Annotated in this window: 59 protein-coding genes and 1 pseudogene; 27 read left to right on the top strand and 33 right to left on the bottom strand. The window is 53.2% G+C overall.

Annotated features, from left to right (window positions below; genetic code table 11):
- Positions 1-6 precede the first annotated feature (6 nt).
- On the top strand, positions 7-891 hold the full coding sequence (locus ACIKP9_RS09905; RefSeq protein WP_400882083.1) for an alpha/beta hydrolase family protein: 885 nt from the start codon (positions 7-9) through the stop codon (positions 889-891).
- A 46-nt stretch (positions 892-937) separates the two neighbouring features.
- Here the strand turns inward: ACIKP9_RS09905 and ACIKP9_RS09900 are convergent, their stop codons facing one another.
- From ACIKP9_RS09900 to msrB, 4 genes and pseudogenes are all read right to left on the bottom strand, one after another.
- Entirely contained in the window at positions 938-1243 is a 306-nt protein-coding gene (locus ACIKP9_RS09900) for a BON domain-containing protein (RefSeq protein ID WP_400882080.1), read from the bottom strand.
- A gap of 590 nt (positions 1244-1833) precedes the next feature.
- Positions 1834-3324: pseudogene (gene mqo / locus ACIKP9_RS09895) on the bottom strand (malate dehydrogenase (quinone)); the annotation flags it as partial.
- 75 nt (positions 3325-3399) lie between these two features.
- Positions 3400-3750: a DUF4186 domain-containing protein gene (locus ACIKP9_RS09890; protein WP_400882077.1), complete on the bottom strand. Its 351-nt coding sequence runs from the start codon at positions 3748-3750 to the stop codon at positions 3400-3402.
- A gap of 13 nt (positions 3751-3763) precedes the next feature.
- A complete protein-coding gene (gene msrB / locus ACIKP9_RS09885; RefSeq protein WP_230348342.1) occupies positions 3764-4156 on the bottom strand; it encodes a peptide-methionine (R)-S-oxide reductase MsrB in 393 nt (130 codons plus the stop codon).
- Between the two features lie 81 nt (positions 4157-4237).
- Between msrB and ACIKP9_RS09880 the strand changes: the two genes are divergently transcribed.
- The gene (locus ACIKP9_RS09880) at positions 4238-4603 is read left to right on the top strand and encodes a hypothetical protein (RefSeq protein ID WP_400882074.1); all 366 of its coding nucleotides are present in this window, start codon (positions 4238-4240) and stop codon (positions 4601-4603) included.
- Positions 4593-5054, top strand: a complete 462-nt coding sequence (locus ACIKP9_RS09875; RefSeq protein ID WP_400882071.1) for a GNAT family N-acetyltransferase — start codon at positions 4593-4595, stop codon at positions 5052-5054. The genes ACIKP9_RS09880 and ACIKP9_RS09875 overlap by 11 nt, the downstream gene beginning before the upstream one ends.
- 63 nt (positions 5055-5117) lie before the next feature.
- Here the strand turns inward: ACIKP9_RS09875 and ACIKP9_RS09870 are convergent, their stop codons facing one another.
- Together ACIKP9_RS09870 and ACIKP9_RS09865 are read right to left on the bottom strand one after the other, a co-directional pair.
- Positions 5118-5390: an HU family DNA-binding protein gene (locus ACIKP9_RS09870; protein ID WP_230342959.1), complete on the bottom strand. Its 273-nt coding sequence runs from the start codon at positions 5388-5390 to the stop codon at positions 5118-5120.
- A 214-nt stretch (positions 5391-5604) separates the two neighbouring features.
- On the bottom strand, positions 5605-5751 hold the full coding sequence (locus tag ACIKP9_RS09865; RefSeq protein WP_230348339.1) for a DUF3096 domain-containing protein: 147 nt from the start codon (positions 5749-5751) through the stop codon (positions 5605-5607).
- A gap of 280 nt (positions 5752-6031) precedes the next feature.
- On the opposite strand from ACIKP9_RS09865, the gene ACIKP9_RS09860 reads away from it, so the two are divergent.
- From ACIKP9_RS09860 to ACIKP9_RS09845, 4 genes are all read left to right on the top strand, one after another.
- Entirely contained in the window at positions 6032-6541 is a 510-nt protein-coding gene (locus ACIKP9_RS09860; protein WP_449815943.1) for a sigma-70 family RNA polymerase sigma factor, read from the top strand.
- Positions 6538-7503: a FecR domain-containing protein gene (locus ACIKP9_RS09855; protein WP_400882068.1), complete on the top strand. Its 966-nt coding sequence runs from the start codon at positions 6538-6540 to the stop codon at positions 7501-7503. The genes ACIKP9_RS09860 and ACIKP9_RS09855 overlap by 4 nt, the downstream gene beginning before the upstream one ends.
- Positions 7504-7610: 107 nt before the next feature.
- Positions 7611-10064 (top strand): TonB-dependent siderophore receptor, encoded by a 2454-nt coding sequence (locus ACIKP9_RS09850; protein ID WP_400882065.1) that lies wholly within the window; start codon positions 7611-7613, stop codon positions 10062-10064.
- 240 nt (positions 10065-10304) lie between these two features.
- Positions 10305-11546, top strand: coding sequence for a mechanosensitive ion channel family protein (locus ACIKP9_RS09845; RefSeq protein ID WP_400882062.1), 1242 nt, complete (start codon positions 10305-10307; stop codon positions 11544-11546).
- A gap of 5 nt (positions 11547-11551) precedes the next feature.
- On the opposite strand, the gene ACIKP9_RS09840 is transcribed toward ACIKP9_RS09845, so the two are convergent.
- Positions 11552-12727, bottom strand: a complete 1176-nt coding sequence (locus ACIKP9_RS09840) for an HPP family protein (protein WP_400882059.1) — start codon at positions 12725-12727, stop codon at positions 11552-11554.
- A gap of 147 nt (positions 12728-12874) precedes the next feature.
- Here ACIKP9_RS09840 and ACIKP9_RS09835 point away from each other — a divergent pair, with 147 nt between their 5' ends.
- A complete protein-coding gene (locus ACIKP9_RS09835) occupies positions 12875-13786 on the top strand; it encodes a LysR substrate-binding domain-containing protein (protein ID WP_400882056.1) in 912 nt (303 codons plus the stop codon).
- A gap of 69 nt (positions 13787-13855) precedes the next feature.
- Here the strand turns inward: ACIKP9_RS09835 and pqqA are convergent, their stop codons facing one another.
- From pqqA to cutA, 9 genes are all read right to left on the bottom strand, one after another.
- On the bottom strand, positions 13856-13927 hold the full coding sequence (gene pqqA / locus ACIKP9_RS09830; protein WP_081774944.1) for a pyrroloquinoline quinone precursor peptide PqqA: 72 nt from the start codon (positions 13925-13927) through the stop codon (positions 13856-13858).
- Between the two features lie 178 nt (positions 13928-14105).
- Positions 14106-15143 (bottom strand): zinc-ribbon and DUF3426 domain-containing protein, encoded by a 1038-nt coding sequence (locus ACIKP9_RS09825; protein ID WP_400882053.1) that lies wholly within the window; start codon positions 15141-15143, stop codon positions 14106-14108.
- Positions 15144-15152: 9 nt separating this feature from the next.
- Positions 15153-16040, bottom strand: a complete 888-nt coding sequence (prmA, locus tag ACIKP9_RS09820) for a 50S ribosomal protein L11 methyltransferase (RefSeq protein ID WP_400882050.1) — start codon at positions 16038-16040, stop codon at positions 15153-15155.
- A complete protein-coding gene (gene accC, locus ACIKP9_RS09815) occupies positions 16040-17389 on the bottom strand; it encodes an acetyl-CoA carboxylase biotin carboxylase subunit (protein WP_400882047.1) in 1350 nt (449 codons plus the stop codon). The genes prmA and accC overlap by 1 nt, the downstream gene beginning before the upstream one ends.
- 11 nt (positions 17390-17400) lie before the next feature.
- Positions 17401-17853, bottom strand: coding sequence for an acetyl-CoA carboxylase biotin carboxyl carrier protein (gene accB, locus ACIKP9_RS09810; RefSeq protein WP_400882045.1), 453 nt, complete (start codon positions 17851-17853; stop codon positions 17401-17403).
- Positions 17854-17884: 31 nt separating this feature from the next.
- Positions 17885-18343 carry a type II 3-dehydroquinate dehydratase gene (aroQ, locus tag ACIKP9_RS09805; protein ID WP_400882043.1) on the bottom strand — a complete coding sequence of 153 codons (459 nt, stop codon included), beginning with the start codon at positions 18341-18343 and terminating at the stop codon, positions 17885-17887.
- Positions 18344-18471: 128 nt separating this feature from the next.
- Complete coding sequence (locus tag ACIKP9_RS09800; protein ID WP_400882041.1) at positions 18472-19032, bottom strand: TlpA family protein disulfide reductase; 561 nt, start codon at positions 19030-19032, stop codon at positions 18472-18474.
- Complete coding sequence (dsbD, locus tag ACIKP9_RS09795; RefSeq protein WP_400882038.1) at positions 19016-20896, bottom strand: protein-disulfide reductase DsbD; 1881 nt, start codon at positions 20894-20896, stop codon at positions 19016-19018. The genes ACIKP9_RS09800 and dsbD overlap by 17 nt, the downstream gene beginning before the upstream one ends.
- Complete coding sequence (gene cutA / locus ACIKP9_RS09790; protein ID WP_400882035.1) at positions 20869-21216, bottom strand: divalent-cation tolerance protein CutA; 348 nt, start codon at positions 21214-21216, stop codon at positions 20869-20871. Before cutA ends, dsbD begins: the two co-directional genes overlap by 28 nt.
- Between cutA and ACIKP9_RS09785 the strand changes: the two genes are divergently transcribed.
- Both ACIKP9_RS09785 and ACIKP9_RS09780 read left to right on the top strand, forming a co-directional pair.
- Positions 21215-21664 (top strand): FxsA family protein, encoded by a 450-nt coding sequence (locus ACIKP9_RS09785; protein ID WP_400882032.1) that lies wholly within the window; start codon positions 21215-21217, stop codon positions 21662-21664. The two genes, cutA and ACIKP9_RS09785, sit on opposite strands and share 2 nt — an antisense overlap.
- Before the next feature lie 132 nt (positions 21665-21796).
- Entirely contained in the window at positions 21797-22825 is a 1029-nt protein-coding gene (locus tag ACIKP9_RS09780) for a CDP-6-deoxy-delta-3,4-glucoseen reductase (protein ID WP_400882029.1), read from the top strand.
- Positions 22826-22892: 67 nt separating this feature from the next.
- Here the strand turns inward: ACIKP9_RS09780 and ACIKP9_RS09775 are convergent, their stop codons facing one another.
- The 6 genes from ACIKP9_RS09775 to ACIKP9_RS09750 form a co-directional block, all read right to left on the bottom strand.
- Positions 22893-24074 (bottom strand): heme biosynthesis HemY N-terminal domain-containing protein, encoded by a 1182-nt coding sequence (locus ACIKP9_RS09775; protein ID WP_400882026.1) that lies wholly within the window; start codon positions 24072-24074, stop codon positions 22893-22895.
- Positions 24074-25168, bottom strand: coding sequence for a uroporphyrinogen-III C-methyltransferase (locus ACIKP9_RS09770; RefSeq protein WP_400882023.1), 1095 nt, complete (start codon positions 25166-25168; stop codon positions 24074-24076). The genes ACIKP9_RS09775 and ACIKP9_RS09770 overlap by 1 nt, the downstream gene beginning before the upstream one ends.
- On the bottom strand, positions 25161-25928 hold the full coding sequence (locus tag ACIKP9_RS09765) for a uroporphyrinogen-III synthase (RefSeq protein WP_400882021.1): 768 nt from the start codon (positions 25926-25928) through the stop codon (positions 25161-25163). The genes ACIKP9_RS09770 and ACIKP9_RS09765 overlap by 8 nt, the downstream gene beginning before the upstream one ends.
- Positions 25929-25936: 8 nt before the next feature.
- A complete protein-coding gene (gene hemC, locus ACIKP9_RS09760) occupies positions 25937-26869 on the bottom strand; it encodes a hydroxymethylbilane synthase (protein WP_400882018.1) in 933 nt (310 codons plus the stop codon).
- Between the two features lie 93 nt (positions 26870-26962).
- The gene (locus tag ACIKP9_RS09755; protein ID WP_400882015.1) at positions 26963-27709 is read right to left on the bottom strand and encodes a LytR/AlgR family response regulator transcription factor; all 747 of its coding nucleotides are present in this window, start codon (positions 27707-27709) and stop codon (positions 26963-26965) included.
- A complete protein-coding gene (locus tag ACIKP9_RS09750) occupies positions 27706-28728 on the bottom strand; it encodes a sensor histidine kinase (RefSeq protein ID WP_400882011.1) in 1023 nt (340 codons plus the stop codon). The genes ACIKP9_RS09755 and ACIKP9_RS09750 overlap by 4 nt, the downstream gene beginning before the upstream one ends.
- A gap of 57 nt (positions 28729-28785) precedes the next feature.
- On the opposite strand from ACIKP9_RS09750, the gene argH reads away from it, so the two are divergent.
- Entirely contained in the window at positions 28786-30192 is a 1407-nt protein-coding gene (gene argH / locus ACIKP9_RS09745) for an argininosuccinate lyase (protein ID WP_400883359.1), read from the top strand.
- A 64-nt stretch (positions 30193-30256) separates the two neighbouring features.
- Here the strand turns inward: argH and ACIKP9_RS09740 are convergent, their stop codons facing one another.
- From ACIKP9_RS09740 to ACIKP9_RS09710, 7 genes are all read right to left on the bottom strand, one after another.
- Positions 30257-31834, bottom strand: coding sequence for a GGDEF domain-containing protein (locus tag ACIKP9_RS09740; protein ID WP_400882008.1), 1578 nt, complete (start codon positions 31832-31834; stop codon positions 30257-30259).
- A 153-nt stretch (positions 31835-31987) separates the two neighbouring features.
- Positions 31988-33139, bottom strand: a complete 1152-nt coding sequence (hemW, locus tag ACIKP9_RS09735; RefSeq protein WP_400883356.1) for a radical SAM family heme chaperone HemW — start codon at positions 33137-33139, stop codon at positions 31988-31990.
- A gap of 34 nt (positions 33140-33173) precedes the next feature.
- On the bottom strand, positions 33174-33407 hold the full coding sequence (locus ACIKP9_RS09730) for a hypothetical protein (RefSeq protein ID WP_400882005.1): 234 nt from the start codon (positions 33405-33407) through the stop codon (positions 33174-33176).
- The gene (rdgB, locus tag ACIKP9_RS09725; RefSeq protein WP_400882003.1) at positions 33404-34009 is read right to left on the bottom strand and encodes an RdgB/HAM1 family non-canonical purine NTP pyrophosphatase; all 606 of its coding nucleotides are present in this window, start codon (positions 34007-34009) and stop codon (positions 33404-33406) included. The genes ACIKP9_RS09730 and rdgB overlap by 4 nt, the downstream gene beginning before the upstream one ends.
- Before the next feature lie 2 nt (positions 34010-34011).
- Positions 34012-34728: a ribonuclease PH gene (gene rph / locus ACIKP9_RS09720; protein WP_400882000.1), complete on the bottom strand. Its 717-nt coding sequence runs from the start codon at positions 34726-34728 to the stop codon at positions 34012-34014.
- A 100-nt stretch (positions 34729-34828) separates the two neighbouring features.
- The gene (locus tag ACIKP9_RS09715) at positions 34829-35752 is read right to left on the bottom strand and encodes a PP2C family protein-serine/threonine phosphatase (RefSeq protein WP_400881997.1); all 924 of its coding nucleotides are present in this window, start codon (positions 35750-35752) and stop codon (positions 34829-34831) included.
- A 14-nt stretch (positions 35753-35766) separates the two neighbouring features.
- A complete protein-coding gene (locus tag ACIKP9_RS09710) occupies positions 35767-36702 on the bottom strand; it encodes a serine/threonine protein kinase (protein ID WP_230348310.1) in 936 nt (311 codons plus the stop codon).
- Between the two features lie 115 nt (positions 36703-36817).
- Here ACIKP9_RS09710 and ACIKP9_RS09705 point away from each other — a divergent pair, with 115 nt between their 5' ends.
- The 15 genes from ACIKP9_RS09705 (at position 36818) to erpA (ending at position 49763) form a co-directional block, all read left to right on the top strand.
- Positions 36818-37684 (top strand): YicC/YloC family endoribonuclease, encoded by an 867-nt coding sequence (locus tag ACIKP9_RS09705; protein ID WP_400881994.1) that lies wholly within the window; start codon positions 36818-36820, stop codon positions 37682-37684.
- A gap of 64 nt (positions 37685-37748) precedes the next feature.
- Positions 37749-38795, top strand: a complete 1047-nt coding sequence (locus tag ACIKP9_RS09700; RefSeq protein ID WP_400881991.1) for a DUF475 domain-containing protein — start codon at positions 37749-37751, stop codon at positions 38793-38795.
- Between the two features lie 33 nt (positions 38796-38828).
- On the top strand, positions 38829-39437 hold the full coding sequence (gmk, locus tag ACIKP9_RS09695; RefSeq protein ID WP_400881988.1) for a guanylate kinase: 609 nt from the start codon (positions 38829-38831) through the stop codon (positions 39435-39437).
- A gap of 51 nt (positions 39438-39488) precedes the next feature.
- Entirely contained in the window at positions 39489-39701 is a 213-nt protein-coding gene (rpoZ, locus tag ACIKP9_RS09690) for a DNA-directed RNA polymerase subunit omega (protein ID WP_230348306.1), read from the top strand.
- 101 nt (positions 39702-39802) lie between these two features.
- Positions 39803-42025, top strand: coding sequence for a RelA/SpoT family protein (locus ACIKP9_RS09685; protein WP_400881985.1), 2223 nt, complete (start codon positions 39803-39805; stop codon positions 42023-42025).
- Between the two features lie 59 nt (positions 42026-42084).
- Positions 42085-42471 (top strand): RidA family protein, encoded by a 387-nt coding sequence (locus tag ACIKP9_RS09680; protein WP_230348304.1) that lies wholly within the window; start codon positions 42085-42087, stop codon positions 42469-42471.
- A gap of 45 nt (positions 42472-42516) precedes the next feature.
- The gene (recG, locus tag ACIKP9_RS09675; protein WP_400881981.1) at positions 42517-44577 is read left to right on the top strand and encodes an ATP-dependent DNA helicase RecG; all 2061 of its coding nucleotides are present in this window, start codon (positions 42517-42519) and stop codon (positions 44575-44577) included.
- Between the two features lie 66 nt (positions 44578-44643).
- Positions 44644-45180, top strand: coding sequence for a chorismate--pyruvate lyase family protein (locus tag ACIKP9_RS09670; RefSeq protein WP_400881979.1), 537 nt, complete (start codon positions 44644-44646; stop codon positions 45178-45180).
- Positions 45177-46046, top strand: coding sequence for a 4-hydroxybenzoate octaprenyltransferase (gene ubiA, locus ACIKP9_RS09665; RefSeq protein WP_400881976.1), 870 nt, complete (start codon positions 45177-45179; stop codon positions 46044-46046). The genes ACIKP9_RS09670 and ubiA overlap by 4 nt, the downstream gene beginning before the upstream one ends.
- 118 nt (positions 46047-46164) lie before the next feature.
- Positions 46165-46605, top strand: a complete 441-nt coding sequence (gene rplM / locus ACIKP9_RS09660; protein ID WP_400881973.1) for a 50S ribosomal protein L13 — start codon at positions 46165-46167, stop codon at positions 46603-46605.
- A gap of 12 nt (positions 46606-46617) precedes the next feature.
- Complete coding sequence (gene rpsI / locus ACIKP9_RS09655) at positions 46618-47010, top strand: 30S ribosomal protein S9 (protein WP_230348300.1); 393 nt, start codon at positions 46618-46620, stop codon at positions 47008-47010.
- A gap of 138 nt (positions 47011-47148) precedes the next feature.
- Positions 47149-48201 carry an N-acetyl-gamma-glutamyl-phosphate reductase gene (gene argC, locus ACIKP9_RS09650; protein WP_400883353.1) on the top strand — a complete coding sequence of 351 codons (1053 nt, stop codon included), beginning with the start codon at positions 47149-47151 and terminating at the stop codon, positions 48199-48201.
- Between the two features lie 7 nt (positions 48202-48208).
- Positions 48209-48913: a DUF6776 family protein gene (locus ACIKP9_RS09645; protein ID WP_400881971.1), complete on the top strand. Its 705-nt coding sequence runs from the start codon at positions 48209-48211 to the stop codon at positions 48911-48913.
- Between the two features lie 36 nt (positions 48914-48949).
- On the top strand, positions 48950-49354 hold the full coding sequence (locus tag ACIKP9_RS09640; protein WP_400881968.1) for a bactofilin family protein: 405 nt from the start codon (positions 48950-48952) through the stop codon (positions 49352-49354).
- A gap of 55 nt (positions 49355-49409) precedes the next feature.
- A complete protein-coding gene (gene erpA / locus ACIKP9_RS09635; RefSeq protein WP_230348297.1) occupies positions 49410-49763 on the top strand; it encodes an iron-sulfur cluster insertion protein ErpA in 354 nt (117 codons plus the stop codon).
- A 73-nt stretch (positions 49764-49836) separates the two neighbouring features.
- On the opposite strand, the gene gltA is transcribed toward erpA, so the two are convergent.
- The 3 genes from gltA to ACIKP9_RS09620 are packed head-to-tail and all read right to left on the bottom strand — an operon-like array spanning position 49837 to position 53618.
- Positions 49837-51132: a citrate synthase gene (gltA, locus tag ACIKP9_RS09630; protein WP_400881964.1), complete on the bottom strand. Its 1296-nt coding sequence runs from the start codon at positions 51130-51132 to the stop codon at positions 49837-49839.
- Positions 51133-51162: 30 nt separating this feature from the next.
- Positions 51163-52269: an anhydro-N-acetylmuramic acid kinase gene (locus ACIKP9_RS09625; protein WP_400881961.1), complete on the bottom strand. Its 1107-nt coding sequence runs from the start codon at positions 52267-52269 to the stop codon at positions 51163-51165.
- A 2-nt stretch (positions 52270-52271) separates the two neighbouring features.
- Positions 52272-53618: a peptidoglycan DD-metalloendopeptidase family protein gene (locus ACIKP9_RS09620; RefSeq protein WP_400881959.1), complete on the bottom strand. Its 1347-nt coding sequence runs from the start codon at positions 53616-53618 to the stop codon at positions 52272-52274.
- Between the two features lie 107 nt (positions 53619-53725).
- Here ACIKP9_RS09620 and tyrS point away from each other — a divergent pair, with 107 nt between their 5' ends.
- Positions 53726-54925, top strand: a complete 1200-nt coding sequence (gene tyrS / locus ACIKP9_RS09615; protein WP_400881957.1) for a tyrosine--tRNA ligase — start codon at positions 53726-53728, stop codon at positions 54923-54925.
- A 7-nt stretch (positions 54926-54932) separates the two neighbouring features.
- Here tyrS and ACIKP9_RS09610 read toward each other — a convergent pair.
- The coding region (locus tag ACIKP9_RS09610; protein WP_400881955.1) for a hypothetical protein at positions 54933-55221 on the bottom strand (289 nt) is incomplete at its 5' end.

Below are 55221 nucleotides of genomic sequence, written 5' to 3'. Positions count from 1 at the left end.
GTTGGTGTGAAAGAACTGAAGCTGCAAGATGAAGCGCACGGGCTTTCGTTTCCTGCGCTGGTCATGTATCCGACTCAGCAGGCGCCAACCAGCCACGCATTTGGCCCTTATGTGATGGATGTTAGCCCTGATGCTCCCGTTGCACCTGGGCAATATCCCCTGATCTTGGTCTCTCATGGCAGCGGCGGTTCACATTTGTTGTACCGGAGTATGACGACTCATCTTGCCCAGCACGGCTATATCGTCGCAATGATTGAGCATCCGGGTAACAACCGCGTTGATAATCAATTCATGGGCAAGGTGGAAAACCTGCAATACCGCCCACGCCATCTTCGGCTTACGGCAGATGCGCTCCATGAGGATGCTAGCTTAGGTCGGCATTTACAACCGGGACAGCTTGGCGTTATCGGGCACTCCATGGGCGGCTATGCTGCGCTTGCACTTGCAGGGGGTAAGCCATGGTATCCGCCAGAGGCATTTAAGCCAGACTATGCTGGGCCAGCACCTACCAGCGTGGAGGTGGAGCATGACGACAGAATTCAGGCACTGGTGTTATTGGCACCGGCAACCGTATGGTTCATGCCAGAAGATGCGCTCAAGCATGTTGATGTGCCTATCTTGATGTTGAGTGCGGAGCATGACCCTTATACGCCAGGCTGGCATAACGAGATTGTGCTGAAGGGTGTGTCAGACATTACCAAGGTGACTAGTCGGTGCGTGAAGAATGCTGGGCATTTCTCTTTTCTTAGCCCGTTTCCCCCCAAGATCAAGCAGGGCGGTGCATTGCCAACCACAGATCCCGAAGGGTTTGATCGTGAACCCTTTCACGAACAGCTCAAGCAGGAAGTCCTAACTTATCTTAACCTGCGTTTCAAATCGTCACAGGCATAAAAAATGGGGCTTTTGCCCCATTTTTATTCAATCCACCTAATATTGCTTAAGGTGCAATGATGTCGTTCTTCACACCAGTGACACCCTTGACGCTTTTGGCAATTTTCACAGCACGCTCAGCTTCTGCCTTGCTCTTGGCAGTTCCGCTCAGTTGCACCAGGCCATCGCTATCGGTTTCTACCTTGATATCAGTAGCGCTAACCAGCTTATCCTTGGCAAAAGCAGCCTTGACCTTGGTCGTCACCACGGAGTCGCTCAGCTTGGTTTCAATGCTATCGCCCTCTGCCGCAAAGCTGGCTACTGGCATCATCAACGCACCGATCAGAACAAGGCTTTTAAAATTCGCTTTCATTTAAGACTCCTTTTTGGATTTAATTATCGAGAACACGAGTTCATTCTATAAAGGCATGTTAGAGCGATTAATCAGCAAGTCACTGAAAGCAATGTAGGAATGAGCTTACTGGGCACACCAGCCTAAGTTGAGCCCAATAATTAAGTTCAGGCCAATAATGAGGTGCGATGTTGGTAGGGCAAAGATATGGAGATGTTGCTGGAGGTGCGGAAGGAAAGGCGGTTGAGGCAGCCTGTGCTGGCATTTGCCTGGGAGATTTCACATGCTCAAGGCATTTTTCTATGAAATCGCCCGGATCAGCATAATGAGGGGGACGGACAGTCGCTAATCCTGACAAATGCCAGCGGCTCGCAAAACTGGCAGGGCTTAACCGAATATAAAGCCCAATGCAATCGGGCCAAACATCACGGTGACAAGCACCAGATTCAATAAGGCATGCATAATGGATTCCTTTATGTATGTTGCTTAAGAATGTGGAGCTACTATAGCGTTGGTGTCAGGGGCGTGTTATCTGGAAAATTCTGATATGCGTGTAGGACAAACGGAAGTGGCTGAGCATGAGGCCCAGCCACCAGCCATGGAGTGGTGGCTTAAGCCAGTTTCAGGCGAGTCAACGTACGTTGTCTCACTGTGTGTAGCAAGGTAGCGTCATCAATCAGGGATTGGCCATAGGATGGCACCATTTCGCGCATGCGCTGTTGCCATGTTGCACTTTGCAAGGATTTGCCAAAACAGCGCTGCAAGACATCCAGCATAGCAGGCACTGAGGTAGATGCCCCTGGCGAGGCTCCTAGCAAGGCCGCCAGGCTGCCATCTTCCGCAGCAACAATCTCGGTGCCAAATTCCAGCTTGCCGCCTTTCTCGTCACAGCCCTTGATAATCTGTACCCGCTGGCCTGCCGAAACAAGTGACCATTCACTTGCTTTGGCGGCTGGGTAGAAATGCTTCAAGGCAGCTACACGTTGTTTATGGCTTTGAAACACCTCTCCAACCAAGTAACGGGTGAGGTCCATGTTATGGCGCCCTGCGCCCAGCATGGATTTCAGGTTGCCTCGCTTGACTGAGCTGACCAGGTCAAGCAAGGAGCCTTGCTTGAGGAAACGGGTAGTGAAACCGGCAAACGGGCCAAACAGCAACGCAGGTTTGCCGTTGATGATGCGGGTATCCAGGTGTGGGACGGACATCGGTGGTGCGCCGATAGGAGCCTTGCCGTAGACTTTGGCGTGGTGTTGCTCAATCACATCCTGGTTGTGGCACACCAGCCATTGCCCGCTGACTGGGAAGCCGCCATAGCCTTGAGCTTCTTTGATAGCGGATTTTTGTAGCAGAGGTAGGACTGCACCGCCAGCGCCGAGAAAAACGAAATCGGCATGGATGGTGGCCGGTTTGCCTTTGGCCAGGTCTGTTACTTTCACTGCCCAGCGGCCTTGTTTCTGCTTGAGGTCGGTCACTGCATGGCGGGTCAGCAGTTTGAAGCCAGGCTGGCTTTGCAAGTGTTGCACCAATTGCCGGGTAAGGGAGCCGAAATCGACATCGCTGCCATAGGCAACGCGCGTGGCTGCGACCGGAGTATCCATGCCGCGAGTTGCCATGACCAGCGGCATCCATTGTTGCAACACGGATGGATCTTCACTGTATTCCATATCGGCAAACAAGTGATGCGCACTCAAGGCCTGGTGGCGTTGACGCAGGAACTCCACATCTTTTTCGCCCCAGACAAAACTGGCATGGGGTGTGGGATTGATGAAGCTGGCTGGTTCGTTCAGGATGCCTTGTTCGACTAGCCAGGCCCAGAATTGCAGGGACTCTTCAAAGGCGGCATTGATCTTGAGTGCACGCGCAATGGAGACGCTACCATCGGCATTTTGCGGCGTGTAATTGAGTTCGCAATACCCAGCATGGCCTGTCCCGGCGTTGTTCCAGCCATCACTGCTTTCCGTTGCGACTTCAGCCTGTTGTTCCACCAGCGTGATGCGCAGGTCTGGGTTGAGCTGATGTAACAAGGTGCCGAGGGTGGCACTCATGATGCCGCCGCCAACCAGCAGGATATTGGTATCTAAGGAAGTGGTCATGTCAGGCCGGGAATGGTTCTTTACTGTAGTCTTGGGTCGCCATGATAGGCATAAGCCGTGCTTCTGTAAAACCCTGTTTTCATGTCAATAAACCTTTTCCAGCCAGTGCATCAGTACTTGCAAGACATATTCCTGATCATCTGCGTGCAGGGCACGTCCGGCAGGAATCAAGTGCCATTTCTGCAGGCAGCCCCGGCAACAGCAAGCGGTGGCGTGCTGTGCCACGAATACTGGATGGCCTCGGAAAGGAGTTTGCTTGCCGTCGTTTACGATCAGCGCAGGTGCTAGGCGCTTGGCAATGAAATCTCGCGCATGATCCTGTATTACTGGTAAGCCTTTGGCATGCAGGTAATGACTATCGTGCGTATTCAGCTGGAACGAACTGCGAAAGCGGGAACGTCCCAGGGCCGCAAACAGTTCGTCCAGTTCTCGCATGTGGAGTATGTGTCTAGCGTGGCTCGAAGCGTAATGAAGCGGAGTTGATGCAGTAACGTAGCCCGGTCGGAGGAGGGCCATCAGGGAATACATGCCCCAGGTGGGCATCGCAGACATTGCAGATAACCTCGGTGCGCACCATGCCGTAAGAGGTATCTTCTTCTTCGCGGACATTATCCGGGTCCAGCGCTGCAAAGTAGCTTGGCCAGCCGCATCCAGCGTCAAACTTGGTGTCGGAGGCAAACAAGGGCGTATCGCAACAGACGCAGTAATAGATGCCATGCTCGAAATGCTGGTCATATTCTCCAGTGCCTGCGCGTTCGGTGGCGGCGTGGCGCGTGACTTCATACTGTATCGGACTAAGTTGGTGACGCCATTCGGCATCGCTTTTTACCACTTTGGTCATGACTTCCTCCTCATGAGTTGATGCGTTATTTGTCTGTGTAAAACCAGTACAATGCTGGATTTAGTCAGTAAGGACACTGTAGTGACGCAACACGGTAAAGCCATCAGCATCCAAGGGGTCAACGTCATTCTGTTTGACATCGATTACGGCGAATCGCGTGACAATGACGCTGCAATCCCCCATTTTAATATCAGATTTGATCTTGAGTTAGGTCAGCAGCAGTTTTCACTTGTCTATAGCAAGCCAGTGGGCAGTGACGACCACTTCGGTGTATCAGGTGACGATTACGAGCCATTATTACAGGCTTTGGAAATCGACCCTGCTTTGACCGCACAGCAACAATATAGTGTCATCACCGAGCAAGCCCTGCACGAAGCGTTGCTACCTATCGCAGAATCGGTATACGAAGACATTGAGTTCCACTCTCCCGACCAGGATGAGGAATAAGCTTCACCATGGAGTGATTGTCGAAGTCTGCCATATGGCAGATGCCGATATGCAGGCACTCTTGGCCAAGCTGGAGCACGAGCTTTACCAGCTTTATCCTGCCATGCCCAAGCCAAGCACACTGCAGCCAGCGCTGACATTGATCGCACGGGATCATAGCCAGCCGGTGGGATGCGTTGCCTTGATGGTGCTAGATGACGATGTTGCTGAAATCAAGCGACTATTTGTTGTGTCAGCAGCCCGTGGCTGCGGCGTGGCCAAACAACTAATGGCTGCGTTGGAACAATGGGCAAGGCAGCAGGGAATCAAGCGCATCCTGGTGGAAACCGGGAATCTGCAATCACCTGCCATGTCCTTGTATCAAGGCTTGGGCTATCAAGCAATTGCGCCATTTGGGCCTTATATCGGCAACCCGGTGAGTTGTTGCTTTGAAAAGCGTTTGCTGCCGTAACAATAAAAAACGCCAGCATGGGCTGGCGTTTTCGCTCAATTGAATCAGTCTTGATTCAATGTCTTAGTTCAAAGCATCCTTCAGAGCCTTACCAGCCTTGAAGCTAGGAGCCTTGCGAGCAGCAATCTTGATTTCCTTACCGGTTTGAGGATTGCGGCCAGTGCGAGCAGCACGCTCGGAAACGCCAAAAGTACCGAAGCCGATCAGTGTTACTGTATCGCCACCCTTCAGGGCTGCAGTTACGGATGCAGTGAATGCATCAACAGCTTTACCAGCAGCAGCCTTGGAAATTCCTGCTTCCTTGGCGATTTCTTCGATCAGTTCTGTCTTGTTCATAAGTTATCCAGTCCTTGTGTATATTGGGTTATCAATCTAGTTTTGGTAAGGCTGATACTTTGCCTCGTTACCAGGTTAAATAGTAACAGGGGAGAAAATATCACAACCTGCGCCCGATGAAACCCCTTTTCGCTACAAACTGGCTAAATTTTTCACCTCAGAAGCCCGTACTGACGCCGTTTTGCGACAAGTCGTCGTGGATTTTCCCTGGAAATTACAAACTGGGTGGGCCAAACAAGCCAATCAGGCCGATGATGATCAGGTACAAAGCCACGATGTAATTCAGCAATCGTGGGATCGCCAAAATCAATATTCCGGCAATCAGGGAAATAAGCGGGGTCAAGCTGACATGGATATCCATCGTATTATCTCCAGGTAATCGTGGATGAGCGCTTTAAGCCTTGCGCAGGTACGATTTCGCAATACGTTTGACGACAAAAGTCACGATGGCAGCCTTGATCAGAAACTTCATGATGATTCTCCTGTGCAATTTGAAGCATCATCATCGCCCAGGCTCAGCCTTGGCAATATCGGTTATTGACTGATGTTGCTGTAGGACAACACTGTATGCCACCAACTGGATGAACATTGCAGCACCTGATTCCGGGCTGGTATGATGAGAATAGTTCTCAGTATTGAAGATGATGACCGTTTACGATCCCTCCTTAACGCAGCTTTATCAGCACCACCATGGCTGGCTGTATCAACTCCTGCGCCGGAAACTCGGTGATGCCGAGTATGCTGCTGATCTGGCCCAGGATACGTTCATGCGAGTGTTGCATGCGGATAGCCTGGTGGAGATTCGTGAGCCGCGCGCCTATCTCAGCACGATAGCACGTGGCTTGATGGCAGATATGTTTCGTCGTCGCGCGCTGGAGCAGGCTTATCTGGATGCCCTGGTCGCGCTTCCTGAGCCGTTGACCATTTCTCCCGAGCAGCGTTTGCTGGTGCTGGAAACCTTGATGGAAATAGATCGCATGCTTGATGGTCTGGGGTCACGCACACGCGATATATTCCTGCTGGCCCAGCTGGAAGGCTTGACCTATCCTGCCATTGGCCAGCAACTTGGCGTCTCAATTACCACGGTCAAGAAACACATGGTGCGTGCCATGACCCACTGCCTCATATTGCTGGATGATGCGCCGGAATGAGCACAACACTGAGCCCAGCATTGCTAGAGGTGGCTGCGGAATGGTATGTGCGCCTGCATGAAGAGATGCAGGCAGAGGCTGCCCAGCAGCAAAGGTTGTTATTTAACGATTGGCTTGAGGCCGATCCTCTGCACCGCCAAGCTTGGGCGCGGGTGGAAAAGCTTGAACAACGCTTCGGCATGGTGCCCGCCGATATCGCAATGCCTGCATTGCGCGATGCTGCTGCCAAGCGGCGTGCTGTGCTGAAAACCCTGGCTTTACTTAGCATCACTGCACCGGCGGGTTGGGGTGCCTATGAATACCTGCCGTGGTGGATGGTAGCGGCAGATTACCGCACCGCGACCGGCGAGCAAAAAACAATCCACCTGCCAGATGGCAGTATCTTGGTGTTGAATACCGCGACAGCCGTGGATGTAGATTACCGCGCTGAGAAACGCTTGATTCACCTACATGAGGGCGAAATCTGTATTACTACCGCAGCCGATAGGGCGCAGCGTCCCTTTGTCGTGCAAACCACCCATGGTGAAATCCGTGCCTTGGGTACGCGGTTTACCGTGCACAGTGATACCAAAGCTACACAGGTGGCCGTGCTGGAACATGCCGTGAAAATCCGCTTGGCGGATCAACAACACGAAAGCCTGCTGCTAGAGGCTGGTCACCAAGTGCAGTTTGATCGTGCTCATGCAGGTCAGGTAAGCGATGTGAGTGCTTATCAGGATGCCTGGGTCCGCGGCATCATGGTGGTGGAAAACCAGGCTCTGGCAGAGTTCATCAAAGCCTTGTCACGTTATCGCCCTGGCATATTGCGATGCGACCCGGCTGCTGCCGATATCCGTATATCAGGCGCTTTCCGGGTGCAGGATACTGACGAAGTGCTCACCAATATTGCCAACACGCTGCCTATCAAGGTGGTATATCGCACCCGCTACTGGGTTAGCGTTACGTTGCGTGAGCAAGGATAAAAAAAACTTTCAGTTAGGGTTGCTGTTTCTGATTCTCATTCGGCTTAACAGATGAGGCGTTGTTTTCTGCGCTTAATCCAATCTATCAAGAACGAAAGGGAATCTTCATGTCGCAGCGTAATAAGCGCTCGTCTCATCCATCACAAGGGGAGGGTTTGTTCAAGGCCAAACCCTTGGCGCAAGTCATTGCCAGGGCTGTTTTCAGCATGTCCATGTGTACGCTATCTGTACAAGTGACAATACCTAGCCTGGCAATTGCCGCAGAAGCTTCGCCAACCCGGCAATATCAGATTGCCTCCGGCCCATTGGGTGCTGCACTCAGTGAGTTCGCCGCAGCTGCAGGCGTGACACTTTCATTCGATCCCTCCCTGGTGGAGGGGCTACAGTCACCAGGCCTGCAAGGCAACGTGACGATCAAGCAAGGCTTTGACCGGATTACAGCAGGCAGTGGCTTCGAGGCCGTGTCACAAAGTGAAACCAGCTATTTGCTGCGCAAGATTCCGCTGCAGAACCTTGCGCAGCGAGATGCGGCTGTTTCTGTACTGCCCGAGCTGGCAGTCAGTATTTCCGGCAAGGCACCGGGCTCAACAACAGAAGGTACAGGTTCTTACACCACTTGGTCGACAAGTAGCTCGACAAGGCTTAATTTGAGCCAGCAGGAAACGCCGCAAGCAGTGACTGTGATAACACGACAGCGCATGGATGATCAGAAGCTCGACACGCTGGTCGATGTGCTGGATGCTACACCGGGTATTATCGTTCAGCGGCCGATGGTGGGCGAGGGCATAGATGGTACAGATATCTACGCACGTGGTTCCCGTCTGCGCAACTACCAGATCGAAGGTGTGCCGACATCGCTTGCGGTTGGCCCTCTGCTGTCAAACACAGCGGCCTATGACCGCATAGAAGTGGTGCGAGGAGCCACCGGTATTATGAACGGGCTAGGTACGCCCGCTGCGACGATCAACTTGATCCGCAAACGCCCGACCGCCACGCCACAGCAATCTGTTACCGTTCAGGCTGGCAATTGGGATCGCTACGGTATTGGCATGGATATCTCCAACCCGCTGAACGAAAGTGGTACTGCACGTGCCCGCCTAGTTGCCAACTATGGCAATGAGGGCGCCTGGGCAAAGCGCTTCGACCAGAGGAACCTTGCGCTCTACGGCATTGCTGAGTTTGATCTGGGCGACCATACCCTGCTCACGGCCGGTTTCAATCATCTGGACCAGAAGACAGATTCGACCATTCTGGGACGCCCGTTATTTTTCACCAATGGCCAGCGTATCAAGCTTTCGCCATCGAATGATGGCACGCCTTCGTGGAGCTATTACAACCACGAGTCGAACAATGTTTTTGCCTCGCTCGAACACCGCTTCGGGGCACACTGGATCGGCAAAGTCGAGTATAGCCAGACGCGCTACGACAACGATGCCATTACAGTTGGCGTTGGGCAGAGGATTGATGCTGCAACTGGAAATGGCGCGGAGGTCTCACCGTATCGCTGGAATAGCAAAACCCGTCAGAACAACCTCGATGCTTACGTAAGCGGGGTGTTCTCGTTGTTTGGGCGAGATCACGAGCTGATCGGTGGCGTCACGTTGTCGCGCAGTCGTTCTTCTACTACGCTTTACGATTACGATTGGGCGAACTACCCGACTGATTTCAATATCTTCGACTGGACCAGCACCGCGCCAGCTCCCGCCTTTTTCAAGACAGGCAGGGGGAGCTTTCAAGAGCGCCAGTACAGCGGCTATTTGAACGCACGCTTCCAGCTCAGTGATGCCACCAGTTTCTTGCTCGGTGCCCGTAGTACTCACTGGCAGCTGGATGAAGGCTTGAGCAAGCGCGAGGAGAACGTCTTCGTACCCTATGTAGGCCTTGTCCATGCACTTAACGATACTTGGTCGGTATATGGCAGCTACACCAAAATCTTCCAGCCGCAAGAGGGCGTTGTCTTTTTGTACGGCCGCCCTGGTGCTTCGCCGGATCCAGAGCAGGGCAAAGGTTATGAAGCGGGTGTCAAGGCCAGCCTGAATGGCGGCAAGCTGACCGCCAACTTGTCATTGTTCCAGATGGACGTTGAAAACCTCGCCTTATGGAACCCCAATGTGCGTTTTTACGAAGTGCAAGGTGAAACCCGCACGCGCGGTGTCGAGCTGGAACTCAACGGAGCACTGGCCGAAGGCTGGCAAGCGGGGGCCGGCTATGCTTACGCGCGTACTGAAGACGAGCATGGCGAACCCACCTTGACCCGGTTACCGTTGAATAGCCTGAAGCTGTTTACCACCTATCGCCTGCCAGGTGCGTGGAACAAGCTTACGCTGGGCGGTGGCGTCAATTGGCAAAGCGCGATTCACAGCGGCAGTACCATTGATTACAGGCAGAACGGCATGGCGTTGGTTAACTTGATGGCGCGTTATGAGCTGAGCAGCCATCTATCCCTTGCACTGAATGTGAACAATGCGCTGGATAAAGAATACTATTCGACGGTAGCCGCAAATTACGGCACTTTTGGCGCTCCGCGTAATTTCATGGCGTCAATGAAATATACTTTTTAGCGACGGTTCGAAATACAGGTGCCGGTTCAAGTCCGGCACCGTGTTGAATGAAGAGAGTCCATATTTTTCTGAACCTATCCAATCTCCTGCGTACTAACAGGCTGTTCCCTAACTCATCCATTGGCTGCCAATCCTTGCTGTGCAAGGCTGTTGGCGCTTTTGCTTTTGTGTTGCGGGAACCTCCGACGTGGCTGGCTATGCTTCAGTCACACGTGTTGTAACAGGTAGGAAAGATAAAAAATGACAGAAGATTGGAATGGTGTATTGGCATGGCTGCAGGGCCATCGCGAAGTGTTCAGCTTGGTGTGTGTCACACTCTTGTTGTTGGGGGCATGGATCGCCAACTGGGTGGTCAAGCATATCTTGGTGCGCGGTTTGCACAAGATTTTACGTTCAGCCACTGTGGGGCAGGCGATTGCGCGAAACCGCGTAGTGGCAAGGCTTTCAAATATTGTGCCTGCCTTGATTATTTCAGTAGGCATTGCCTGGATTCCTGAGTTGCCAGAGGCCGTGGTCACGGTGGTGCGCAATGTGGCGCATGGCTTTATCGTGCTGACGATAGGTTTGGCGATTGCAGGTGCGCTGGATGTGATCAATGATGTGTGGCAGCAGCGGCCTGATGCACACCGCAAGCCGATTAAGGGTTACGTGCAGGTGGTGAAGCTGGTGATTTACATCTTGGCGGCTATCTTGGTAGTGGCAACGCTGATGGATCGTTCCCCAGTGATTCTGTTGTCTGGTATTGGCGCCATGGCGGCGGTGCTCATGTTGATTTTCCAGGATACCTTGCTCTCGCTGGTGGCGAGTGTGCAGATCAGCTCCAATGACATTATCCGTGTGGGAGATTGGGTGGAAATGCCGCAATTGAACGCTGATGGCGATGTGATCGACATTGCGTTGCATACGGTCAAGGTGCAGAACTGGGACAAGACCATTACGACCATCCCGACTAAGCGTTTCATCACTGATTCATTCAAGAATTGGCGTGGGATGTTCGAGTCTGGTGGTCGCCGCATCAAGCGCAGTATCTTCATCGACCAGAACAGCATCCACTTCCTGACGCCAGAAGAGTTGGAACATCTTCAGGAATTCAGCCTGTTGGATGACTACCTGAAGAAAAAGCAGGATGAGTTGGAGGAGTGGAACAAGGCATTGGGTGAGAAGGGCAAGCAGCCGATCAATACTCGCCGCGTCACCAATATCGGCACCTTCCGTGCGTATGTGGAGCAATATCTCAAGCATAACCCCAGGTTGCATCAGGGCATGACGATGGTGGTACGCCAGCAGAACCTGTCAGCAGAAGGTATTCCGCTGGAAATCTGGTGCTTTACCAATACGACAGCTTGGGTGCAGTACGAAGCGATCCAATCTGATCTTTTCGATCATCTGCTCGCGATACTGCCCGAATTTGGCCTACGTGTATTCCAAAACCCAAGTGGGGCCGATTTTCAGGCCTTGCGTCCGATAGTGCAAAATGCTTGAGCGTGTTAACCGGCAGTCTGGTTGCCGGTTTCTTCCAGCCGTCCCCGATAGAGTGCGGCGATTAAATCGGTTTGGGTCACGATGCCCACCAAGCGGCGTTCGTGATCCAGCACCGGAACATGGTGAATCCCATGTTCAGACAGCAAGGGTACCAACTGTACGATATGGGTATCTGTGCTGGTGGTAAGCACCTTGCTGGTCATGATTTGGCCGACCACTTCCGGGTGATCGGTTTCTACCCGGAAGGTACGTCGTACAAACTTCCGCAATTTTTCTTCCAGGCCTGGATAAGCATCTAGATTGGCGTGCTTGAGAAAATCAAAGCGCGTGACGATGCCGATAACACGTTGTGCGCGGTCAACAACAGGTAATGCCTTGATGTGATGGTTGAGCAATAAGGGCCACGCTTCTTCCAGTAGTGTGCCGTATTCCACGCTGACGACATCGCGCGACATGATATCGCCACAGGTGATCGCTCCAAAGCGGCGCTTATATGCCTGCATCTCGGTTTGCAGGAAAAGATTTTCCAGATCGTCCCGTGCAACATCCAGTACCTGATTGTATTCCTTGAGGACAGCATCAAGATCGGCAGTGGTGAACCCAACCCGGTGCCCCGGGCTAATGTCATGGGTTTTATGCAGGTGTGCTTCAGCTCTGGCCTGGTGGGGGTAGCGGCGTTTGGTTGCATTGTTGTAAAGCAAAGCCACCAAGAGTAAAAGCCCCGAGTTGATCGCGACCAGTGCCAAGAAATAAGTGCTGTGCTCCAGCGCCAACGAGCCGGATAACACTGCGGTCAATGCCACGGCGCCGCCGGGCGGGTGTAGGCAGCGTAATGCAAACATGAGGCCGATGGATAGTGCGACGGCAATCGCAGCGGCTACAGGGATGCTGGCAATCCAGTGCAGGCAGAGCACGCCGACGAGGGCCGACACCATATTGCCCCCCATGATGGACCATGGCTGTGCCAGTGGGCTGGCAGGCACGGCGTAGAGTAGCACTGCGGAAGCGCCTAATGGCGCAATCAGGAAGGGCAGGCTTTCTACGCCCAGTAACCAGGCGCTGACGAGCCCACTGATCAGGATGCCAAGCAAGGCACCCAGGCAGGCGCGTAATTTCTCTTGGTGATTGACCGGGCTTTGCTGTGGCCTCCAGCCCTTGAACCAATTCAGTACCCCAGACACAGGCGACACCTTAATATTTGCAAAGGGTGCAATCTATCATCAATGCCTACCCTTGGCGATGCTTGGAAATATGGGTTTTTTTGATAAGATATATTTACTGCTTATTAATATATATCATTTGATTGATATTAGTTATCATTACCCAATATGACACTCAGTGAACTTAAATTTATTGTTGCCGTGGCACGCGAGCGTAATTTTCGCCGCGCAGCAGAAAAATGCTTTGTCAGCCAGCCAGCGCTGAGCTTGGCGGTGAAAAAGCTGGAAGAAGAGCTGGGCGTGACGCTTTTTGAGCGTAGTCACAAGGATGTAGCGATGACGCCGATTGGAGAGCAGATTATTGCGCAGGCAAGCCGCACTCTGGAGGAGTCCAACCGCATCAAGGAAATCGCGCGTATGGGCAATAATCAGTTAGCGGGCCCTTTCAAGCTGGGTGTGATTTATTCTACTGGCCCTTATCTGTTGCCTGAGATTATCCCCGCCTTGCGTCAATTGGCCCCAGACATGCCCTTGGAAGTAGAGGAAAACCTGACGGCTAATCTGGAAACCCAGTTACGCAATCGTGTGATTGATGCTGCCATCATCGCCTTGCCATTTGATGTACCTGGCATACGTTGCGAACCTTTGTATGACGAGAGTTTTGTAGTGGCGGTGCCAGATATTCATCCTTGGGCTGATCGCAAGGAGATTCATGCCGAAGAGTTGGCTGATGAAAAGGTGCTGTTACTGAATAGTGGACATTGTTTTAGCAACCAAGTGGTACTGGCCTGCCCGGAGCTTTCCCGTCATGGCGAGGTGTTGCAGGGGAACTCGCTGGAAACGATCCGTAATATGGTGGCTTCCAATCTGGGCATTACTGTGTTGCCTTGTAGCGCCGCGGTAGAGCGCTACCAAAACCCACTGATCAAGACAATTCCATTTACTCACCCTGTTCCCACAAGGCGCATGGCGTTGGCTTGGCGCAAGGGTTACACGCGGGAAAAAGCGATTGCATGTTTGGTACAGGCGATACGGGCGCTCAAGTCACCGTGTTTGCAAGCAATCGTAGAGGTAGAGTAAACGGCGTTGAAAGAAAAAGCGAAAGGGGCCTGGCGGCCCCTTTTACGTACGGAGATGAGCAACAAATGCTTAACGGTTGCAAACGTACATGGTTACTTCAAAACCAAAACGCATTTCAGTCACTTCTGGCTTGGTCCACATGATGAATCTCCTTTAAGGTTGGGGTAGAGGGTGCGTGGTAATCACTCTTAACCGCGCAATCCATGATTCACATCATATAGATCAAGATTGGGAATGCCATGCGTAGCATCATGATCTGTGGCTCATGATTTTCATTAGAGTGGTGTAAGACTATATTGTTGTGGTCAGCGGTTTGTAGCTAGTAGGTAACGAATACGCGATAGCCTGACACAGTTTCGCCGCTGGTGGAAAATGCCAGATTGATCTGGATTTCCTCGCCAGCAGGCAAGCCGGCCTGAAGATCGGTACCTGCGGGTAGGTATTCCTCGGGTGCGAAGATACGGCGCAGCTTGGGCTTGTCGTCTTCATCGGTCAGTGTCAATTCCAGCATGGGGTAGGCTTGCGTATAGCTGGCATTATTGAGTAGTTTGGTCGCGAGCTGGATGACATCTGGATGCTCAAAATCTTCTTGTAGGTCAGAGTCGTCCAGGGCGAGTAATTCAGCATTACGTGGCAAAGGCACTGTGCATCCTAGCCATTGGCAGGTAGCGCTGAGCGCGGGTCTGCTGGCTGGCCAATAACCCGCGATCTGGCTGCGGAAGAGATAGGCGGCCTGGGCGAGTAGCATGAACACAAGCAGCAGGCTCAGCGGGATGGTAAGCCAGGGAGAAAAGCGACGTTTACGACTGGGTTGCTCCGGTGCAAGGAAGCTACTGGTGACGGGCGGCTCTATTGGTGTTTCTGGTTCTTCCGCAATATTTGCCTCTGGCAGAGCCAGAGGTTGGTCGTCTGTGTCGGTATCAACAGCCAAGACCGGGTAGGCTTCCGCCTCGGTATCTACAGACTCTCCCTGATTGATATCCAAGATCCTTGCCAGGGCGGCATCAATATCGGCAATTGCATCAGCATCATCGGCGGATGCAGGTGGAGGAGTGCTTTCTGCTGTTGAGTCAACGACGAATGCGCTATCGTCCTGAATAGTCCCTGCGTGCGGGGGAGCGACTGCATCGAAAGTTTCACTAGACGATTCGTCTGGCGCAATAACCACATCGTTTGTGATCTGGTGCTCAGGGAGTGGAACCAGGCTTTGTGGTGGCAGGACTTCATAAAGCCTGGCGCCTGCGTTGAAGACATGCTGACATTGACCGCAGCGCAGGTCGCCAGCATGGGCTGCCAGTTGTTCCGGCTTGACGTGGAATCGGGTGTCGCACGCTGGGCAGGAGGTCACTAGCTGCATATCAGTAGGTCACCTTCTGCTTCCCGTGAGCAACACCCAGCTATCCATGAATGTCGGTGGGTTCATGTCGAACCATTCCTGGTAAATGGCGCTAACCTGTTCAGCTTGTTCACGCAGGATGCCTGACAGCGCGATCTTGCCACTTGGGCTGGTGGAGCGCGCCAATGCTGGTGCTAGTACCGATAACGCGCTGGAGAGGATATTGGCGACTACCATGTCAAACTGCCCGCTAGGCAAATCATTGGCGAGATAGAAGCTGGCATCCGTCTGGTTTTGCTCGGCGTTATAGACGCTGGACTGAATGGCCTGGGCATCAATATCTACGCCGATGACCTTGCCAGCGCCTAGCTTGCGCGCAGCAATCGCCAGGATGCCCGAGCCGCAGCCATAATCAAGCACGCTGATATCAGGTGTGACGGTGTCGGAAAGCCAGCTCAGGCACAAGTGCGTGGTCGGGTGGCTGCCGGTACCAAAGGCCAAACCTGGGTCCAGCACGATATTGAGTGCATCGGGATTGGGTGCATCGTGCCAAGAAGGAACGATCCAGAGATCATCGCGGATACGGATAGGCTCAAACTGGGATTGTGTCGCACGCACCCAATCCTGTTCAGCGATGGTTTCGGTGCTATAACGGAAATCCGCAATACCCGTCGCGGCACTGAGCTCCTGTAATAGCGCAGCCACGTCGGCGTCTTCCTCCAGCAATGCACTGACAACATTTTGTTGCCAGATGCCAGGCGGTGGATCACCGGGCTCGCCGAAGATAGGTTGCTCGTCCGGGGTTTCCGCGTTGGCGTCCTCAATGCTGGCAGAGAGGGCGCCAAGCTCCATCAGGCTATCGCTCAAGAGCTCGGCGTTATTGTCCTGAGCCTCGATTTTGAGTGAAATCCAGCCCATTACTTGCTTGCAATGCCTAGTTTGTGTTCCAGGTAGTGGATGCTGGTGCCACCTTGATGGAAGGCCGCGTCCGCGAGCAATTCCTTGTGCAAGGCGACATTGGTCTTGATGCCCTCAACCACCATTTCCGACAGGGCGATCTGCATGCGGGCAATCGCTTGCTCACGTGTATCGCCATAGGCAATCAGCTTGCCGATCATGGAATCATAGTTGGGCGGTACCATATAGCCTTGATAGGCATGTGTATCAACACGGATACCAGGGCCACCAGGCATGTGGAATGTGGTGATGCGGCCTGGAGAAGGCACGAAGTTGAACGGGTCTTCGGCATTGATACGACACTCAATGGAATGCCCAGCCAGCTTGACGTCTTTCTGCTTGATATTGAGTTTTTCGTTAGCCGCAATCAGGATCTGTTGTTGCACGATATCGATGCCTGTCACCATTTCAGTGACGGGGTGCTCTACCTGCACGCGGGTGTTCATCTCAATAAAGTAGAACTCGCCATTTTCGTAGAGGAACTCGAAAGTACCGGCGCCACGATAGTTGATACGTTTGCAGGCCTCGGCACATGCCGTGCCGATTTTTTCGCGCAAGGCCAGGCTAATGCCGGGTGCGGGGGCTTCTTCCAGCACTTTTTGGTGACGGCGCTGCATGGAGCAATCGCGTTCACCCAGGTAAATAGCATTGCCATGCTGATCAGCCAGTACCTGGATCTCAATATGGCGAGGTTGTTCAAGAAACTTTTCCATGTAAACCATGGGGTTGCCAAAAGCGGCTTGGGCCTCGGCCTTGGTCATGCTGATGGCATTCAGCAATGCGGCTTCGGTATGCACCACGCGCATGCCGCGACCGCCACCACCGCCAGCGGCCTTGATGATGACCGGGTAGCCTATGCCTTTGGCAATGCGCAGGTTGTCATCGGCATCATCGGTGAGTGCTCCATCTGAGCCTGGCACGCAAGGTACGCCAGCTGCCTTCATGGTGTCCTTGGCGCTGACTTTATCGCCCATGAGGCGGATAGTCTCAGCACGTGGACCGATAAAGGTAAAGCCGCTTTGCTCGACACGCTCGGCAAAATCAGCGTTTTCCGAGAGGAAGCCATAACCAGGGTGGATAGCTTCAGCATCGGTGACTTCTGCCGCACTGATGACGGCAGGAATATTCAGGTAACTTTGGCCAGAGGGAGCAGGGCCGATGCAGACAGATTCATCAGCGAGCTTGACGTACTTGGCTTCACGGTCGGCTTCGGAATGCACCGCAACCGTCTTGATACCGAGTTCGCGGCAAGCGCGTTGAATGCGCAGGGCGATTTCCCCTCGATTGGCAATGAGGACTTTATCAAACATGAGGATATTTCCTAGCCAATGATGAACAGGGGTTCACCATATTCCACGGGCTGGCCATTCTCGACCAGGATTGCCTTGATCACGCCACTCTTGTCGGCTTCGATCTCGTTCAGCAGCTTCATGGCTTCGATAATGCAGAGAGTATCGCCAGCACTGACGCTGCTGCCTACATCGACGAATGCCTTGGCATCAGGCGAAGGTGCGCGGTAAAAAGTACCTACCATCGGGGACTTCACAACGTGGCCTTCGATCGCCGGGGCTGCATTTTCAGCCGCTGCTACAGGTGCCGCAGCTTGAGGTGCCGCAGGCGCAGCGAGATAAGGTTGTGCAAATTGAACTGGTGCCTGGCTGTTGGGCAGGTGGCGAGAAATGCGCACCTTTTCTTCGCCTTCGGTGAGTTCTAGCTCGGAGATGCCAGACTCTTCGACCAGGTCGATCAGTTTCTTCAGTTTGCGTAAATCCATGGTTAACCTCTAGATGTATATGAGGTGCCGATTAGGCACGGGTAATGTTATTGATGGCGTAGTCCAGCGCCAGTGCATATCCACGTGCGCCCAAGCCACTGATCACGCCGACCGCAAGATCGGAGAAATACGAGTGGTGACGGAAGGACTCGCGCGCATAGATATTGGAAAGATGGACTTCAATAAAGGGAACCTTCACTGCAGACAATGCATCACGCAAAGCCACGGAAGTATGGGTAAAAGCTGCGGGGTTGATGATGATGAAATCGACAGGCGTATGTGCCAATGTGTGAATTTTCTCTATCAACACGGCTTCATCGTTACTCTGGAAGGTTTCAATACCAATGCTAGCAGCATCAGCCTGTTGCTTGAGCTGAGCATTGATACTTTCCAGAGTGTCCGAGCCGTAATGGTTAGGTTCACGTAATCCCAGCAGGTTGAGGTTGGGTCCGTGCAATACCAGTACGGTTTTGGAGGATGGTTGGGCCATGAATGGGGGCGGTTTGACCGCCAATGCAACTTTAATGGCTGCAAGTTTGCCGTAATTTGGGGTATTTTGTCTAGAGAATTGACGAAATTTAGCGAACTTGCCTGATATTGTCCCGCATGAGGGAAAGTTCAGGAGTTAAGCGCTGGTTGCAGGGTTTGCAGCAATAGTGGCTTGGTAATACGACCAAAGTAACTTTTGAGGATTTTACCATCGGAACCGATGATCACGGTATGTGGCACCACACTATTCAGGTTGCCTAATGATGCACTCAACTTCATCCCTTCGATATCCGCGGATAGCAACGGGTATGGCATGGGTGTCTGCTCGGCAAAGGCCTGCATTTTTTCTGCATCATCCAGCGAAATGCCGAGTACGGTGACTTTTCCCGCGAGTTCTTGTGACAAAGCGGCCAGTTCTGGCATTTCTTCGCGGCAGGGGGCGCACCAGGTCGCCCAGAAATTCACGACCAGTAATTGCCCCTGCCATTGCGACAGCGGTTGTTCAGTATGCTGGAGGTCGGTGGCATGTCCGGCAAAAAATATGGCAGTCGAGGCAAATGTCTCGACCGGCTGCGCTATCCGTGGCGAGCTGCCGTATTGCTGAATCAATAATATGGCGGCAGCGAATATCAATGCCAGCAAGGCAAAGCGGCCTTTACTCAGGCCGGTTTTGTTATTGGGTGTTGTCATGAGTGGCTTTTACTGAATTCAGGCTGGCGAGGAATTGCTGGCTGTCTTGATAGCCGATCACCCTGTGTTGCTGCAATTCTTGGCCTTGATGATCAAAGAAGATAATGCCGGGAGGACCAAACAGGCCAAAATGTTTGAGCAGCGCCTGATCGTCAGCATCGTTTGCAGTGACGTCGGCCTGTAGCAGGATAAAGTCCTGCAAGCTGGCGTGTACTTCGGTCTTGGTGAAGGTAAAGAGCTCCATTTCCTTGCAAGCTGCACACCAATCGGCATAAAAATCCAGCATGACCAGCTTGCCAGGGTTTTGCGCCAATATTTGCTCCAAGTCAGCGATGCGCTTGATGCGTTGGAAAGGTAGGGTGGTACTTGCCTGCGATATTGTCAGGCCTTCCAGTGGACGTAAGGCCGACTTGGCACCTGAGGCTGCACCAACGACCAAGGTGGCACCTGCCAGCAGCATGAGTATAGCGATGCCTTTCCAGAAGCGCTGCCAAGCCGTGGCAGTATCCGGGAGCCTGTCCAGTGCTTGCATGAAGACGGCGGGTACGATAAGTAGCGCGGCCCAGAGCAATAGTTGCAGGCTGGTTGGCAGCAATGGCGACACGATCCAGAGGGCGACAGCTAGCATGAATACGCCAAACGCTTGGCTGATAGCCACCATCCATGGCCCTGCCTTGGGTAGCAAAGAACCCGCAGAAGTACCTATCAGCAGTAAGGGAACGCCCATGCCGATGGACAAGGCAAACAAGGCGGTTGCCCCCAACATGACGTCTTGTGTTTGGCCGATATAAATCAAGGCACCCGCAAGTGGAGCAGCAACGCAGGGGCTCACGATCAGCGCAGAGAGTGCCCCCATGGCAAAGACGCCCAGCAAATGCCCACCTGGCAAGCGATTGCTGGTATTCACTAAACGGTTTTCGAGGGCAGAGGGTAATTTCAGTTCATAAAAACCAAACATTGATAGCGCCAGCAGCACGAAAACCAAAGCGCTGCTACCGAGCACCCAGGCATTTTGCAGAGCTGCGCTCAGTAGCTGGCCGGAAAGCCCCGCCGCCACGCCTGCTGCGGTGTAACTCAATGCCATGCCCAAGGTGTAAGCCAGTGACAGCCAAAAAGCGTGCAAGCGGCTTTTGCGCTGGCTGCCAACGATGATGCCGGAAAGAATCGGGATCATCGGCAGTACGCACGGGGTAAATGATAGTAGCAAGCCAAAGCCGAAGAAGCCGGCAATAATGAGCCAGAGCTTGCCGCTGGCGAGCAGGCTGCTAGCGCGGTCGTGTTCTGCCTGCGTCGGTGGAGTGGCGGAACCTGCGCTGTTACTCGTGGTCGCATGCAGGGAGCCTAACGCAATGGTTTGGTGTGTGGGGGGGTAGCACAGGCCCTTTTCGCTACAGCCCTGATAAGTGGCCTTGAGTGTGAGGGTGTCTGCTGAAGATGAAGCGAGTGCCAACCGTAGTTCGGCAATGAAGTCGCGGTGAAATACCTCAGTGCGGCCAAATGTCGGATCTTGTTTCCAGTCACCAGTGGGTAGCAGAATTTCACGGACACCGTGTGCTGCTGGTTCAAGCTCGAATTTAATTCTGTCTTTGTAGAGGTAGTGCCCTGGGGCTATTTTGAACGCTGCTTGCAGGTGGTCGGCATCAATTAATTCGACCTGGAGCTTGAAAGCTTGCTCAGGCGGCAGAATATTATCGTTGTTGTCCCCGAGAAAAGCATTTCGCCCCTGGTTCAGCCATTCGCCTAATTGGCTATTACCAGCAGCCAGCGCCATGTTGGCGCTGAACAGTAAAGTGCAGAGCAGTAGGATGAATGTGAGGCAGCGTTGTAATGCAGAGTTCAAGCCTGGGTTTCCTGGTGTAGCCATGTAAGATAGGCTGGTAGCCCGCCCGTGACTGGGACATGAATGATCTCGGGAAGTTCGTAAGGGTGCAACTCGTGGATGGCTTGCTCAAGTTCAGGATAGCGCAGGCTGGTGGTCTTGATGAGCAGGGGCGTTTCCGTTGCGGTTTCCAGGTTGCCCTGCCACTGGTAAAACGACTGGCAAGGAGCGAGTAGGTTGACGCAAGCTGCCAGCTTTCTGCTGACCAAGGTACGGGCCATGGTTTCTGCGCTGTCTTGATCTGGCATATTGGTCAATACCAGGACAGCCTCAATGTTTTCTAATGATGGAGATTGAAGTTTCATGCGTTTTCTTTTCCTCTTACTGATTTTACTCGCTTTCCCTCTCGCTGAGATATGGGTGCTGGTAGAGTTGGCTGCAAGATATGGCTGGTTGGTGCTGGCTTACCTGATTTTGGTTGGTGTCCTGGGCTGGCGTTTGATCCAGGATGAAAAGCTGTTGATGGTGGGGCGCATGGCACAAACCCTGCAAGCAGGTGGAACGCCTCTGCGAGCCGTGTTTGGTAGTGCCAAGAACTTGTTGGCAGGTATCCTGCTGCTGATACCCGGTGTCATCAGTGATGTATTTGCCGTGATTCTGTTGCTGTTGCCAGGAGGTGGCAAGCTACCGCAAGCTGCCAATGACGATGATGTCGTTTCACGTGAAACCAATCAGCATGAATATCAACAAGAAGCTACTCGCTCGCCATCCGCTGGCGATGTGATTGAGGGGGAGTACCGCCGCGAGGACTAGCGCTATGCTAGACTTGCAAGCTTTTTTCGGCCTGTTGATTGCTGTTTTTAGTAGTGCCTAGATGTTGAGGCTTCAGACTAAAGAACAGTGTGGTACAGGGCATGGCCAAGCGCATAAGTTCAGGATTCCTTCATGTCTTTTCAAGTCATCATTAAGCCCAGCGACCGTGTTTTCACGGTGGATGAGGGTGATACCGTATTGGATGCTGCGATTGATGCAGGGATCAACCTGCCTTATGGCTGTCGCAATGGTACCTGTGGTGCCTGCAAAGGCCAGGTGTTGGCAGGGGAGGTGAGTCATGGCGAGTATTTTGATAGTGCGCTGAGCGAGGATGAGAAGAAAACAGGCAAAGCCTTATTTTGCTGTGCCCAGCCTTTGTCTGACCTGGTGATTGAGTGCCGGGAAGTCGCGGGCGAAGGCATTCCACCGCGAATTATGCCGGTACGTGTGGAAAAGCTGGAAAAACTCTCCCACGATGTCATGGGCATGACGCTCAAGCTGCCTAGCAACGAACGTATGCAGTTCATGGCTGGGCAATATATTGAATTTCTGCTCAAGGATGGTCGTCGCAGGGCATTCTCGTTGGCCAATGCCCCGCATCATGATCGTTTCCTGGAATTGCATATGCGCCTGGTGCCGGGTGGTCAATTTACCCAATATGTATTCAATGAAATGCAGGAAAAAACCATCCTGCGTATTGAGGGGCCTTTTGGCACATTCTTTCTGCGCGAAGACAGTACACGCCCAGTGATCATGGTCGCGGGGGGAACTGGTTTTGCGCCGGTCAAAGGTATAGTCGAGCATGCTCTGCAGCTGGGTATCAAGCGCCCGATCATGCTGTATTGGGGTGCCAGGACGCGCGAAGACCTTTACCTCGATGCCTTGCCACAACAGTGGCAGGCAGAAAATCCCTTATTCCGCTATATCCCTGTACTGTCTGACCCTGCGCCTGACGATGCTTGGCAAGGGCGTACTGGCTTGGTTCACCAGGCCGTGCTGGAGGATCATCCGGAGATGCAGGGTTATCAGGTGTATTGTTGCGGTGCCCCGCAAATGGTGGAGGTGGCTCACCGTGATTTCCAGAGCCATGGTTTGCCTGAAGAGGAGTTTTTCTCCGATGCGTTTACCTTTGCCAATCCGGTAGCAAAGGTGACAGTCTAGATTCGCCTAGCGATGGCGGGTGAGGTAAGTGCTGGCAAACCTCTTGTTCGCCAGCACTGGTGAACTGCTATTTATCTTCGCGACAGAATTGCACGCTCAAGCGGTAATGCTGGTTGGCGGCATCGCTTTCGCCACGGCTTTCCAGCAATCGCGCCAAGGTGAGGTGGGCTTCGGCAGAAGGTTGCACACTGATACTGGCCTCCAGGTAACTTTGCGCCTTGCCCCACAGGCTGAGGCGAATACACATCTTACCCAACGATAACAGCAGGTTTGCATCCTGTTCATGGCTCAGCAACCAGTGCTCTGCTTGTTGCAACTGTTTGTGTGGATTAGTGCTGCTACAATCGCCCAGCTTGCCAGCGAGTTCGCTATCCCAGGTCTTGGTCAGGCTCATTTCCAATACCTCCTGAGCCTGGTTGCCTGCGTTCAAGGCAATAAAGGCATCAGCGGCCATGCTGGCGATACGCGAATTGAGCTTGTCATCGTCTGGCACCTTTTTCCAGTAGGCCATCAGCGTGTTCAGGTTATTGCCATGACGCTCAATCAAGTGCTGGTGCGCTTGATGGCGAATTTCCCTGGCTTGCCAGCTTTCCATGCCATCATGTTTTTCCAGCTGTTGCAACAGCACCAGGACTTGCTCCCAGTTGTTGAGGCGTATCTGCACTTTCAGCTCAAGTCGCATGCCAGGGACAAATTTCGACTCTAGTTTCTCGATCTTGTGCAGCACATCCAGGGCCTGGCTATACAAGCGGTCATCAACCAGTAGTTCTGCTTGCAGCAACAGGCGTGCGACGGCGGCCTCGGGTGCCAGGCGTTCTGCCTCGGCAAGGTAATAATCACGCTGGCCTTTTTGCTTGAGTTTGTGTGAGGCGCGTGCGGCCAGTAATGCGGTCAGGCTCGGGTCTTCACGGTAATCAAGTGCCTTGGAGGCGGCTTTTTGTGCCACTTGATAGCGGCCTTGGCTCATGGCATGCAATGCCTCCAGCAAGGCAGCATGACCCAGGCGAATGCGGCGGTTTTCCTTGTAGGCGCGCACGTTGGCGGGCAAGTCGCGGGCATAATGGATAAAGCGTAACAGCAGGTGCAGCGAGGCAAATGCCAGCACGACCAAGATAAGCAGCAGGTTGAGTGACAACTCCAGGCGGTAGGGAGGCCGAACAATCAGCACATAGCCTTCGTTATTGCCCGCCAGCAGCGAGACACCGATAGCAAGCGCCAGTATCAGCAGGATCCAGATCAATACGCGCACTATTCACCTCGTTCCAGGTTGACGCGGTCATTGGCTCGCTCAGAGTTGTTAGCGCGTTCCAGGGTCAGCTTGTATTTGCTGGCCAAGCCCAGGGTCTCGGAAATGTCTGGTAATTGGATCACGATGCTGCTGGCGGAAAGCTGTTTCAATGTATCAAGGGCGGCAATGGTGCTTTGTTCACGCAGGTCGAAATAATTGCGTATCCAGTGTTCAGCCTGGTGGAGATCGGCACGGTAAGAGCTTTCATCATGCTGTAGCAGGGCTGTCCTGGCGGTGAGCAGGTGCAGCTTGAGGTTTTCACGCAGGAAGAAAGTCTGGTCTGGGGCCAGTAATGGCGGCTCTGGCCGGTCAACTCGTTCAAGGCGGATCATGTGCTTGAGATCGTCCCAGATTTCGCGGAGTAGCCTGCGAAACTGGTTTTCTTCTGCCATGGTGGCTTCGGCAATCGTGGCTTTGGGGTGGCGGTCACTGACCAAGGGCAATTTGTTGATGCCTTCAATGAGGTTTTCCAGCTTGAGGCTGATGCCGATAGTATCGATCTGCGGCAGCTCTTGCAGGCGTTGAATATCCTTGGCAATGGCTTTGCGTAACTGCACAGCGGGTACGCTATCCATTTGCTGCAAGCGCGAATCCGCTGTTTGCAGAGCTAGCAGCGCAGGTTTGATATTGCCTGCGAGTTGTAGTTGCTGGTTTGCGATGACTAATAATTGCTCTACTTCGGCAATCACGCGTTCGTCGTGATTGTTGACCAGCTCCAGGTATAGCGTTTGCAGGGCTTCCTGCTGGTCGCGTGATTCTGCCAGTTGTTGCTCAAGGCGGATAATGCGGCTGGTGGCTTCTGTGCTACGCTCGTCAGCGTTTTTGGCAAAGGCCAGGCTTTGTTGGTTGCTGCCGTTGAACTGTTCCAGACGTTGCGTTAATGACTGTTCCAGGCCATTAAGGCGCTGGCGCGTATGCAGCGCTTGCCAGGAAACAAAGGCAATGGCAGCAAGCGCCAATAGCAGGGCGATCCAGGCGAGCGAAGAGGGCTTGCGCGATATCTGGATCGGCGCAGCTGGTGGTGTATGGGTATCAGGCGATTGTTGTTCAGTCATGGTTTACTTCACTTATACATTGCAGCATGGCGTCATCCCCGGGTGCTGCCGCGACCCGTACACGCAGGCCCAGGCTGGCTGGCAGTTCGGCGATGCGGGCATGATTGACGCAGATTGTGGTGCCACGCAGCCATTCTGCGCTGCCATTGCCGGTTAAGGCAAGCAGGTGGCGCATGGCTTCGCTACTGGTCACTACGATGGTATCCAAGCGCCCATTGTGCCATAGCGTTTGCAATTTTCCTGCATCTGTTTGCGGGTTGATACGGCGATAGCATTCGGCAAAGCGCACCTCGGCACCGCGGCTGCGCAAGGTGTCGGCCATCAATTCGCGACCACCGATACCGCGCACGATCATGATGCGTTGGCCCTGCACTGCTTGCATGTCCGGCAACGCAAGCAGGGATTCGCTGTCAAAGCGGTGCTCGGGTTGCAGTACAGTGGCTACGCCGTATTGCATCAGCTCAGTCGCCGTGACCGGGCCTATGGCGGCAAAGCGCGGCTTTTGGGTGTATTGCTCAAGCCTGGCCTGGATGCTGGGCATGCCGTATTGCACGGCATTAGAGCTGATGAAAATCAGCCAGTCTTGCGCAGCCACGTCATCCAGGGTCTGTATAAAGGCGCTGTTATCTTCTAATGCCGTAATCGCGATCAGCGGAAAGCTGGTGGTATCACCTCCAGCTATTGCTATCATGCGGCTCAGGCGTGTGGCCTGGTCCAGTGGCCGCGTAATCGCAATATGGCGGCCTGTTAAATCAATCATGAGAGCAATCAGTCATGGGCAAGTGCGGCAAGAATACGGTCTGCACCGCGTGCCACCAATTGCGCAGCCAGTGCCTGGCCCAGTGCTTCGGGTTGATCGGCACTGCCTTGGGCAGATTCACGTAATAGCTCCTTGCCGTCGATGCTGGCGACAAAGCCTGTCATATGCAGTGTATCGCCTTGTTGCTGTGCAAAGGCACCTAGTGGTACCTGGCAACTGCCCGCCAGTGCGCGGCTCATACCGCGTTCTGCTTCCACACAAGCGGCTGTTTCGGCATGGTTGAGCGGTGCCAGGATATCCAGCAGATCGTGGCGCTCGGCATTGATTTCGATGCCTAGTGCGCCTTGCCCGACTGCGGGTATGCTTTGGTCAGGGTCAATGGCTTCGCGAATGCGGCTTTCCAGCCCTAGGCGCTTGAGGCCGGCAGCGGCGAGGATGATGGCAGCATATTGGCCTTCATCCAGCTTGCGTAAGCGGGTTTGCAGGTTGCCTCGCAGGGATTCGACTTTCAGGCCAGGAAAACGCGCCTGTAACTGGCTCTGGCGGCGCAGGCTGGAGGTGCCGACGATACTGCCTGCAGGCAACGATTCCAGGTTGGGGTAATCGTTGGATACAAAGGCATCACGCGGGTCTTCACGTTCGCCAATCGCTGCCAAGGCAAAACCTGGCGGCAAGTGCATCGGGACATCCTTCATGGAATGTACCGCCAAGTCGGCCCGGCCATCTGCCAATGCTTGCTCTAGCTCCTTGACGAACAAGCCTTTGCCCCCAATGCGGGCAAGCGGGGAATCGAGAATCTGGTCGCCTGTGGTGGTCATGCCGAGGATGGTGACTTCGGTATCTGGGTACAAGGCTTGCAGGCAGGCCTGGATATGTTCTGCCTGCCACATGGCCAGAGCGCTTTCACGCGAGGCGATCACCAGTTTCTTGGGAGCATTCATCAGTGAGTGGGGCTGGTGGGCAATGCGCTTACAGCCAAGTTGTTATTGAAAGCGCCATTTTAGCATAGGGCCTGAGCGGCTTAGCGCTGATGGCTAGTGTGCAGCGAGTTTGCGCAACAGGTGATATTGCCGCCGACTGACGGCAATGGTGTCTGGAATGTCCCTGAGGATGGCGTGCCAGCCATGTTCACCATCGATATCACGCTTTTCATAACCGCTGATACTGGATTGTGCCACCAGGCAATTACGATGCAGGCGCAGGAAAAGTGGCCCAAGCTCCTGTTCCAGGTTGGTCAGCGATTCTTCGATGAGGTATTCCTGCTCCTTGGTGCGCAATGTGACATATTTAAGCTCGGCACGCAGGTAAATCACCTCATGCACCGGGATGAGCAATATGCGGCCATGATGGTTGACGCTGAAATGGGTGCGCATGCGTTGCAAGGGTTTGAGTGCCTCAATCTGGGCTGGCAACAATACGCGTGCCTTGTGCAGTGCCGCTGCCAGCCGTTCTTGGCGAATGGGCTTGAGCAGGTAATCGACAGCATTCATCTCGAATGCCTGGATGGCATAGCCATCAAACGCCGTGGTAAAAATGATGGCAGGCGGTTGGGCGAGTTTTTGTGCATGGGCGGCTGCTTCAATGCCATCCATGTTGGGCATGCGGATATCTAGCAGTAGCACATGCGGCTGGAGCTGTTGTGCAAGCTCGAGAGCCTCATTGCCATGCCTGGCCTCGCCTACCAGTGCGACACCCGGAATCTCCGCCAGCAGTTCGCGCAAGCGGTTGCGCGCGGGAGGTTCATCGTCGGCGATGACGATATTGAGCGGAGCCTGCATCATGCGGCTGCCCTGTGGCGATAGGGAATGATGATATGCACGGCGTAGTGGCCATTATCCTGGCGGATATTGAGGCTGGCCTCGGCATCAAAGTGGAGTTGCAGGCGCTCGCGGATATTGCTGAGCGCCATGCGATTGCCCGGATGATGGGTTGAGCCAGGCTGGTAAGGGTTGCGTAACTGAATATGCAATTCGTTGCGTGTGCTGTGTAGCTGGATGCTGATGGTGCCACCTTCATCCAGTGGTTCTATGCCATGGTAAACCGCATTCTCCAGCAAGGGTTGCAGGATGAGCGGTGGAATCAGGGCATCTTGTGGCATGTTGTCGACCTGCCAGTCGAGATTGAGCCGGTGTTCCAAGCGCAGTTTCTCTAGCGCCAAGTATTGCCGGCACAGTGCCAGCTCTTGTGCCAGCGGCACCAGTTCGCGGTTGTCCGCCATCAAGACACGAAACAGGTCGGCCATGTCCATGAGCGCGGTTTCTGCCTGCTTGCTATCGCTACGCACGATGGAGAGCACGGCATTGATGCTGTTGAAGAGAAAGTGCGGGCGTATCCGGGCTTGCAGCGCCTGCAGGCGCGCCTCGGCAATCGCCGGGGTAAGGGCACGCTGGCGTAGCTGTAAATAAAGCAGGGTGATGGCTGTGATGCTGGCGGTGAGTGTGAGCGTGCGCAACAAGCTGCTGGCGAGATCAATGTGCAATATCTCGCTCGCAACGACATGGGCTAATAGGCTGAAGGCGACCGGTATCAACAGGGTAATAGGGTAGGCGATGTAGCCATGTAGCTTGGTCAGCCAGGGTTGGATGGCATATACAGCAAGCAGGCTGAGCAGGAGTACAGGTTGCATGAGGGCGCACCAGCGCGTGAAGCCTGGTAACCATTCTGTCAGGTCGTTACTGGCTGCCAGCGAGGCAAACAAGCCTAACAGGTTGGCGACGACCAATATGCGCAGACAGATGCCGAGATTGCGGAAGTCTGGCAACTTCAAGGAATGAATGGCGTTTTGCTTTATAATAGCCATGGTTTATCGCACTATTTCCACATTCTAATCAGCATCGTGAGTTCATCACGCGACATCATGACAGAAAAGTCCAATCACTTGAATCAACCCTCTTCCAAAACCTGGTCTGGCCGTTTCAATGAGCCTGTGGCCGAGCTGGTCAAGCAATATACCGCATCTGTTGGTTTTGACTATCGCCTGGCGGAATATGACATTCAGGGCTCGCTGGCGCATGCGCGCATGCTGGGCGCACAAGGCATCATCAGCCAGGAGGATGTCGCCAAGATAGAGCAGGGCCTGGGCGAGATCATGCGCGAGATCCACGATGGTCAATTTACCTGGTTGCTTGACCTGGAAGATGTGCACCTCAACATCGAGAAACGCCTGACTGACAAGATAGGGGATGCAGGTAAGCGCCTACACACTGGCCGCTCTCGTAACGACCAGGTGGCGACTGATATTCGCCTCTGGCTACGCGCAATGGTCGATGATGTTGTAGCCCGAATTCGCAAATTGCAGGCCTCATTGGTGGATCTGGCTGAGCAGCATGCAGATACCGTCATGCCCGGCTTTACCCACTTGCAGGTGGCGCAGCCCGTGACTTTCGGGCATCACCTGTTGGCTTATTTCGAGATGCTGCAGCGGGATGCAGAGCGCTTGCTGGATGCGCGCAAGCGTATCAACCGTCTGCCGCTGGGTGCGGCAGCACTGGCTGGCACTAGCTACCCTATTGATCGTGAGCGTGTGGCGCGTGATCTGGGCTTTGAGGCCGTGTGCGAAAACTCGCTGGATGCAGTATCTGACCGTGATTTTGTCATTGAATTTACTGCGGCCGCAGCATTGATCATGACGCATTTATCCCGCCTTTCAGAGGAATTGATTCTCTGGTCTAGCCCACGGTTCGCGTTTGTTGATATTGCTGATCGCTTTTGTACTGGCTCTTCCATCATGCCGCAGAAGAAAAACCCCGATGTGCCTGAGCTTGTGCGCGGCAAAACCGGGCGCGTCAATGGACACCTGGTGGCGTTGTTGACCCTAATGAAGAGCCAGCCTCTGGCCTATAACAAGGATAACCAGGAGGATAAGGAGCCACTGTTCGACACGGTGGATACCCTGTTGGTGACCCTGGAAATCTATGCTGACATGTTGCGCGGCATCAAGGTTAACAAGGACGCTATGCGCCTGGCTGCGGCAGAAGGTTTTGCCACGGCGACAGACCTGGCAGACTACCTGGTGAAGAAAGGCATGCCTTTCCGCGACGCGCATGAAGTCGTAGCACTGGCGGTGCGTCATGCCGTGGAGCAGGGTTGCGACTTGTCTGATCTCTCATTGCCGCAACTACAGCAATTCAGCCCGCAGATTGCAGAGGACGTATATCAGGTATTGACGCTGGAAGGCTCGCTGGCAAGCCGTAACCATCGTGGTGGCACTGCGCCTGCCCAGGTGCGGGAAGCACTTAAGCGGGCTAAAGCACTGCTGGCTTAAATGCATTCAACAATCAGTGTTTAATGGAAAAAGCCCCGCAATTGCGGGGCTTTTTTGTTGTCTTTTACTGGGGGGAAATGGGTTTGTCGAGATTGCTGGCGCCGATGACGCGATTGCGTCCACTGTTCTTTGCTCGGTACAAGGCTTGGTCTGTACGCCCAATAATCGAGTCGGCTGCCTCGCCTTCCTGACGCTGGGCAACGCCTGCGCTAAATGTGATCAATACATGGCTGTCATTGTGCAGGAAGATATTGCGAGTCAATTCGCGTTGAGCACGTGTAATGACGCTGATGGCATCTTGTTCCGTCGTGCCTGGCAGCAAAATGATGAATTCCTCGCCGCCATAACGCGCAATCACATCAGTGGTGCGCAAGGCTTCCTTGATGACGGAGGCTAGGTGAGCTAATGCCTGGTCACCGGTGGCATGGCCCATATTGTCGTTAATCTGCTTGAAGTGATCGATATCCATCATGGCAATACTCAGTGGCATGCCAAAACGGTCTGCGCGATTGAACTCCCTGAGCAAGGCCTCATCCATGCCTCGACGGTTCAGTGTGCCGGTCAGGTAGTCCTCGTGTGCAATTTCGTTGATATGGTCGAGCTGCAATGTCAGTTCGTAAATTTGCTTTTCAGCCTCTCGCACCTTGTTTTGCGCATCCAGTATCTCGTTGCGGGAATTTTGCGTGATCGTGCTGATGGCCTGGGTGTCTTCCAATAAACAATGTAATACGTGGTTAAGATCTTGTATCTCGTCGCTATGGCTGATTTCCTCGCGATAGCCTTGCAACTTGGTTTGGTACTCATCCGTGGCCACGGTAATCTCGGACAGTTGCGTGACAAAAATCTCTGCCATCTTTTTTAAGGTTTTCTTGGCTTCGATCAATCCAGGCCTGAGCTGACCTTGCATGAAGATAAGGTCTTTAAGCGTATCCTCTGCCTTGGCTAGAGAGTCGACATTCAATGGCTGAGTGAGGATGTCGCGAATCGCCGTGGTCGGGCCTTGTAGCCAGCGCTCTTCCAACACGAGTGCTTCCATGCTGACCAAGAGCAGGCGCAATAGCTGCAACAGGCGGAGTTGCAGCTGGCTCTGGCTATCCAAGTGCATTTCCAGGTTGAAGAGAATGTTCTTCAATGCATCTTCCAGCGCCAGAATTTCATCACGGTGCTGAGCCCTCTGTGTCGCTTCTAGCAAGGCAGTTGCTCGAGCCTGAGCCTCAGGAAGCTCCTTGAGTTGTGGGATGATGACTAAGTCCAGCGTCCTGATCAGCATATTGCGCCAGAGCGTCATGATGTCGCTGATATCCTGCTGGTGGGCCGGTGCCTGAAAATGTGAATGGCTGTCTGGAGAAGGCAGGTGCGCCAATAACTGACGTAATGCAGTGTCTAGGCTCCGCCAGTTTTGTCCTTCAAGCTGGCTCAGGATGTGGTGTATGCTAGCTGTATAGTGAGGTTGTTGTGTACTGACCTCTTTCAGCACGTTGCCCAGAAGCTGACCTATGGTTGATGTGCTATCGGCGACGGTTTCGCCATTAATGGCGGTATAAACTTTGCGATAGTTGTCCGGTGTCGGCGCTATCCGGCTTTTTGCAAGCTGGATAAGGGTTTGTCGTGCAGTTTCAACGGATTTTTTATGTTGATCCATAGCTGACTCGAATTGTGTCGGTGTCCCTGAGAGTTCTGGGTGTGCGGCAACTTTTATCCCCGTGATCGTTGCTCTCTACTTCCAGAATCGCTGTATTGTAATACAGGGATTCTCTTACAAAGCAATTCTTAATGTGGAAGCATCAGGTTGAGATCAATCAAGGAAGAGTTGCAGCAACTCGTTGAGGAACCGTTGTCCGAGAGGTGTGGGTGCGATGCGGGTCGGGCTGAGGTCTAATAGTCCTTTTGCAACAGCATGTTGCAAAACGGGGGACATATGCTCCAATGGCAGTCCAGTGCGCATCTTGAACAATGCAGGGTCCACGCCATCAGTCAATCGCAAGGCATTCATCATGAATTCAAAAGGCAGCTCATCCCTGGGAATTTGCCATTGTTGCTCTACGGCATGGCCTTGGGTGGCATGCTCCAAATAGCGTTTGGGATGCTTGTGGCGGCTTTCGCGCGTGATACGGTCATGAAAGCTTAATTTGCTGTGCGCTCCTGCGCCTATGCCAAGATAATCACCGAACTGCCAGTAGTTACGGTTATGACGACATTGCTTGCCGGGGTGAGCAAACGCCGAGGTTTCATAATGTGTGTAACCATGTTGGCCCAATAAATCTTCAATGGCTTCCTGCATGCTGGCGCTGGTGTCATCGTCAGGCAAGGCTGGTGGAGTGCGGTGAAATGGAGTGTTGGGTTCCAGCGTCAGGTGATAGAACGACAGGTGCGCTGGCTTGAGATCGCAGGCGCGCTGGGCATCAGCCAGGGCATGTTCCAGGCTTTGGCCGGGCAGGGCATACATGACATCGAGATTCACTGAATCGAAGGTGCCAAGTGCCAGTTCTGCTGCGGCGACTGCCTGGGTTTCATCGTGGATACGGCCTAGCTTGTGCAGGTAATCACTATCAAAACTCTGGATACCGAGCGAGAGACGGTTGACACCTGCCGCGCGATAACCGCGGAAATGCGCAGCATCGACGGTGCCTGGGTTGGCTTCCAGAGTGATTTCGCAATCTATGCTCAACGGCACAAGCGCCCGTACATGGCTCAGGATGCGGTCTATCGCCTCGGCTGAGAATAGGCTGGGTGTGCCGCCGCCGAAGAAAATGCTGTGTACGCGCCGTCCCCAGATGCGGGGTACTGATTGCTCAAGATCGGCAATCAGGGCATCGACATAAGCGGCTTCAGGAATCTCCGTGCGCGACTCATGCGAATTGAAATCGCAATACGGGCATTTGCGCACGCACCAGGGGATATGAATATAAAGCGATAGCGGTGGTGGCTCGGTCGGGGCGGAGGACAGTGTTTCTGGCGTATCCCCCTGGCCAGGCAGGTCGCTAATCGCCTTGATTTCGATGGGTGTGCTGATAGGGGTTCACCAATTCGTCAATCAGGCGATGCAGGGCCTCGCGCATCTGCGCTTCTGAGACTTCCATTAACAGGCCGTCTTCCAGGGCATCCTGGGCAATTTGTTTGAGTTCGTCGAAGTTCTCTGTCATGACCTTGACCTTTTCCGTGCAGGAGACGACGCTGCCGTCGTCACGCAGCCATTTCGGCCAGTTTCCGCTCATAGCGCCAGCCTTTCCAATTGTTGTACCAGCTTGGTCAGGGCATGGCCACGATGGCTGATGCGATTCTTGATCTCGGCGGGTAACTCGGCAGCGGTCTGGCCGGTTTTGGCATCCAGAAACAAGGGGTCGTAGCCGAAGCCTCCCTCACCACGCGCAGTGGTTAGGATTTCTCCCTGCCAGGCGCCTTCTGCAATCAGCGGTTGAGGGTCATCGGCATGGCGTACCAGCACCATGACGCAATAGTAATAAGCGTGCCTGTCATGCAGGCTATCCAGGCTTTGGAGCAGCTTGTCATTATTGCGCTGATCAGATTTGGGTTCACCCGCATACCGCGCAGAGTAAACGCCAGGGGCTCCTTGCAAGGCATTGACGCAGATACCTGAATCATCGGCTAATGCAGGCAGGCCGGTATGGCGGCTGGCATGGCGTGCCTTGGCCAGCGCATTTTCGACAAAGGTCACAAATGGCTCTTCTGCCTCTGGTACATTGAGCGCAGATTGTGGCAGCACCTCAATCGAGAGCGGTGCAAGCAAGGCCTGGATTTCCTTGAGCTTGCCTTGATTGCCGCTGGCAATGACGAGTTTCTGGAACGGCATCGTCATCTTTACAGCCCCAGCGTTTCTTTCTGCTTAAGCAATAGAGTGCGGATGCCGCTTTCGGCCAGTTCCAGCATGCGGTTCATGGCATCACGCTGGAATGGCTCACCTTCGGCAGTACCCTGAATCTCGACAAAGCCGCCGCTTCCGGTCATGACGATGTTCATGTCGGTATCGCAGGCGGAATCTTCGATGTAATCCAGATCCAGCACGGGGTTGCCTTGGTAAACGCCGACTGAGATAGCGGCTACCGCGTCACGCAGTGGCGACTCCTGGATCAGCCCCTTGTTCAGCAAAAAGCTGATGGCATCATGCAGCGCGACATAAGCGCCGGTGATGCTGGCAGTGCGCGTGCCACCGTCAGCCTGGATGACGTCACAATCTAGGTGGATGGTGCGCTCGCCGAGCTTTTCGAGGTCAATCACGGCGCGCAGGCTGCGGCCAATCAAGCGCTGGATTTCCTGGGTACGGCCAGATTGCTTGCCGCGCGCGGCTTCGCGGTCCATGCGGCTGCCAGTGGAACGGGGCAGCATGCCGTATTCGGCCGTGGTCCAGCCTTGGTTCTTGCCGCGCAGGAAAGGCGGGACTTTCTCTTCAACACTGGCGGTACACAGTACATGCGTATCACCGAACTTGACCAGCACAGAGCCTTCCGCATGCTTGGTGTAATGGCGGATGATCTCGACGTGACGTAACTGGTCTGGGGCACGGTTGCTGGGACGCATGGTGTTTCCTGAATTTTCAAAGCGCATATTATAGCGCGATGCCTATGAGTTAAGTGACGCTCGACAGCGGAGTTGCGCGAGGGCGCGGCCAAGCAAGGCCTTAAGGTAACTTGCTGCGCTTGATGGCAGCGTTGATTTCGGCAATAGCACGCTCTATATCTTCTTCATCAAGGTCCGCAGCCATTGCGGCAATACCGTGCTCATCAGGCTCTGTTAGCCCGAGAATGGTGTGCGACTGTGCGAGTGACATCTCCAATGTGGAAATCGTCAGTGGCTGTTCAGACTTGCTCTCCCATTGCACGCCGACGGCACTTAGGTTGTCCATGTTTTTTCCGCCCAGTTTTTCTGCCGCGTCTAGCAGGCTAGGCACCGCATGTGCGACACCAAGACCCGTGTGGAGAATATCCTGTATGCGTTCATCGCTGAGTTGTGACCACAGGCCATCACTGCAGAGCAATATTTGGTCACCGGCTTGGAGCTGGCGAGGTGGGGCGATCTCGATGGTGGGAGGGAGTTCGCTTCCCAGGCAATTGTAGATTTTGTGTCGGTCAGGGTGGTGCATGACGGAAACTGCATCCAGCTTGCCTTGTTTCAACATCATTTGCACGATGGAGTGGTCTTCAGTACGGGATAGGCGTTTGCCGTGACGGAAGTGATACAGGCGTGAGTCGCCTATATGCGCGCAGTACAGCGTATTGTTTTGCAGGATACCCACCACCAGTGTGGTCTTGGGCGTTTCATCCAGGCCACGGTTTTCTGCCAGTTGATGAATGGCCTCATGCAGTTTCACAATCTCGGTTTGCAAGAAGTCTGTGACATCGTCCAGGTCTGGCTTGGCGGCGCGCTGGAATGCGCCTGTCAACATCTTGACGGCCAGTTGCGCCGCGACTTCGCCGTGGTGATGTCCGCCCATACCGTCGGCGAGCACTAGCAGCACAGCGTTCTTGCTATAGGAGTAGGCGACCCGATCCTGATTGACCGGGCGTCCGCCGCTGCGGCTACTTTGGTGAATCGTGAATTTCATGGATACAACCTCCCTTAATCCTGGGTGAACAGCGAGGTAATCTTGTGTAGCCAGCCGTGGCGTGCGGGCAGTGGCACAGCCTCCAGCAATGATTTCTGCAAGGCAAACACACTAGGCGGGCGCTCCATGTAATCCAGGGCCATGCAGCTATCAATAATCCCCAGCAGATTGCGGGAGTATTTTCCCTTGCCTAGTTTGCTGGCAGGAATCAACAAATCCTTGTTGACGCGCTGATCAGCGGCCTGGGGCGCTGCTTGCAGCAAGCAGGCATACATGCTGGCGCCGATGCTGTAGACATCGCTCCAGGGGCCGAGTTGCTTGCGGTCGCCATATTGTTCGGGAGAGGCAAAGCCTGGGGTGTAGCTGGGTGGTAGCTTGTTGGATGCTTCGTTGAGTGCCATGCGGGCAGAGCCGAAATCGAGTAATACTGGTGAGCCATCCAGGCGGATATAAATATTGGCGGGCTTGATGTCGAGATGCAGCAGCTTTTGTGCATGTACTTCACGCAGGCCATTCAGCAACTGGCTGAAAATACTGCGCAGCATGGTTTCGGGTAGGGCGCTATCGCGGGCGAGCACATATTCCTGTAGTGATTTCCCGCGCTCGTAGCGCATCACCATATACACCGTATCATTGGCGCGGAAGAAGTTTTGCACGCGCACGATATTCTTGTGCTCAATGTTCGCCAGCGCCCGGCCTTCCTCGAAAAAACATTTCAGGCCAAAGCGGAACCCTGCTGCCGCTTCATTGGTCGGGATGCGTACTTGGTCGCCCTCCTTGCGCAAGGCGAGCATATTGGGAAGATATTCCTTGATGGCGACAGTGCTGTCGTTTTCCAGGTCGCGGGCAATATAGACGAAGCTGAATCCACCGGCGCTGAGAAGCTTTTTGATTTCATAGCCCTGCAATTGATAGCCTGGAGGCAGGGCAAGATTCTGGTTGGCATGCATGGGCGGGTGACTAAGTAAGCGGCAAGGGTAAAACCTATAATTTGCAGGCTATTCTGTCATGAAACGCTCGGGATTTGATACCATGGGCCAAATTTAATCAGGAATGTGCATCAACATGATTTTCAGCATGACCGGATATGCTTCGCTGGAGCAAGAGATTAGCCATGGTGTTCTGGTGCTCGAGTTACGCTCGGTCAATCATCGTTACCTGGAGCTGCAACTCAAGCTGGATGACAATGTGCGCATGTTTGAGCCGCAGGTGCGAGAGCTGATTAGTAGCCGCCTTAAACGTGGCAAGGTGGAATGCCGCATCAGTTTGGTACACCAGGCTTCTGAGCAGCGTCAGGTGCAATTGGATGACACAGTCTTGCAGCAATTGGCGCAGATGACCGTCAGCGTGCAACGCCACTTCCCGGAAAGCCGTCCATTAAGCGTTGCCGATATCCTGCGCTGGCCAGGTGTGATATTAGGCGAGGGCACAGACCATGAAGCACTGGCGGCGGCTATACAGGATAGCCTGCTGAAGCTGGTGCAGAAAATGACCGAGGCACGTGCTCGCGAGGGCAGCAAGCTCAAGGCCATCATCCTTGAACGCCTGGCGGAAATGGAAGGCCTGGTTGCCAAGGTACGTCCCTTGTTGCCCGAACAGGTGAAAATCTACCAGGAACGCCTGACAGCCAAACTCAAGGAAGCTTTAGGCGCGACAGATGAAGAGCGCGTGCGCCAGGAGCTCACCATCTTTGCCCAGCGTATTGATGTAGACGAAGAGCTGAGCCGCCTTGGGGCGCATATTGAGGAAGTCAAACGCATACTTGAAGCTGGTAGCCCAGCAGGCAAGCAGCTGGACTTTCTCATGCAGGAATTGAACCGTGAAGCCAATACCCTGGCCTCCAAGTCCGTGTCCACCGAAGTATCCCAGGTTGCCATGGCGCTCAAGCTGTTGATTGAGCAAATGCGCGAACAAGTGCAGAACATCGAATAATCATCCCGACGGCTTCAGCTTGTGGTGTCAGGCCGTGAACATCATTAGATCCGGAACTTAAGCAATGCGCGATTTCAGATATTCTTTTTTCGTCACTTTCCTCTGCCTCGGGCTGGCCGCGCTTTGGGGCTATGAAATCAAGGGCGGGGTGGCCGGCATCTGGCCTGCACTGAGCGTGGCGCTGATCCTCGGCATCATGGAAGTCAGCCTGTCGTTCGACAATGCCGTGGTCAATGCCTCCATCCTCAAGGAAATGGATGAAAAATGGCGGCATATTTTCCTGACGGTGGGCATATTGATTGCAGTATTCGGCGTACGCTTGCTGTTTCCTTTATTGCTGGTGGCGGTGGCAACTGATCAAGGGTTGATGGAAGTCGCGAATATGGCGATCAACAACCCAGTGTTGTATGCGGATTACCTTGATGATGGCCACGATGCGATTGCAGCGTTTGGCGGCTCTTTCTTGTTCCTGGTGTTCCTGAGCTTCCTGTTTGACCCCGATAAAGAGTTGCACTGGTTGGGCCGCCTGGAAGCCGTGTTTGGCAAGCTGGGCAGTATGGAGTCGATCAAGATCATCGTGATTTTATTGATCTTGCTAGGTTTGCAGAATTTCCTGCCCATCTCCCAAGCTGAGCGACTGACTATCCTACTGGCAGGGCTGAGCGGGGTGGTCTTGTACGTTGTGATTGATAGCCTGAGCGGATTTTTCTCCTCGCAGGCCGAAGGCGATGCTTTTGCCAAGACGGCAAAGCGTAATGGCGCAATGGGTTTTCTCTATCTGGAAATCCTCGATGCCTCGTTCTCATTTGATGGCGTGATCGGTGCATTCGCGATTACGCGTGATGTGGTCATCATTATGCTGGGCCTGACCATAGGCGCAATGTTCGTGCGCTCCATGACCGTGCGGTTGGTATACAAGGGTACGCTCGACAACTATGTTTATCTGGAGCACGGGGCGCATTATGCGATCGGGGTGCTCGGGTTGATCATGTTCTATACCATCTACCGGCCCGTGCCTGAAGTGGTGACTGGCCTTATCGGCGTGGTATTCATCATGGCGGCGTTCTTGTCATCCATTTTCTACAAGCGCAGACTGGCGCAACGGGTTTAATTTTTTTAAGTTTGCACGACGGAACACAAGGCTATGAAAGGCAATCTATTTATCATCACCGCTCCATCGGGTGCCGGGAAAACTTCGCTAGTGCGTGCCCTGCTTGATGGTGATGAGCATATCAAGCTCTCGGTATCCCACACGACTCGTCAGCCACGGCCTGGCGAGGAAGATGGCGTGCATTACCACTTTGTCGAGGAGTCGCGGTTTGTGGAATTGCTCAATCATGGCGACTTCCTGGAAAGTGCCCAGGTGCACGGTGCCTATTACGGCACATCGCAGTCTACGGTGAATGCTGTGCTGGCAGAGGGATATGACCTGATCCTGGAAATCGATTGGCAAGGTGCCCAGCAGGTGCGCAACCAATATGCCGAAGCGATTAGCATCTTTATCTTGCCGCCTTCGATGGAGGCGCTGGCGCAACGCCTGAACAATCGTGCGCAGGATAGTGCCGAGGTGATTGTCCGTCGGCTTGCTGCCGCGCGGGATGAGATGCGCCACGTGGCAGAATTCGACTATGTTACAATTAACGACAGATTCGAACATGCACTGGAAGATTTGCGCGCGATTATCCGCAGCCAGAGATTACGACGTGAAAAGCAGCTAGTGCGCTATCAGGATGTGGTGCAGAAACTGCTTTGAACTGCCGACAGTGCATGGCAATGATGACAAAATTCAGGAGATATTCGTAACATGGCCCGTATTACCGTTGATGACTGTCTGGAAAAGATTCCTAATCGTTTCCAGTTGACCCTTGTAGCTGCTTATCGTGCACGTCAGCTTGCCAATGGCTCCGAGCCATTGGTGAATGCCCATGGTAGCAAGGACAAGCCTACTGTATTGGCCCTGCGTGAAATCGCAGCCTCCAAGGTGGGTCTGGAAGTATTGAACCGCGGACAGGCCTAACGCCAACCGTGTAGTGATGCGAGCTGGTGATGCAGCCGGGATGGTGCCAGCGCATGATCCCGGGTTTGCGACGATGTAGCATTAAGTAATTACTGGAATTTATGCCCAAAACCGCAGCCAAAAGACCAGCCGAACCAGTTATACCCCCACCTTTGCTGCCAGCCGACAGCGAAGACTCCCAACTCACCCTGCGCCTGCGGGAATACCTCAAGCAAGACGACATCGACCATATCTGGGATGCCTACCGTTTCAGCGCTGCTGCGCATGAAGGTCAGGTACGCCGCAGTGGTGAGCCTTATGTGATCCATCCCGTCAGTGTCGCTGGCATCCTGGCGGAATTGCATCTTGACCCTCCCACCCTGATTGCCGCTTTGCTCCACGATGTGGTGGAGGATACCGGCGTTACCAAGCAGGAAATTGGCGAGAAGTTCGGCAAGCAAGTGGCCGACTTGGTCGATGGCTTGTCCAAGCTCGACAAGATCGAGTTCCAGAGCGCAACCCAGGCTCAGGCGGAGAATTTCCGCAAAATGTTGCTGGCCATGTCGCAAGATGTGCGCGTGATTTTGGTCAAGCTGGCTGATCGCCTGCATAACATGAGCACGCTGGATGTCATGAAGCCGGAAAAGCAGCGGCGCATTGCGCGTGAAACGCTGGATATCTATGCGCCGATTGCCAACCGCCTTGGGCTCAACGAGATTTACCAGACGCTGGAAGACTTGAGCTTCAAGTATCTTTACCCTATGCGCCATCGCGTGATTTCCAAAGCCGTCATGGCGGCGCGCGGCAACCGCAAGGAAGTGGTTGGCAAGATCCTAGATGCCATCAACCAGCGCCTCAAGGATCAGCATATTGATGCTGAAGTCACGGGGCGTGAAAAGCATCTTTACAGCATTTACAGGAAAATGACGGGCAAGACCGTTACTTTCTCGCAGATATACGATATTTACGGTTTTCGCGTGATCGTACGCGATTTGCCTACCTGTTATGCCGCCTTGGGCGTGCTGCATGGGTTATACAAGCCGATTCCTGGCAAGTTCAAGGATTACATTGCCATCCCTAAAGCCAATGGCTACCAGTCATTGCATACAACATTGTTCGGCCCTTTTGGCACGCCGATAGAAATCCAGATCCGTAGCCGCGAAATGCATAACATCGCCGATGCTGGCGTAGCTGCGCATTGGCTATACAAAACCACGGATGCTCACCTGACTGCCTTGCAGCAGCAGACGCACCAATGGTTGCAGCGTTTGCTGGACATCCAGAACGAGAGCTCGGATTCGCTGGAGTTTCTTGAGCATTTCAAGGTGGACTTGTTCCCGGACGAGGTCTACGTCTTTACGCCCAAGGGTACCATCATGGCCTTGCCCAAGGGCGCGACAGCCGTGGATTTTGCCTATGCGGTGCATACCGACATCGGCAACCGCTGCGTGGCGGTGAAAATCAACCAGGAGCTGGCGCCGCTGCGTACCGAGCTGCACAATGGCGACCACGTCGAGATCATTACCGCAGCTCACGCACATCCTAACCCTGCATGGCTCAATTATGTGCTGACGGGCAAGGCGCGCGCGCATATCCGGCATTACCTCAAATCCATGCAGTCCACCGAGTCGGCATTGTTGGGTGAGCGCATGTTGAACCAAGCCCTGCGGGCACTACATGCCAACCCTGCGACGATTGATGATTCTGCCTGGCAGCGGTTGGTGCGTGACTATGGTGCCAAGAGCAAGGATGAAATCCTTGCGGATATTGGCATGGGCAAGCGCCTCAATGTCATGGTGGCACATCAGTTGATGGCGCAGGCGGGCCAGCAGGAAGTGGTGGCCGAGCAGCAGAAAATTGCACCCAAAGTGCTCGATACCATCACCATTCGCGGCTCCGAAGGCATGGCGGTGCAGTTTGCCCAATGCTGCCGCCCCATCCCTGGTGATCCCATCCTGGGCTTCATCAACAAGGACAAGGGGCTGGTGATCCATACCCACGATTGCCCGGCTATCCGTAAATTCCGCCTTGACCCCGATAAGTGGCTGGATGTGGAGTGGGATCCGCAGGGACACAGGCTATACAAGGTCAGCCTCAAGCTGGTGGTGGCAAATCGCCGCGGTATGCTGGCAAAGATTGCTTCCGGGATTGCCGAGGCTGGCTCGAATATTGACAATGTCAGCATGGAAGAGGCAGACAACAGCACTTACACCAATATGAACTTCACTGTGCAGGTGGAAAACCGTGTGCATTTGGCCGAGCTCATGCGGCGCTTGCGCAAGATTCCCGATGTCGTCCGTATCAACCGCGTCAAGGGGTCGGGTGCGGAACAGCGCGTGCAGTAGTGCTCACTTACGCTGCAATTCAAATATTTCAATAAACCTAAGCAATTCAGGAGAGATTCATGGCAAAGCAAATCATCCACACCGATGGCGCACCACAGGCAATTGGTACCTATTCCCAGGCAGTCAAGGTTAACGGCAGCACCGTATATCTGTCCGGTCAGATCGGTCTTGATCCTGCCACGATGGAAATGGTGGATGGCATTGAGGCGCAGGTGCATCGCGTATTCAAGAACCTCAAGGCGGTGGCAGAGGCGGCTGGTGGCTCGCTGGCCGATGTGGTCAAGCTCAATATCTTCCTGACAGATCTTGGCCACTTCGCCTTGGTCAATACCATCATGGCAGAGTATTTCACCCAGCCTTACCCTGCACGTGCTGCCGTTGGTGTGGCACAGTTGCCACGCAATGCCTTGGTTGAGGCAGATGGCGTGCTGGAGATCGGTGCTTAATCACCTGCAATAAATCACGCCAGGATCAGTCCTTTCCCCAAGATCATGGCGCCCACATTACCCGCCAATAGCAAGCTTGACGGTATCAAAGGCATGACCCCTGCATTGCAGGGGCGTCTTGCCAAACTCGGCATTGTGAATGTGCAGGGTTTATTGCTGCACTTGCCGTTACGCTATCTTGATGAAACCCGCATCACGCCCATTCGTGAGCTGCGTGCTGGCGAGCAAGCCCAGGTGCAGGGCGAGATCGTGCATGCCGAAGTCCAATACCGTCCGCGCAAAGCCTTGATTTGCCGGTTGCGCGATGATACCGGCCAGCTTGTGCTGCGATTCCTGCATTTTTACCCCAGTCAGGTCGCCAGCCTGAAAGAGGGTAAACATATTCGCGCCTTCGGTGAGGTACGCGGCGGTTTCTTCGGTTGGGAGATGGTACATCCGCAATGCAAACAGGCCGAAGAGGATGCGCCCGTTGCCGATGCATTGACGCCTTTATACCCAACGACGGCTGGCCTGAGCCAGGCGACACTGCGTAAATGGATAAGCTGGGCATTACAGCAGGCAGATACTGCAGAAATCCTGCCTCCTGCCACTTATCAAGCGCTAGGTTTGCCTGCTTTTGCAGATAGCCTGCGGCAACTACATCATCCTGAGCCTGGTGTTGATCTGGCGAGCATAGAGTCGCGTGATCATTTAGCCTGGCGCAGGCTGGCCTTTGATGAGTTGCTGGCGCAACAGCTTTCTATGCTGAAGCATCATGCTCGGCGTAGACATCAAGGTGCGCCAGCCTTGGCCCAGTCCAAAAGCTTGGTGACTGCACTATTGCGTAGCTTGCCTTTTGCCTTGACCCAGGCCCAGCAACATGTAGCAGTGGAAATCAGCCGCGACTTGCAACAGTCACATCCCATGCAGCGATTATTGCAAGGCGATGTAGGCAGTGGCAAAACGATCGTCGCTGCCATGGCCGCTTTGCAAGCGATTGAAAATGGCTGGCAGGCTGCCATCATGGCGCCTACCGAAATCCTTGCCGAACAGCATTACCAGAAAATGCAGGGCTGGCTGGCACCGCTAGGTATCCAAGTGGCTTGGCTTTCTGGCAGCCAGGGTAAGAAGGAGCGGCGGGAAATGATGGCAGCCGTGGAAAAAGGAGAGGCGCAACTGGTGATTGGCACTCACGCCTTGTTTCAGGATCAAGTCGTGTTTAAGAGGCTGGCGTTGGCGATCGTCGACGAGCAGCATCGTTTTGGCGTGCAGCAGCGGCTTTCTTTGCGGCAGAAGGGTGTGCAGCCGCACCAGTTAATGATGAGTGCTACGCCTATCCCACGCACCCTGTCCATGAGCTATTTTGCTGACCTGGATGTTTCGGTGATTGATGAGTTGCCGCCTGGGCGCACGCCTATCGTCACCCGCTTGGTGTCGGATGCACGGCGCGACGAAGTGCTGGAGCGAGTGCAGCAGGCTTGCATGGAAGGACGGCAAGCCTATTGGGTGTGCCCCTTGATTGAAGAGTCCGAGGCGCTGCAATTGCAAACCGTGACCGATACCTATGAGAGCTTACGTGAGACTTTCCCGCAATTGCGGGTGGGACTGGTACATGGACGCATGAAACCTGTGGAGAAGCAGGCCGTGATGGCGGCTTTCAGTGCAGGTGAAACCCAATTGCTGGTGGCGACTACTGTCATTGAAGTTGGCGTGGATGTGCCTAATGCCAGCTTGATGGTGATTGAGCATGCCGAGCGCATGGGATTGGCGCAGTTGCACCAGTTGCGTGGCCGTGTTGGGCGGGGGGCCGCTAAGAGTAGCTGCATTTTGCTTTACCAGGATGGCAAGCTCTCCGAAACTGCGCGGGCGCGCCTCAGGATTATTTATGAATCCAGCGATGGCTTTGCCATTGCCCAGGCCGATCTGGCCTTGCGTGGACCGGGCGAGTTCATGGGGGTGCGGCAGAGCGGGCTGCCCATGTTGAAGATTGCCGACCTTGAACGTGACCAGGATTTGCTTGAATCCGCTCGCGATATCGCAGCTAAATTGCTGGAGCAAGTGCCACAGGCGGCAGAGGCGCATCTGGCTCGCTGGCTTGGCCATGCGGAAGAATTGGTCAAAGTCTGAGATAATCGCTCGGTGAAAGTCTTAGTTCATTTCCCGCAGATGCGAGACCGCTGGCTCAAAAAGCCCATGGGATCGCAACATTATCGTCACTGGTTGAGCGAGCGCGGTTCGCTAACGCTGCGCTTGCAGCGGCATAGTCGCCAGTTCGCTGTACAGCCTGTGCGGCAGGCAAGGGCAAAGCCACCTTTACACGAGGCGCAGATGCTGCATGCGCTGCCTAGGCAGCATAGTGTGCTGCGGGATGTTATCTTGCGCTGCGATGGAGAGGCTGTCGTATTTGCTCATAGCGTATTGCCCAGGCAGGCGATGCGTGGTGCTTGGCGCGGATTGGGGCGGCTTGGCAACCACTCGTTGGGCAGTGCCTTGTTTGCTGATCCACGCATGTGCCGCGACGCATTGCAATACAAGAAGCTTTCACCCCGGCATTTTCTCTACCGCCTGGCCGCGGCGCATATTCCACAGCTCTACGGGCCAGTATGGGCCAGGCGCTCGGTTTTTAGGTTGCATCAAGGTGCAGTGCTGGTGACGGAGCTATTTTTGCCTGCTGTGTTGGCGCTACCTGAAGCAAATAACAAAGCACTACAATCATCTGTCAATCAATGAATCTCTCATTTCTTCAACGCAAGCTGAATGCCTATTACCGCCTGACCCGGTTGGATAAGCCTATCGGCATCCTGTTGTTACTCTGGCCGACATTGTGGGGCATATGGCTGGCTAGCCCAGCCTGGCCGGATAGCTTGGTATTGCTTGTTTTTATCATCGGTACGATATTGATGCGTTCGGCTGGCTGCGTCATGAACGACCTGGCTGACCGCAATTTTGACGGTCATGTGGAGCGAACGCGCCAACGCCCCTTAGTGACCGGGGATGTGACGGGGAGGGAAGCGATTGGGCTCGCAATCGGCTTGAGCCTGGTTGCGTTTGCACTGGTGTTGCAGTTGAACACCTTGGTGGTGGCGTTGTCATTCCCGGCCTTGTTCCTTGCCGCTAGTTATCCTTTGACCAAGCGCTTCCTTTCCATTCCCCAGGCTTATCTTGGCATAGCATTCGGTTTCGGCATCCCGATGGCATTTGCTGCCATCACCGGTCAATTGCCGCTGGAGGCCTGGTTGTTGCTGTTGGCGAATGTATTCTGGGCGGTTGCCTATGACACCGAGTATGCCATGGTCGATCGCAACGATGACCTCAAGATAGGCATCAGGTCTTCCGCTGTTTTCTTTGGGCGGCTGGATATTGCTGCCGTCATGTCGTGCTATATCGTGTTCTTGGCGTTGATGGCATGGGTCGGGGTGCGTTTGCAGCAACCCTGGCCGTATTTCGCCGGATTGGTGGCTGCAGCATTGATTGCGCTGTATCATTACACCTTGATCCGTGAGCGTGATCGCATGTCTTGTTTCAAGGCTTTTTTGCATAACAACTGGCTGGGTGCCGTGGTCTTTGCTGGCGTGCTAGCCAGCGATTATCTTTAAGCATGCATTTTAAGTATCTATGCAGATTGAAAAATCTAGCTCATAAATGTTTGACAAAGCGTGAAGCCTTGACTTACAATCCGCCTCTTAATTTTTTCAGCGAATATTGGTTTGTCCGATGAAGACCTTTTCTGCAAAAGCGCATGAAGTAAAGCGCGACTGGTTCGTAGTTGACGCTACGGATTTGGTGCTAGGCCGTTTGGCGAGTGAAATTGCGCACCGCCTGCGTGGTAAGCACAAGACTATTTACACACCGCACGTAGATACGGGCGATTATATTGTTGTGATCAATGCCGACAAGATCAAGGTAACTGGCAACAAGGCGCTGGACAAGAAGTACCACCGCCACAGTGGTTACCCAGGCGGTATTTCCACAACTACTTTTGGCAAGATGCAAGAGCGTTTCCCAGGCCGTGCCCTGGAAAAAGCTGTCAAGGGTATGCTGCCTAAGGGCCCACTGGGTTATGCGATGTTCCGCAAGCTCAAGGTCTACGCTGGCGAGAAGCATGACCATGCTGCACAACAGCCGCAACCATTGGTAATCCAAAGTCAAGCGTAAGGATAAGCAGCGATGATTGGTAAATATAACTACGGTACTGGCCGCCGCAAGAGTTCGGTAGCTCGTGTATTCCTGAAGTCCGGTAGCGGTAACATCGTTGTTAACGACAAGCCTGCTGACGAATACTTCTCCCGCGTGACATCACGCATGATCCTGCGTCAACCATTGGCTTTGACAGAAAACGAAGCGAGCTTCGACATTCTGGTGAACGTCACTGGCGGTGGCGAGTCCGGTCAAGCTGGTGCAGTGCGTCACGGTATTACCCGTGCACTGATCGATTACGATGCTGCTCTGAAGAGCGCCCTGTCCAAGGCAGGTTTCGTGACTCGTGATGCACGTGAAGTTGAGCGTAAGAAAGTCGGCCTGCGTAAAGCACGTCGTCGTAAGCAGTTCTCCAAGCGCTAAGCTTTACTGCCGTATCATCAAAAAAGCCGCACTTGTTGCGGCTTTTTTGTTTTGGCTGTTTTCAAAATGTCTTGGGGTTTTGTTACTATAGATTTCCTGTGGATATGCCATGGGGCATGCGGAAGGTAAGTTCAAGTGATGCAAAGCAAAAAGATAAAGGTTGGCATTGTTGGCGGTACTGGATATACCGGTGTCGAGTTATTGCGACTCTTGGCCCTACATCCGGATGTAGAATTGAGTGTGATTACTTCACGCGGCGAAGCGGGCCTGCCAGTGGCGGATATGTTCCCTAGCTTACGTGGGCGTGTGAACCTTGCATTTACCGATCCCGCACAAGCTGATCTGACTTTGTGTGACGTTGTGTTTTTCGCGACACCGCATGGTGTGGCTATGAGTCAGGCCAAGGCACTAGTGGCTGCGGGAGTAAAAGTCATCGATTTAGCTGCGGACTTCCGCTTGCAGGACACGGCAGTATTTGAGCAATGGTATAAGCTGTCCCATAGTTGCCCAGAGATTTTGGCCGATGCCGCCTATGGTATCCCTGAGCTATATCGTGACAAAGTGCGTGCTGCACAAGTCATTGGCAATCCAGGATGTTACCCGACCACCGTATTGCTGGGATTGGCTCCTTTGCTGGAGCAAGGGTTGATCGATTTATCGGTGCCTATTATCTCCGATTCCAAGTCCGGCGTTTCTGGCGCAGGTAGAAAGGCAGAAGTTGCCACTTTGTTTGCAGAGTCCAGCGATAATATGAAAGCCTATGGTGTTGCGGGACACCGGCATCATCCTGAAATTCATGCGCAGCTGCAGCAGATCGCAGGTGAGCAGGTGCAGTTTATTTTTGTGCCACATTTAATCCCGATGATTCGCGGTATGTTGTCCACTATCTATGTCAAACTTTCGGCATTGGGTTTGAAAACAGATATCCAGGGCTTGTATGAAGCGCGTTATCAGGGAGAGGCGTTTGTCGACGTATTACCTCCGGGTAGCTTGCCCGAAACGCGCTCAGTGCGTGGAGCCAACCAATTGCGTTTAGCGCTCCATCCCCAAGCAGATAGCGGTTATCTCACGATCATCGTGGTGCAGGATAACCTAGTGAAGGGAGCCGCCGGTCAGGCAGTGCAGAACATGAATATCATGTTTGATCTGGATGAGCAGGCCGGCTTGAATATTGTGCCGTTGCTACCTTGAGCGTTAGATGAAGCGACTTTCACGCCGCGTTAAGCGTCACTTCCATAAGCCAACCAAGCCGGTAGCCATTAAGTCTCACCGGGCCTGGTATTGGCGCTGGCTCATGATCGTGGGGCTTGTCATCGTGGGATATCTGCTGGCTTATTGGCGGTTGAATGTCAGTGGTACCCTGGGTATGGTGGATGCAAACGAGCCGAGCAAGCAGGAGCTGATAAGTCGTACTGTCATGGCGGAGCGGCAATTGCAGGTACAACGGGCAGCGCAGGACAAGCTGGCAAATGATTTCGAGCAGGTGCAAGATGAGTTAATCAAACTCAAGGAAGACTTGGCGTTTTATAAAAGCATGCAAAATGGTGATGCTGTTGTTAAGTCGGTGAAATTGACTCGCTTGTTTGTCGAGAAGGCCAAGGAGCCTGGGCATTATCAATATCACTTGGTGCTATCCCAGCAAGGCAATTCCAGCAAGCCAGTGCAGGGTAGTCTAAGTTTTATTGTGCAGGGCCATAACCAGCAAGGGCAAGTGGTCAAGCTTCCACTGATATTACAGCCTGCCAATAGCAATCAGGCAAAAGTAAATTTCCGGTATTACCAACGCATGGATGGCAGCTTCGCCTTGCCAGACAACATCACGGCTGAAGAAGTTGAACTCAGCTTTCTTGAAACCGGGGCGACACAGCCCAATATTAGCCAGAAGGTAGAATTACCTGGATGAGGCTGATATGCATCACTTCTGGAAAAAGGTAGACGCATGTTCTTCAAGAGCAAGAATAAACCACAAAGCCGCATCGATACCTTGATCAGCACCGATACACGCATTGAGGGCAATATTACATTCAATGGTGGCTTGCGTGTCGATGGTCAAATCAAGGGGGATGTGAGTGAGTCTTCTGGTACTCCCAGTACGCTGGTATTAAGTGAGCAAGGGCGCATAGAAGGCGCTGTGACTGTGGCTCGCATAGTATTGAATGGTGAAGTGCAAGGACCGGTACGTTCAAGTCATTATCTGGAGTTGCTTGCTAAATCCAGAATTAGCGGGGATGTGTATTATAAATCGCTGGAAATCCACACCGGTGCCATTATTGAGGGCAAGCTGGTTTATTTGGGGGATGCTGCCAAAGCAGAAAGCCCTATCATGCCCGAGGGCAAAGATTGACCGCGCGAGTCGCGCGCAGGATAATGAATTCAATTAGTTTAAGGAGTTACCCATCATGAATGCTGTCACAGAAGAAATCCCAAGCCCATTAGTCTTTACCGACAATGCGGCACGCAAGGTAAAAGAATTGATTGATGAAGAAGGGTCGCCGGATCTTAAGTTGCGCGTATTCGTGAGCGGCGGTGGTTGTTCTGGCTTTCAGTACGGCTTTACCTTTGAGGAAATCGTCAACGACGATGATACGACCGTTGATAAGGATGGTGTCACATTGTTGATCGACCCGATGAGCCTGCAATACTTGGTAGGTGCGGAGATTGATTATCAAGATAGCCTGCAGGGCTCTCAGTTTGTGATTCGTAATCCTAACGCAACGACGACTTGTGGTTGTGGATCATCGTTTTCTGCCTAATGACACATAGGTAGCACGTGAATTAGAAAAGGGGCCATCGGCCCCTTTTCTTTTGTATCAGCGCGTTAACTTCTTAACGCTGATCAATTGGTACAAAGTCACGACGTTCCGGGCCCATGTAAAGCTGGCGTGGACGGCCAATCTTGGAGCCGGGGTCGGACATCATTTCATTCCATTGTGCAACCCAACCAACGGTGCGCGCCAAGGCGAAGATGGCCGTGAACATGGAGTTCGGGATGCCCATCGCACGCATGACAATACCGGAGTAGAAGTCGACATTAGGATACAACTGACGGCTGACGAAATATTCATCTTCCAGTGCGATCTTTTCCAGTTCCAGTGCCAGTTTGAACATAGGGTCATCATGCAGGCCCAGTTCGTCCAGTACTTGGTGACAAGTCTGGCGCATAATAGCTGCCCGTGGGTCCATATTGCGATAAACGCGATGACCAAAACCCATCAGCCGGAATGAGTCAGTTTTGTCCTTGGCTCGCTTGATATATTCGCCAATGCGACTGACATCGCCAATTTCTTCCAGCATTTTCAATGTGGCTTCATTAGCACCACCGTGTGCAGGGCCCCAGAGGGAAGCAATCCCTGCTGCAACGCAAGCAAACGGGTTGGCGCCACTGGAGCCTGCGAGCCTCACGGTTGAGGTCGAGGCATTCTGCTCATGATCTGCATGTAGGATCAGAATGCGTTCAAAAGCTTTTGCCAGCACCGGGTTAGGCTCATAGTCTTCACACGGGGTAGCAAACATCATGTGCATGAAGTTTTCCGCATAGTTAAAGCGGTTCTTCGGATACATGAATGGCTGGCCAATATTGTACTTGTAGCTCCAGGCTGCAATGGTTGGCACCTTGGCCAGTAAGCGATGTGCTGCAAATTCGCGATTTTTCGGATCACTCACATCAATCGCTTCGTGGTAGAAAGCCGACATGGAGCCAACAACGCCTACCATGACAGCCATTGGGTGCGCATCGCGGCGGAAGCCGCGGAAAATGTGCGTGAGCTGGTCATGCACCATGCTATGGCGCGTGATGGTATTGGTAAATTTGGTCTTTTGCTCAGCATTCGGCAATTCACCATGCATCAGCAGATAGCTGACTTCCATGAAGTCGGAGTGTTCTGCCAGTTGCTCAATAGGATAACCGCGATAAAACAGCAAGCCCTGCTCACCATCAATATAAGTAATATTGGAGTCACAAGAAGCAGTGGAAAGAAATCCAGGGTCGTAAGTGAAATAGCCATGCTTGCCCAAGGAGCGAATGTCGATGACACTGGGTCCTAGCTTGCCGGGCAGGATGGGCAATTCGATGGGTGCAGAACCGTCATCGAAGGTAAGAGTGACTTTGCTTGGTTTCATCATTATTGAGTCAAGAGGGTTGTTAGTTACAAATTACGCAGCATAAACTGCGCCAAGTATTCTCGGGCCGCATGCGCCAGTGACAGCAGGCAGGTTGCCGGGCAGACCCTCCAGGGTTTGCCTGGCTAGCCAGGCAAAAGCGCTAGCTTCTACGGCATTGACGCTAAGGCCAAGCGTATCGCTCTGTGCAATGGTTACCCGTGGCAGCAGTTTCTGTAATCGTTGCAGCAAGGCTTCATTATAAGCGCCTCCGCCACAGACATACAGCTCATCAACATTACCGCAATACTGTGTCACTGCGATGGCAATTGTCATCGCAGTCAGCTCCAAAAGCGTGCGCTGTACATCTTCTGGTACCGTTTTATCCTGTATCTGGTGCAGGTGTTGTTCCAGCCAGGCAAGATTGAAGGTATCACGCCCTGTGCTCTTCGGTGGTGGCATCGAGAAGAAGGGATCCGCAAGCATCTGGTGTAGTAGCTTGGGAATCAGTTTGCCACCGCTAGCCCAATCCCCATTCGCATCGTAATCCTTGCCTTGATGTTTGTGGATCCATGCATCCATCAGCATATTGCCAGGGCCGGTGTCAAAGCCAGTGATCTCTGCACTGTTGGCCGGTAGATTGGTCAGGTTGGCAATGCCGCCAATATTGAGCACCACGCGGTGCTTATCGGTGGACGAGAATATGGCGGCATGAAAAGCAGGGACCAGCGGTGCGCCGTGACCGCCGGCAGCAATGTCACGGCTACGGAAATCAGCAACGACTCGGATACCAGTCAGCTCGGCTAATAATGCTGGGTTGCCTATCTGCAATGTAAAACCGAGTTCTGGTCGGTGGCGTATCGTCTGCCCGTGGCAGCCAATGGCAGAAATAGCCGTGCGATCAATCCTGGCATTCTGTAAAAGTGCTTCAATGTTCTGGGCATACAACTGCGCAAGCTGATTGCCTAGCAATGCGGCAGTTTCCAGTTCATTATGGCCTGCATCGTGCAGTGCCAATAATTGTTGTTTTAGCGTGGCTGGATAGGGCGTGAATTGTTGCGCGATGACTTGGTATTGATGTTGATCAACAGATGCAATGACGCTGTCGGCACCATCCAGGCTGGTGCCTGACATCAGGCCAATAAAAAGCTTAGCCTGCACTACTAGTCAAGCGACGCGACGTTGCTTGCACTCAGCAATTGTAATTGGGCGCTTAAATTGGCACTGTGAGTGAGGAAAGCATCACGGTATTGTGGTGCGAGTGGCTGGGCCGCAGGCAATGCTACCTTCAGAGGGTCCCTGTGGATGCCATTGAGCAGGAATTCATAATGCAGATGTGGTCCGGTTGCCATGCCTGTCATGCCAACATTGCCAATGATGTCGCCTTGGGACACTTTCATGCCATTCCGCAAGCCAGGTGCAAAGCGGGAAAGGTGGCCATAGACAGTGGTGACGCCATTGCTGTGTTGCAAGTAAATCACGTTACCGTAACCACCTTTAACGCCAACAAACTGCACAACACCGTCCGCAGGTGCTTTAATGCGGGTGCCGATAGGGGCTGCAAGATCAACGCCTTTATGAGCACGCATTTTCTGTAGAATTGGATGGAAGCGACCCATGGTGAAGCCGGAACTGATACGCGTGAATTCCAGTGGGGAGCGCAGGAAAGATTTATGCAGGCTTTTGCCTTCGGGTGTGTAGTACGCGACTTTACCTTCGGGATTGCGATACATAATCGCTTTATAGGTCTTGCCTTGATTGGTGAATTCAGCAGCCAGAACTTGGCCGGTGTTCACCAAGTTGCCGTTATTGTATTTCGCTTCGTAAATGACGACAAAGCGATCGCCTTTCCGCAAGTCGCTATGGAAGTCGATATCGGAAGAGAAAATCTCTGCCATCTGAATGGCGATGGAATCTGGAATGTCTGCCGCATCGGTAGCTGCAAATAGGGAGCTACGAATTTCAGCTGTTTTCAGTACATTATGAACTTCAAAGGTCGGCTCACCAGTCTTGGCCTGGTAACCAGAATCGGTGCGCTCTACGGTAAGAGTGGAAGTTGGGCTGAGTTGGTATTGCAGTTTGAGCAATTCGCCATTGCCGTTGACCTGAGCTTGAATGGCACGTCCTGGTCGCAATTGGGAAGCGAGTGCGCTTGCTTCAGCGTTTCTGCGTAAGAACTCCAGGGCCTCGTTATTCTGTACATTCAAGCGGGCCATTAGGCTGGACAAGGTGTCATCGCGGCGGACTTGATCTGCTTGCCAATAGTTTTCGCTTTCGAGATTTTCTGAAACTAGCGGGGTAGAAATCTCAGGGAGTGCAATATCCTCAATAATCGTGGAAATCGCAATATCCTGCGTAGAAGTTTGTGGTGCGATACCGAAAGCAGTAATGATACCGAAGAGTGGCAGGCTGGAAATGGCGAGCAACCAACGCAGGCGTAGCTTGCGTTCTTTTAATGCTGGGTTTTGCGTTAAAATAACTTCCTTTTGGCTCTGCTCAGTTTGCTGCACTGGTCACTACCTCATTACTGTTACAAATTAACGATGAGGCATGCTAACAGAAAAATTCTGCATGGTGAAGGCAAAAAAGCATCCTAAGATACGGATAATTATCAGATATGGCGAATTTGAACGATGACTTGGCGCTGATAAAGCGTGGTATTGATGACCTGATTGGCGAGCAGGAGCTGATTGAGAAGCTGAAGTCTGGGCGACCATTAAAGGTAAAGGCGGGCTTCGACCCGACTGCTCCTGATTTGCATTTGGGGCACGCGGTATTGATCAATAAATTGCGTCAGTTTCAGGATCTCGGCCATCAAGTACTTTTCTTGATTGGTGATTTCACCGGCATGATAGGCGACCCTACTGGTAAAAGTGCTACCCGCCCGCCATTAAGTGCTGAGCAGGTGCAGCTCAATGCGCAAACCTACCAAGAGCAAGTTTTCAAGATACTCAAGCCTGAGCAGACTGAAGTGGTGTTCAACTCAAGTTGGATCAATGAACTTGGTGCCGCTGGCATGCTTAAGTTGGCAGCAACACACACCGTGGCACGGATGTTGGAACGTGATGACTTTGAAAAGCGTTACAAAAGCAACCAGCCAATTGCCATTCATGAGTTCCTCTATCCTTTATTGCAGGGGTATGACTCTGTAGCCTTGAAGGCGGATATTGAGCTTGGCGGTACTGACCAGCGCTTTAACTTATTAATGGGTCGTGAATTGCAGAAGCATTTTGGTCAGGCCCCACAGTCTGTTCTCACTGTTCCGTTGCTTGAGGGCTTGGACGGCGTTAATAAGATGTCCAAATCTTTGGGTAACTATATAGGTATTGCTGAACCAGCCAATACTATATTTAGTAAGCTCATGTCAGTGTCTGACGAATTGATGTGGCGATATATTACTTTGTTGTCATTTGAATCAATGGCTACTATTGAGCAGTGGCGCGCCTCTGTGGCAGCAGGTGAGAACCCACGCAATATTAAGGTGCGCTTTGCGCAGGAAATCGTTGCACGATTCCATAGTAAGCAAGCTGCTGTTGATGCCCTTACCGATTTTGAGTTGCGTTCAAAAGGTGGAATTCCTGAAGATGTGCCAGAAGTGAGTGTGACTATCCAAGAGGCTTCCATCGCCATTGGTCCCTTATTAAAGCAAGCCGGCTTGGTTACTAGCACCTCCGAAGCATTCCGCATGATAGAGCAGGGTGGTGTGAAGTTGGACAGTGAGAAGGTGACGGATCGAGGCCTACAGTTACCACTGGGTGCGGTAGTGGTAGCGCAAGTAGGTAAGCGCAAGTTTGCACGTATTACTATTGGTAAGTAATACAGGCTCAACTAGTCTCAGTTGTAATTATTTTGTAACAGTGGCAAAAAGGACTTGACCGGAAATCTGGGGTGGGTAGAATGCGCACCTCGCTTGAACGGCGGGGCTCGCAGGAGAGTTTAAAGAAATGAAAATTCTCCTTGACCGATTTAAAAAGGTCTGTAAAATGCGCGGCTCGCTGAGAAAGCAAAGCGCTGTTAAGCAAGTTTTGGAAAGTTAAAAAAAACTGCTTGACTGGATCGAAAAGGTCTGTAAAATGCGCGGCTCGCTGAACGAGGTGATGTGAAGCGAAGTTG

Origin of the sequence: Methylobacillus methanolivorans (genome assembly GCF_044751345.1) — a bacterium.
Lineage (GTDB): Bacteria > Pseudomonadota > Gammaproteobacteria > Burkholderiales > Methylophilaceae > Methylobacillus > Methylobacillus methanolivorans.
This window is presented reverse-complemented; position numbering and strand designations above follow the sequence as displayed.

Excerpts from the sequence above, each read along its gene's own strand:
- ACIKP9_RS09740 (WP_400882008.1), bottom strand. The coding sequence starts at position 31,834 with ATGGATCAACATAAAAAATCCGTTGAAACTGCACGACAAACCCTTATC.
- ACIKP9_RS09645 (WP_400881971.1), top strand. The coding sequence starts at position 48,209 with ATGAAGCGACTTTCACGCCGCGTTAAGCGTCACTTCCATAAGCCAACC.
- ACIKP9_RS09670 (WP_400881979.1), top strand. The coding sequence starts at position 44,644 with ATGGGATCGCAACATTATCGTCACTGGTTGAGCGAGCGCGGTTCGCTA.
- aroQ (WP_400882043.1), bottom strand. The coding sequence starts at position 18,343 with ATGGCCCAACCATCCTCCAAAACCGTACTGGTATTGCACGGACCCAAC.
- dsbD (WP_400882038.1), bottom strand. The coding sequence starts at position 20,896 with ATGGCTACACCAGGAAACCCAGGCTTGAACTCTGCATTACAACGCTGC.
- ACIKP9_RS09700 (WP_400881991.1), top strand. The coding sequence starts at position 37,749 with ATGCGCGATTTCAGATATTCTTTTTTCGTCACTTTCCTCTGCCTCGGG.
- rpsI (WP_230348300.1), top strand. The coding sequence starts at position 46,618 with ATGATTGGTAAATATAACTACGGTACTGGCCGCCGCAAGAGTTCGGTA.
- accC (WP_400882047.1), bottom strand. The coding sequence starts at position 17,389 with ATGTTTGATAAAGTCCTCATTGCCAATCGAGGGGAAATCGCCCTGCGC.
- gltA (WP_400881964.1), bottom strand. The coding sequence starts at position 51,132 with ATGATGAAACCAAGCAAAGTCACTCTTACCTTCGATGACGGTTCTGCA.
- tyrS (WP_400881957.1), top strand. The coding sequence starts at position 53,726 with ATGGCGAATTTGAACGATGACTTGGCGCTGATAAAGCGTGGTATTGAT.
- cutA (WP_400882035.1), bottom strand. The coding sequence starts at position 21,216 with ATGAAACTTCAATCTCCATCATTAGAAAACATTGAGGCTGTCCTGGTA.
- gmk (WP_400881988.1), top strand. The coding sequence starts at position 38,829 with ATGAAAGGCAATCTATTTATCATCACCGCTCCATCGGGTGCCGGGAAA.
- ACIKP9_RS09710 (WP_230348310.1), bottom strand. The coding sequence starts at position 36,702 with ATGCATGCCAACCAGAATCTTGCCCTGCCTCCAGGCTATCAATTGCAG.
- ACIKP9_RS09860 (WP_449815943.1), top strand. The coding sequence starts at position 6,032 with ATGATGACCGTTTACGATCCCTCCTTAACGCAGCTTTATCAGCACCAC.
- ubiA (WP_400881976.1), top strand. The coding sequence starts at position 45,177 with ATGAATCTCTCATTTCTTCAACGCAAGCTGAATGCCTATTACCGCCTG.
- prmA (WP_400882050.1), bottom strand. The coding sequence starts at position 16,040 with ATGGGCTGGATTTCACTCAAAATCGAGGCTCAGGACAATAACGCCGAG.
- recG (WP_400881981.1), top strand. The coding sequence starts at position 42,517 with ATGGCGCCCACATTACCCGCCAATAGCAAGCTTGACGGTATCAAAGGC.
- erpA (WP_230348297.1), top strand. The coding sequence starts at position 49,410 with ATGAATGCTGTCACAGAAGAAATCCCAAGCCCATTAGTCTTTACCGAC.
- ACIKP9_RS09705 (WP_400881994.1), top strand. The coding sequence starts at position 36,818 with ATGATTTTCAGCATGACCGGATATGCTTCGCTGGAGCAAGAGATTAGC.
- ACIKP9_RS09770 (WP_400882023.1), bottom strand. The coding sequence starts at position 25,168 with ATGACTGAACAACAATCGCCTGATACCCATACACCACCAGCTGCGCCG.
- ACIKP9_RS09835 (WP_400882056.1), top strand. The coding sequence starts at position 12,875 with ATGACACTCAGTGAACTTAAATTTATTGTTGCCGTGGCACGCGAGCGT.
- hemC (WP_400882018.1), bottom strand. The coding sequence starts at position 26,869 with ATGAATGCTCCCAAGAAACTGGTGATCGCCTCGCGTGAAAGCGCTCTG.
- ACIKP9_RS09855 (WP_400882068.1), top strand. The coding sequence starts at position 6,538 with ATGAGCACAACACTGAGCCCAGCATTGCTAGAGGTGGCTGCGGAATGG.
- ACIKP9_RS09865 (WP_230348339.1), bottom strand. The coding sequence starts at position 5,751 with ATGGATATCCATGTCAGCTTGACCCCGCTTATTTCCCTGATTGCCGGA.
- ACIKP9_RS09825 (WP_400882053.1), bottom strand. The coding sequence starts at position 15,143 with ATGCAGCTAGTGACCTCCTGCCCAGCGTGCGACACCCGATTCCACGTC.
- ACIKP9_RS09785 (WP_400882032.1), top strand. The coding sequence starts at position 21,215 with ATGCGTTTTCTTTTCCTCTTACTGATTTTACTCGCTTTCCCTCTCGCT.
- argC (WP_400883353.1), top strand. The coding sequence starts at position 47,149 with ATGCAAAGCAAAAAGATAAAGGTTGGCATTGTTGGCGGTACTGGATAT.
- accB (WP_400882045.1), bottom strand. The coding sequence starts at position 17,853 with ATGGATTTACGCAAACTGAAGAAACTGATCGACCTGGTCGAAGAGTCT.
- ACIKP9_RS09750 (WP_400882011.1), bottom strand. The coding sequence starts at position 28,728 with ATGGCTATTATAAAGCAAAACGCCATTCATTCCTTGAAGTTGCCAGAC.
- ACIKP9_RS09755 (WP_400882015.1), bottom strand. The coding sequence starts at position 27,709 with ATGATGCAGGCTCCGCTCAATATCGTCATCGCCGACGATGAACCTCCC.
- ACIKP9_RS09870 (WP_230342959.1), bottom strand. The coding sequence starts at position 5,390 with ATGAACAAGACAGAACTGATCGAAGAAATCGCCAAGGAAGCAGGAATT.
- ACIKP9_RS09680 (WP_230348304.1), top strand. The coding sequence starts at position 42,085 with ATGGCAAAGCAAATCATCCACACCGATGGCGCACCACAGGCAATTGGT.
- ACIKP9_RS09730 (WP_400882005.1), bottom strand. The coding sequence starts at position 33,407 with ATGAGCGGAAACTGGCCGAAATGGCTGCGTGACGACGGCAGCGTCGTC.
- ACIKP9_RS09900 (WP_400882080.1), bottom strand. The coding sequence starts at position 1,243 with ATGAAAGCGAATTTTAAAAGCCTTGTTCTGATCGGTGCGTTGATGATG.
- rpoZ (WP_230348306.1), top strand. The coding sequence starts at position 39,489 with ATGGCCCGTATTACCGTTGATGACTGTCTGGAAAAGATTCCTAATCGT.
- ACIKP9_RS09875 (WP_400882071.1), top strand. The coding sequence starts at position 4,593 with ATGAGGAATAAGCTTCACCATGGAGTGATTGTCGAAGTCTGCCATATG.
- rplM (WP_400881973.1), top strand. The coding sequence starts at position 46,165 with ATGAAGACCTTTTCTGCAAAAGCGCATGAAGTAAAGCGCGACTGGTTC.
- rph (WP_400882000.1), bottom strand. The coding sequence starts at position 34,728 with ATGCGTCCCAGCAACCGTGCCCCAGACCAGTTACGTCACGTCGAGATC.
- ACIKP9_RS09640 (WP_400881968.1), top strand. The coding sequence starts at position 48,950 with ATGTTCTTCAAGAGCAAGAATAAACCACAAAGCCGCATCGATACCTTG.
- ACIKP9_RS09715 (WP_400881997.1), bottom strand. The coding sequence starts at position 35,752 with ATGAAATTCACGATTCACCAAAGTAGCCGCAGCGGCGGACGCCCGGTC.
- msrB (WP_230348342.1), bottom strand. The coding sequence starts at position 4,156 with ATGACCAAAGTGGTAAAAAGCGATGCCGAATGGCGTCACCAACTTAGT.
- ACIKP9_RS09800 (WP_400882041.1), bottom strand. The coding sequence starts at position 19,032 with ATGACAACACCCAATAACAAAACCGGCCTGAGTAAAGGCCGCTTTGCC.
- rdgB (WP_400882003.1), bottom strand. The coding sequence starts at position 34,009 with ATGACGATGCCGTTCCAGAAACTCGTCATTGCCAGCGGCAATCAAGGC.
- argH (WP_400883359.1), top strand. The coding sequence starts at position 28,786 with ATGACAGAAAAGTCCAATCACTTGAATCAACCCTCTTCCAAAACCTGG.
- ACIKP9_RS09780 (WP_400882029.1), top strand. The coding sequence starts at position 21,797 with ATGTCTTTTCAAGTCATCATTAAGCCCAGCGACCGTGTTTTCACGGTG.
- ACIKP9_RS09685 (WP_400881985.1), top strand. The coding sequence starts at position 39,803 with ATGCCCAAAACCGCAGCCAAAAGACCAGCCGAACCAGTTATACCCCCA.
- ACIKP9_RS09765 (WP_400882021.1), bottom strand. The coding sequence starts at position 25,928 with ATGATTGATTTAACAGGCCGCCATATTGCGATTACGCGGCCACTGGAC.
- ACIKP9_RS09890 (WP_400882077.1), bottom strand. The coding sequence starts at position 3,750 with ATGCGAGAACTGGACGAACTGTTTGCGGCCCTGGGACGTTCCCGCTTT.
- ACIKP9_RS09845 (WP_400882062.1), top strand. The coding sequence starts at position 10,305 with ATGACAGAAGATTGGAATGGTGTATTGGCATGGCTGCAGGGCCATCGC.
- ACIKP9_RS09850 (WP_400882065.1), top strand. The coding sequence starts at position 7,611 with ATGTCGCAGCGTAATAAGCGCTCGTCTCATCCATCACAAGGGGAGGGT.